Genomic DNA, 43,476 nt, shown 5'->3' with positions numbered 1-43,476 from the left:
GAGTGTTACGACGTGCTCCGAAGCCCGCGACGGCTCCGCATCCTCGAGATCCTCGGCACCCACGGACGGCGACTCAGCCTCGCGAAGCTGACGTCGGAACTCGTCGCCCGCGAGTCCCGGGACGTCTCGAACGGACAGGCACGCCACGACGTCCGTGTGAGCCTCGTCCACAACCATCTGCCCCGGCTGGCCGGGTACGACGTCGTGGACTGGGACGTCGACACCGGTGCCGAACTCGACGAGTCGTTCCCGATCGACCCGGTCGAGCTGTCGTCGCTGCTCGAGGACAGTGACGCCGGGGACGCGGTCCTCGAGACCGTCGTTCACCCGGTTCCGGCTCCCGCTCTGTTCGATCTTCGCCGACAGCGATCGGCCGCTCTCGCTCGACCAGCTCGCCGCCGAACTCGCCGATCACGACGTCGCCGCCGACGCCGATCGGGCCAGGATCGAACTTCACCACTCGCACCTGCCAGCGCTCGAAGACGTCGGACTCCTCGAGTACGACGCCGACTCCCGGCTGGTGAGCGGGACCGACTACTCGCTCCCCACGCTGGTCTGACGAGCGTCGCCGAGCCCCGATCCGCAATCGAGTCGTACCGGCCGACGAAACCGCCGATGAACGGACGTCCGAACGTCACGATTTCTCACCCCGCCTTCCGCGACGAACAGCAACAGTCGTAGTCGTTCGTAGCCGCACCTGCGGCGGTTCGGTTCGTCGAACCGTCGTCTCGCGCGGACGGTCGCCGATCGGAGACAGTCAGCCGGAGGGAAACGTGTTTGTGGACTCGGCGGGATGTCTGTACCATGACCGATCTGGGCGATTTTGGCGAGTTTACTGCGGACGCCGACGCCGACGCCGACGGGGACAGGGCCGACGCCGGCGGGACCGACTCGGTGTCGACGTCCAGCGACGGAACGAACGCGGACGCCGACGACGACTTCGAACGCACGTCCGTCGAGCCACGCGGGGAAGACGTCGGAATCGGGACCATCTGCGTCTCCCAGGGCCTTCGCGTCGCCGAGGACGACGACGACACCTCGCTCCGGGCGTACGTCACCCGCGACAACCGATCGTCGATCCGTATCGGGAGCTACCTGATCGCGCCGTATCCCGACGGGGAATCGCTGTTCTGTCGGATCACCGGGCTCGAGTACGCCCAGCAGTACCACGCCGACGACGCGACGGAAATTCACGCCCGACGCGCGATGCGAACCGACGGCGTCGACGAGGCGGACTACAAATTCGTCGCGACTCTCGAACCCGTCGCGGTGCTGTACGAGGACAGCGCGGAGCCACGCTCCGCGGATGCGTCGAGCGGGCAGAACCCGCGAGACGACGGGGAACTCAAGCGCCGAATGACCGATCGGGTCCCGAAACCCCAGACGGTCGTAAAGCGGGCGACCGACACCGAGGAGATCAAGACGGGGCTGAAGATGCCCGACGACGGCGTCTTCCTCGGACACCTCTCCGTCGGCGGCGAGAAGGTCAGGACGGCGACGACCCCGCCGACGATCGACTACCGCCTCAAGGACGACTACGCCGCCGGCGATCCGCTCGTCTTCCGCCACACGCTGATCGCCGGCGGCACGGGGTCGGGGAAGACCCACGGCGCGAAGAACGTGTTGCGCCAGTACCTCGCCGACGAGCGCCGGTATCCCATGGAAGACGGCCGATCGGTCCAGCCGGCAGTCGTCCAGTTCGACCCGCAGGACGAGTACGCCCAGATGCACGACGACAACCCCGACTTAGACGGCGAGTTCGCCCGCCGACTCGATCGCGAGGGGATCGCCTACGGCGGCCACGACGACACGACGGTGTTCGTCCCGAAAGTGGGATCGGCGACGTACTCGGCGAGCCACCACCGCGCGGAACAGGTCGAGTTCACCATCCCGTTCGAGATGGTTCACGAGAACCCGTGGCTGGTCGCGGGCAGCGGACTGAACGACAACCAGTACGGCGCGCTCGTCAGCGTCCTCCTGCCCCGATTTCGGAACCAGTACGGCGAAGACGGGACCTACGAGGAGTTCACGACGTTCCTCGACGATCCCGCGCTGCGCGAGGAACTCGACGAGTCCGGCCGCGTCCACGAGGCGACCTTCGACGCCGTGCGCCGCCGCGTGCTCGGCTTCGGCCACGTCTTCGACCAGGACGCCCGGCCGATCACCGACCTCGTCCACGAGTTCGTCCGGCCGGGCGGGCTGAGCGTCGTGCCGACCTACCACGTCAACGACACGCGAGCGACCGAGGCCGTCGTCCTCGCGCTCTCGTCGCTGCTGATCGACCAGAAACTCTCGAACGACCCGACCTACGATCGGATCAAGGAGACGCCCCTGGTGCTCGGGATGGACGAGGCACACAACTTCCTGACCGACGCGGACTCGGTGCAGGCGGGGAAGGTCATCAACAAGTTCACCGAGGCCGCCAAACAGGGCCGGAAGGAACGGCTAGGACTGTTCCTCATCACGCAGGACCCACAGGACATCGACGACGCCGTTTTCAAGCAGATCAACACGACGATCGTCCTCAACCTGGGTGACGAGGACGCGATCAAGAGCGTCAACATCCCCAGCAACCTCGAGTCGAAAGTGCCCTACATGGAGAAAGGGCAGATGGTCGTCTACTCGCCGGACAACTCCGAACCCGTCGAGTTAATCGGCCTGCCGAAGTGTCTGACACGCCACGGGCGGGACTGACCGACGACGACGTCTTTAGCAGGCGAAGGTGCCGGGTTCGAGGGTCCCGATCGACGGGAACCCGCGAAGAGACGGAACGGCGAGCCAGTAGCTCGCGACCAGCGAGAAGCCGATCGCCGAGGCGACGATGACGCTCGCGCTGCCGAGGACGTCGCCAAGGTAGCCGCCGAGTAGCAGCCCACTGGGGCCGACCACCGCGGTAACGCTGCCCGTCGTCGAGGTGACGCGGCCGAGGAGATCCTCGGGAACGCCCGTCTGCAGGGCCGCACTGACGAGGACGTTGTAACTGCCGACGGGAACGAACGCGAGACCGAAACAGACGAGCACGGCCGGCAACCAGTCGACGGAAACCGCCACGAGCCAGCAGCCGGCCGCCGCGGCGAATCCGGCGATCGTCACGGGGCCGAAGGGGGCGGACTCGAGTCTCGAGGCGCCGATCGCACCGACGAGCGTCCCGGCGGTCATCGAGGCGACCAGCAGTCCGTACGTCCCGGCACCGCCGATCGCGTCGGCGAACGCGGGGAGGACGGCCGTCGCCATCCCGGTGAAGGCGACGGCCAGACTCGCGGCGACGACCAGGTGGCCGATCACGGAGCCGCGAACGAGCGAGACGCCCTCGCGGAGGTCCGCGAGGTAGTCCCGGGCCGACGGGATCGTCCCCGTCATCTCGGTGGACGGAATCGCGACGAGCGCGAAACACAGCGCACTCACCGCGAACGTCGCCGCGTTTACCGCGTAGAGGGCGACGGCCCCGACGGCGGCGATGACCGCACCGGCGCCGGCCTGGGCGAGCGCTCCGATCGCCCTGTCACCGGTCGACGCGAGCGAGTTGGCCCGGACGAGGAGGGAGTCGTCCACGAGCCGGGGGATCGCCGCGTTCTGGGCGGGATCGGAGAGCCTGGCCAGCGTCGCGAGGGCCGGCATGATCGCGAGCACGACCCACACGTCCAGGAACCCGAGCGCTGCAGCGGCGGGGACAGCCAGCACGACGACCCCCTGGGCGAGTTCGACGACCACGAGGAGCCGTCCCAGCGGCGAACGGTCGACGAGCGGGCCGAGCAGGAACCCGATTGCCTGCGGGAAGCGACTCAGGAAGCCCGCGAGGCCCGTGTAGAGGGTCGACCCGGTGAGCGCGTAGACGAGCCACATCGACGCGACGAGGTACAGTTCGTCACCGATCCGGCTTACGGCGTGTCCGGCGTACAGGCGCCGGAAATCGACGTTTCCGAGCAGCGAAGCCGTTCGCCGGTCGACGATTCCACCGGACCACGGTCCGTATCGTTCGGCCATCACCGGCAGTGGTCCGGCCACCCACATTACCGTTCGGCGAACCGAATTTCTGTAACGCATCGGACAGTACACTCTTGTCGTCGACCCTCGAACGATCCGACATGTCACGCGGCACTGAGGACCCGACCGACGCGCTCGAGGTACTCGGCAACGAGACGCGAATCGCCATTCTGCGGGCGCTCGCGGAGGTCGACGAGCCGCTGTCGTTCTCCGAACTCCGGGAACGCGTCGGGATCCGCGACTCGGGCAAGTTCAACTACCACCTGACGAGACTCTGCGAGTACTTCGTCCGCGAGACCGACGGCGGGTACGAACTCGGCCCCGCGGGAACGCGACTGATCGCGAACGTCGAGCCGACGGGAACGCCGCTCGAGACGACGTCGACGGACGGACCGTGTCCGGTCTGTGGCGACGAGGGCTGCGAAAAGCTGTATCACGTCCACCTCGCGTCACCCGGGTTCGGGCGCGAGTGAGCCGCTACGCGGGCAGCGTGCGCTCGAAGAACGCGGCGACCTCGCTCGCGATGGCGCCGTGTTTGCCGAGGAAGAAGTGATCGCCCGCGAGCGACGAGACGTCGTCGCCGCGATCGGTCGCGCGGTCGACGACCGGTTCCCAGTCGACGGTCGTGTCCCGCTCGCCGTACAGCACCAGCAGCGGCGCCTCGAGGGCGGACAGCGCCTCGACGGCGTCCAGTCCCTCGCCGAGCGTCGCCGTCGGCGCGAGCGCGGCGACGGCCGCGACGTCCCGGTCGACCGAGGCCGACGCGAGCAGCGCCTGCGAGGCGCCGAAACTGTAGCCGAACAGGCCGATCCGCTCGAAGCGGTCGTCGTCCGCGGCCCAGCGGACGGCGTTGCGAACGTCCTCGCGCTCGCCGTAGCCCTCGTCCCACGGGCCGTAGTCGAACCGGAGACAGGCGATCCCCGATTCGGTGAGCGCGTCGCTCACTGCCACGAGCCGCCGGTCGGTTCGGGAGCCACCGTGCTGTGGATGGGGCGGGCAGGCGACGACGACCGCCTGCGTCTTCGCGTCGGGTTCCTCGAGTCGGCCCCGGACGTCGCGACCGCCGGGGAGCAACACGTCGCTCATAGGGATGCGTTCGCGACCGCGGGTAATCAATTCGGCGAGCGGCGTCGATTTCGGCGGCGACTGTCGCTCATGTGATGTTTTTAAGGGCGGCGAGCGATAGGTAGGCACATGGGCATCCTCTCGCGAACTTCCTACGTCATCCGGTCGAAGATCAATTCGGTGCTCAACCGGGCCGAAGATCCGACGGAGACGCTCGATTATTCCTACGAGCAGATGCGTGACCAGCTCCAGGACGTCAAACGCGGTATCGCCGACCTCACCACGCAGAAGAAACGCCTCGAGATGCAGAAAAAGCGCCTCGAGGAGAACGTCGACAAACACAACGAGCAGGCTCGGACGGCCGTCGAACAGGGCCGGGAAGACCTGGCGCGACGCGCCCTCGAGAAGAAGAAGACGAAGATGAACCAGATCGAGGACCTCGACCGTCAGATTTCGGACCTGCAGAGCCAGCAGGATCGGCTGATCGAGCAGAAAGACGAACTCCAGACGCGTATCGAGGAGTTCCGCACGAAAAAGGAGACGATGAAGGCCCGCCACGAGGCCGCAAAGGCCAGTTCCTCGGTCTCCGAGGCGATGACGGCCACCGGCGAGGAGTTCGAGGACGTCGGCCGCGCCATCGAACGCGCCGAGGAACAGACCGAGGACATGGAGGCCCGGGCGGCCGCCATGGACGAACTCCACGAGAGCGGCGCGTTCGACGACGTCCTCTCGGACAAGGACAGCATCGATCGCGAACTCGAAGCGCTCTCGACCGACAGCGGCGTGGAAGCCGAACTCGAGACGCTCAAGTCAGACGTCGGCGTCGAGGAGTCCACGGCCGACTCCGAGGCGGTCGACGAGGAAGAGATCGAGGATCTCGAGAGCGAGGTCGACGACGACGAAATCGAGAGCGAACTCGCAGAACTGCAGGACGAAGAGAATCAGTAGGTCGACGCGATCGGTACCGTTTTCGTGGCCTGTACCGGGGAGCGTCGGGCTCCAACCTGACGGCATCCTGTCACCCGTCGTATCTGTCGCGGGAGAAACGAATACGATCTTCCAGGTAGAACGTGACGGTATGGCTTCAGAGGAACCCCTGGACTCGCTTTCACTGACCGATCAGGCCGTCCTGCTCGGGGTCGTCGCCCTCGACCGGGACGGCGAGACGCCGGTGCAGACGCCCGAACTCAGGCGGGTGTGCAAGGCGCGGTTGGAAGACGTCGAAACCGTCGTCGGGACGCTCACCGAGGCGGACGTGATGCGATCGCTGTACCGCCTCGAGGACGAGGGCGTCGTCGAAGAGGTCGACAGGGCGGAAACGTCGCCGACGGGGAAGGGACGACCCGCCTACGCGCTAAACGACAGTCCGGACGCGATCGTCGATGCGATCGAGGACGACCTCGTCGAGGGGATGGACTCGTCGTAGGGGGTGCCGACGGCACCCCGAACGGAGCGGAAGTTCACGTCGGCGTTCCGAGTACCGTGATGTCGTAGTCCGCGACGTCGGCCGGGGACTCGAGGACGACGACCTGGAACGACCAGGACGATCCGCCGTTGAGGTCGCCGGTACTGGCGAGATACCGGCCCAGCACGTTTCCGGCGTCGTCGTAGACGCGCGTTCGGACTTCGACGATCTGGATCCGATCGGAGCCCGTGTTCGCGACGATCCCCTGAATGGTCGATCCGAGATAGCCGTCTTCGACGACGAACTCGTGTTCGATCAGCGAGAGCGGATCGAGCGGCGTCACGGAGTCGTTGGGTTCCCGTTCGGCGACCGCCTCCGCCGCGGACATCTGGGTCGCCGATCGGTTGGAGACGTTACTGGCGTTTCTCGCGTCGACGGTCCCGTCTTCGTAGGTCGGTTCGCCGCCGAGTCCACCGCTACCGGTACAGCCGGCGGCCGCGGCTGTGATACCCGCACCGATCGAGGCGAGCAATCGCCGTCGGCTTCGGGTCATCGGCGGGCGTACGTCCGCGAGGTAGTTCCGTTACCGGGCATACGTCGAATCGACACCGCCGACGTATTTCAGTGTAGGCCCTGAACCGACAGCGTCCGGCGCAAGCCCTGCATCGGCGGCGCGCAGGGTCGCATCGCTCGCCGTCCACGTCGGTGCGAGCGGTGTATGCAACGCAGGCCCTTATTGTCGAGTCGGTGGAACGTGTCGCCATGGGATCCTCCCGGACCGACGAGACGCTCGAGAGCTACGGAGCCGACGTCGGCGCGAGATCGGGAACGCTGGCCGGGGTTCGCGAGTGGATCGTGGTCGAGGGCAATCGCGTCACCGTCGCGGCGCTCCTGTTACTGGGCGTCGTCGTCCTGTTGCTCGTCCTTCACGAGATCGGTATCGTCTCGTTCGTCAACCCGAACTCCGTCACGCGGGTCGCCAGCGGCATGATCGCGGGGACGTTCTCGCTGGTCACGCTGGTCGTCTCGGTCAACCAGCTCATCCTCTCCCAGGAGTTCAGCGCGGCCGGCAAAGCGCGCGATCGACTCGAAGACGTCGTAGAGTTCCGGCGGGACGTGGCAGCCGACGTGGGCGTGCCGGCGAGCCCGGCCACGCCAACGAGAATCCTCGAACTGCTCGTCGAATCGATTCGACACGATGCCGCCGACCTCGCCGACGCCGTGACGACTCACGACGACGAGAATGTCCGCGAAACGGTCACGCAGTACACGAACAGCGTTCGAGAGCGGACCGAGCGCGTCGACGAGGTACTCGAGAAAGGGGAGTTCGGCTCGTTTACCGCCGTCTCCGCGGCGATCAACTACGACGAAGCCTGGCATCTGCACGTCGCCACCCACCTACGCGGCGAATACGGGGATTCGCTGTCACCAGCCGCGATGGAACACCTCGACGACCTGATCGACTCGTTGAAGCTGTACAACGTGGCCCGCGAGCAGTTCAAAACGACGTACCTGCAGCGGGAACTCACTCGGTTCTCACAGCTCACGATCTATTGCGGAGTCCCCTCGATCCTGTCGGCGATCCTCGTCGGCCTCCTGTTCGCCGACTTCGCTGGACCGAGCGTCAGTACTGTCGTGCTTCCCTACGTCGTCGTCGCGCTAATTATCGTCGGCCTCTCACCACTCGCCCTCCTCGCGTCCTACATCCTTCGCACCGCGACCGTCACGCGCCGGACGGCCTCGATCGGCCCGATGATTCCCCAGAAGGACCCCGAGGAAGGACCGTTCGACGTGACCTACGGCGAGGACCGGTAGTCACTCCCACTCGACGTCCGCCCCGCGATCGGTCTCCCGGAGGACGAACGGCCCGATGGCGAGCGTCCACTTCGCGACGGTGACGATCCGGAGAATGTACGACAGGAAGATCGCGAACGGCGTTACGCCGACGGCGAACCCGAGGCCGACGATCAACAGCCCGCGATCGAACCCCGCCGTCGTCCCGGCCACGTCGCCGGTCTCGAAGACCAGGATCATGTAGGCCGCGACCGACAGCGCCGGCAGCGCGATGTAGGCCAGCGCCCGCGAGATGTTGATGATCTCCCACCGGAAGTACAGCGTCTTGAAGTGCTCGCGGGCCGGCCCGAAGAACTCGAGGATTCTGAGCAAGTCGTCGATCCGCTCGACGATGTCCTCCGGCAACGCCCCGGCGTGTCGGTTTCGGACGCGTCGACCGGTGTAGATCTTCCAGGAGTAATTGTACTCCAGGGCGGCCCGGACGACCTCGAACCGGCCGAACTGCTGACCTTCGAGCGTATCGGTGACCCGTTCGGCGTCGGCGACGATCCCACGAGCGTAGTCGCGAACGTCCTCGCGAGCGGCCGCGTCGACGTCCGATTCGGACTCGAGGGTCTCGAGAAGCGTCCGTGCCTCGGTGGCGGTCGCGTCGACGAGACCGCGGAGAAAGATCGACGGTTCCGGGGGGCTCGTCTCCCGTCCGACGGCGTCCTCGACCTCTTCGCGGAACTCCATCGCCCCGGCCATCCGCTCGCGCTGGTCCGCGACCGGACCGAGTTCCTCGGAGAGGACGAGCTGGTTGAAGGTCAACACGAGGCTAACGCCCATGATGATCCCGATGATGATCGGCGTGAACAGCGCGAAGACGGGATCGGGTTCGAACAGCTTCGCGATGGAGCCGGGACCGAACTCGCCGAGACCGATGAGAAGGGCGTAGGCGACGACGAGCATCACACCGGCCACCAGAACCCGGTTGCCCTCGACCAGAAACCACAGCACCGGACGGCCGCCGCGAACGCGGTCGGCCATCGTGGTGGCGGTCTCGTCGCTCTCGCTCCGACCGGACTCGGTCATACGACCCGTCCGTACCATGGCCGTCCGGACAAGTGTTTTCGTCGTTCGCACGGTCGCCTGCGATCGGTGAGGCCGGCTTCACGGGGGTCCGGTCGATCGCTCGGGCCGGTTTCAGAGGGGTTCGACGGCCGATCGGACGACCGCGGGTTTGCTCACTCCCGCGGGGGTATTTTATCCGCCGACGTCGTTCGTTCGTCACGGTCAATGAGCGATTCGGACTCGAGCGACGTGTTGGGTCAGCGGGTCGGCGTCGGCGGCCCAAAACTGTGGGTGTTGCTCCGGCTGAACCGGTGGCTCTTCACGGCAGCCGTGCTGGCGACCGTGTTCGCTATCCTGGTCGGGTTCAGCTGGCTCGGCCTCACGCCCCTTCGCGTGATCGTCCAGCGGCACAACGGCACCTTCTGGATCTTCTCGGCGTTCATCGGGGCGATCATCACCGGTACCTCGATCGTCGTCACGATCAATCAGCTGGTCCTCTCCCAGGAACTGGGGGCGGTCGGCGACCAACGCAATCGCATGCAAGAGGCCATGGGCTTCCGCCGGGACATCGAGGACGAACTCGAGGAGGACGTGACTCCGCCCGAACCGGCGGCGTTCCTCTACGAACTCGTCGACGGCATCGAGGAGGAAACGACCGATCTCAAACACGCGATGGCCGGCGGCCACAGCGACGAACTGCAGGCGAAGATCGACGACTACGTCGACGACGTCGTCGAGAACGCGCAGGTAGTCAAGGGCGACCTCGAGAACGCTCAATTCGGGACGTTCGACGTGATCTGGAACGCGCTCAACTTCAACTACTCCCGGAAGATTTACGACGCCCGCAAGATCCGCTCCGATCACGGCGACGAACTGTCTGACGACACTGTCGAGGAGATCAGCGAGATGATCACAATTCTCAAGTTCTTCGGGCCGGCCCGCGAGCACTTCAAGACGCTGTACTTCCAGTGGGAACTGATCAACCTCTCGCGGGCGCTCCTCTACATCTCGGTACCCGCGCTGACGGTGATGGGACTGCTGTTGATGTACGTCGACGGGAACGCGCTTCCCGGGACGACGCTGGGCGTCGACAACCTCGTCTGGGTGACGAGCGCGGGCTTCGTCGCCGGTATCGCACCGTTCGTCGTCTTCATCGTCTTCATCCTCCGGATCGCGTCCGTCGCCAAGCGAACCCTCGCGATGGGGCCGTTCATCCTCCGGGAGTCCGAGCGGGACGAGGATCTCGGCTGACCCGATCGGCGCCGCTACGCGCGGTACGGCGGGCCGTCACCGCTGCGCGCATGCCGTTCGTCCTCGTCGAACTGCTCGTCGTCGCCCGGCTCGGTCCCGTCTCGCTCAGGGCGCTCGTCGGAGTGGTGGATCCGATCGAGACGGTCTTCCAGGCGCTGATTATCGGGGTCACGTTCGTGGTCACGAGATCGTCGCGCTGGCGGCGACGATCGCCGTCACCCCGTTTCTCCCGTCGATCGCCTTCGTCCTGCGGATCGCGACGATGGCCGGACGGACGCCGGCGATCGGCCCGTTCATCCGCCGGGAGTCGAGCCGCGGCGAGGCGATCGACCGGGAGCCGTAGGATCGGTGAGGGTGTTCGAAACGGAAGAGGTTACCCCGTTCGACGACGAGTGAGCGACGGTGATCCTCGTGATCTGCGGGCCGCCCGGTGCCGGCAAAACGACGATCGCGAACCGGGTTCGAGAGCGGCTCACCAGGCGGGGCGTGCGCGTCGAGACCCACCACTCCGACGACTTCTCGAGTCGCACGTACGAACGGCTCTACGAGCGGGTCACCGAGGGACCCGAGAACGCGATCCATGTCGTCGACGGCACGTTCTACCGGCGCGAGTGGCAGACGCAGTTTCGCACCCTCGACGACGTCCGGTTCGTCCGCCTCACGGCGAGCCTCGAGACCTGTCTCGAGCGAAATCGATCGCGTGGGGATCCGATCGACGAGCAGGGCGTCCACGTGATCTACCGGGAGTTCGACGAACCCGACGCCGCACTCGAGATCGACACGGACGACTGCTCGGTCACGGAGACCGCCGATCGGATCGTGACCGCGCTGTCGGCGTGGAGCTGGATCGACGCTGCCAGCGGGTGAGCGTGGCCGCGAGTCGATCGAGCGCGGGCTTCAGGGACCCAGCACGGAGAATTCGTCGGGCAATCGATCTGGCGTCACCTCGTCCGGAAGCACGTCCCAGCCGAGCGCGTCCTCGCCGGGGTCAGCGTCCGTCTCGAAACCGGGTTCGTCCGCGGGCTCTCGATCGCGGTACTCCACCGGCGGCGCATCGTGGGCGTAGACGCTTTCGGGATGGTCGACGACCCAGACGTGGAGCATACAGGGCGTCCGACAGGGGAGTCGCACATCGCCGTCCTCGTAGTCCCCCTCGTACACCTGTCGATAGTACCACCACGCGAACCGCGACGGGAGGCCCGCGTGGTAGTGCCACGGGGAGCAGCGATCCTCGGACCCGTCGCGATCCTCGCCGGCGTCGGACTCCGGGACCGCCGGGGCGACCTCGTCCTCGTACGTCACGTCGGCCGCCGCGTCGTAGATCACGGGCGGCGGCGAGATGGGGTCGCCGTCGCTGGTCGCGATAAACATGATGCCGATCGGCCGCCAGGACTCGTCGTCCACGAGCACTGACTCCGGTCGGTCGGGGTCGAGGATCGTTCCGTCGCCGATGTACCCGGGGCTGAGCCAGTGGGAGTAGCCGCTGCCCCCGCCGATCGTGTCGAAGTACGGCTTGTATTCGTCGTCGAGCAACGACCCGACGTCGGGGTACCGTTCCGAGAGCGTCTCCGCGACGGCCTCCCTGAGTTCGACCGTCACCGGATGGTCGTCGTCACACCCCTCCACGCTTGCGCCCGCACAGGAGCCGTGACTCGGCTCGATCGTCGCCTCGGGACAGCGCCGATCGAGCCGGGCTCGTTGCGCTTCGGCCTCGCCCCCACCCCTACCGGCCCGTGCGGATCCGACGGCCGACAGTGCGACCGCCCCGTTCGTCGCCTGCAGGACCGCGCGCCGGGATAGCTGCGACGAATCGCGTTCGTCTTCGTGCCCGTCGTGCATGACGTGTCTCGCCACGGACGCCACGACTGTAAACGACAGTCGGGATCGGCTCTAGAGGAACGATCGCTACGATATATACGAACGCGGGCGGACGAAAATCGGCGATCGAAGGAGCGACGGTGGTACCCGTCTGCCAGGCAGTACACGCCGACTGACGTCAAAACCCGCGATCGGATCGGTCGCGGAGATCGCGCTGTGCCGGAGACGGACTTCGGAGGGAGCGATCGATACGCAGATCGGCTCAGTCGTCGTGGGCCTGTACCGCCGGAAGCGTCACCGAGACCGTCGTCCCCTCGCCCGGCTCGGAATCGATCCGGATCTCGCCGCCGTGGCGTTCGACGATCCGCTCGCAGAGCGCGAGGCCGATTCCGGTCCCGTCGTACTCGCCGTGGGTGTGAAGCCGCTGGAACACCTCGAAGATGCGGTCCTGATCGTCCGGATCGATGCCGATCCCCTCGTCGCGAACCGACACGATCCATTCGGCGCCGTCGTCCTCCGCGGCGGTGCCGTCTTCTCGCGGGCCGTGCTCGCTCGAACGCTCCGCGGAACTACGTTCCGCGCTACTTCGTTCCGAGGCGTCGAGCGCCTCGCTCCGCTCCGCGGTGATCTCGATTCGCGGCGGGTCGTCGCCGCTGTAGGTGATCCCGTTCTCGAGCAGGTTCTGGAACACCTGGCGCAGCTGACTGGCGTCCCCTGCAACGCGAGGGAGGTCGTCGACGGTGACCTCGGCGTCGTACTCGGCGATCTGGACCTGGATATCCGATAGCACGTCGTCCAGGATGGCATCGAGGTCGACGGGCTCAAGCGGGTCGCCCTGCGTCTCGACCCGCGAATAGGCGAGCAGGGCCTCGATCATCTCGCGCATCCGATCGGCCCCGTTCACCGCGAACTCGAGGAACTCCTCGCCGTCCTCGTCGAGCGCGTCCTCGTACCGTCGTTCGAGGAGCCTGAGGTAGGTCGACACCATCCGCAACGGTTCCTGGAGGTCGTGGGAGGCGGCGTAGGCGAATTGCTCGAGCCGTTCGTTCGAGGCCTCGAGCCGATCGATCACCTCCTCTAACCGTTGCTCGCGCTCTTTGCGTTCGGTGATATCCTGGGCCGCTCCGCGGAGCGAAACGACCTCCTCGTCGACGGTCTCTGGAACGCCCTGCAGCCGAAGCCAGCGCACCTCGCCGCCGTCCGTCCGGAGCCGTGCCTCCACGTCGAAGGGGTCGCCGGAGTCGAGCGCCGCCTCGATGGCACCCTCGACGATCTGCCTGTCCTCCTCGTGGTACATGTCGAGCGCCTCGTCCAGTGACGGTTCCTCGTCGACGGACGTCCCGAGAAGTTCGAAGATGTGGTCGCTCCAGAACACGTCCATCGTCTGTGTGTCAATCTCCCAGCCGCCGACGTCCGCGATGCGCTCGGTCTTCTCGAGCAAGTCGAGCGCTCGTTCGAGTTCGCGTTCGCGCTCGACCTGTTCGGTGATGTCGCGCGTCAGCGCCACGTGAGAGGTCGTCCCATCGGGATGACGAAGCGGTGTCGCGTGCGTTTCCATGTGTCGTCGCGTGCCGTTCTGCCCGACGATGTCGAACTCCAGGGTCCCGCGTTCACCCCGACAGATCCGCTCGTTGAACTCGCGGAACAGCTCGCGGTGTTCGGGGGCGATAAGGTCGTAGACGCTTTTGCCGATCACGTCCGAATCCGAGTCGGCACCCACCATGTGTAGCCCGGCCGGGTTCATCTGGAGCAGGGTGCCGTCGGCGACAACGGTCTTGATACATTCCGGCGTGGTCTCGACGAGCGCACTCAGATGCTCAGTCCGCTCGCGCAGTTCCCGCTCGCGCCGGCGGTGCTCGAGTTCGTACGCGGCCCACTGCCCCATCAGGTCGAGGAACGTCCGCTCGGCCTCCGAAAACGCCGCGTCGCGCGACTCCTCGGAGAGGAAAAAGAACGTCCGATCGCGCCCGCCCTCGATGTCGAGGGTGGTACCGAGATATGTTTCGAACCCGTGGTCACGATAGGCGCGACGATCGTCGTATCCGGCAGCCACGGGATCGACGATGCTCTCCTCCTCGTCGGCCTCGACGGCCGCCGCGCAGTACGTCTCCGACAGTTGTAGTTCGAGCCCGGGCTCGTAGCCCTCGTAGTCCCCGCTAACGTGTTCGACTTCGAGCCGATCGGCTTCGCGGTCCACGGTGGCCACCCCACCGAGTTCGAGGCCGAACCGCTCGCAACCGAGATCGAGCAGGTGCTCGAGTTTCTCCTCGAAGTCGAGCGTGGGGTCGGACGTGATCTGGTAACTCCGGCGCAGGAAGCGTTCGCGCCGTTTGAGTGCGGCTTTCGCGTCGGTTTGCTCCCGGAGCGTCCCCAGCAGTCGATCGACCTCGCGCTCCGACTTTTCGGGGCTGAAGAACTCCTCGGGCGGCGTGTAGTAGACGTTGTGGCTGACCCGGCTGTCGTGTACGAGGAGGGGATGGGTGCTGATGACGTCGCGGATGACCTCCGGGGGGAACCGCTCGCGGCTGTACTGACAGAGCGCAAGTCCATCCACGTCGTCGAAGAGGTAGTTGGCCTTGGCCTCGCACTTGACGAGTTCCTCGCAGTCGGGATCCTCGCGCAAGACACTGCTCATCTCGCCGGTCACGCGCAGGGCCTCGTACTCCTCCGTGGCCTCCGCGATGGCGGCGTCGATGAACTCGATCGTCTCGTCCGCGTCGAACGTGCCGTTCCGGAGGTAGGTCTCGTCCTCGTCGTGGACGGAGAGCTGTCCCGATGCGAGCGCGGCGTCGACGTCGATATCGAAGGCGCGCATCGCCGCCACGATCTCGTCCCTGGAGTTCTCGTGGGTGATGTACAGGCATCGCTCGCCCCGTTCGAGGCCCTGGCGAATGAACGGGATGGCGGCGGCGAGCTGTTCCTCCCGGGAGTCGTAGATGAGAGCGAAGTGGTCGTTGGCGTGATCGTGATCGTCGAGCGGGGCGGCCGGCCCGCGGAACGCCGGACTCGACCGAAGCGCCTCGAGCCCGGTCTCGACGGTCACCGATTCGCCCGGCGTTTCGTTCTGAGACGTGTGTTTACTCATCCATCATCCCCACTGCTCCTCGAGACCGGCAGGTTACCACCGGATCGAGCGGGTCGAGACGGTGGCCGGGACTGGAACCGAATCTGACCGCCTGCATAGCCGCCCTCTCGGTCGTCGACGTCGGAGGTCCGTTCATTGAAAACGGTGAGCGGATCGAGAGGGAAAAGGATATCGTGGGTTTCACTCTCGATGCGACGATCCCGCGATAGCGGGCACCGGGGACGGGATTCTCGATCTCCATGGGACCGAGAACGTCCCGGTTTCGGGCGAGAGGTGCCCCCGATCGCGCTCCCTATTCGAGCACTGCGCCAGTCCCCGCTCGATCGAGCCCCGCGAGATCGATCTCGCCGTCGGATATCGGGACGCCGTCGTAGGGGTCCTCGGCCAGCAGGAGCGAGCCGTCGAGGTCGGCGTAGTCGAGCAGCGGCGCGAGGTGACAGGCCGCCGCGATCGAGGCGTTGGACTCGGTCATACAGCCGCACATCACCTCGAGCCCGTGAGCGCGCGCGGCGTGGATCATCCGTTTCGCCTCCCGCAGGCCGCCACACTTCATGAGTTTGAGGTTCGCGATATCACACCGGTCCGCAATCTGCGGAACGTCGTGCAGGGTCTCGCAGGACTCGTCGGCGGCGATCGGGGCCGACGACCGTTCGTAGACGTAGCGCAGTCCCTCGGGATCCTCGGCCGGGACCGGTTGCTCGACGAACGCGAGGTCGTACTCGGCGAGCCGATCGATCTTCCCGACGGCCTCGCGAGGCGTCCAGGCCTCGTTGGCGTCGACGAACAGCCGGACGTCGGGGGCGACCGATCGGATCGTCTCGACGATTTCGACGTCGCGATCGGTGCCGAGTTTGACCTTCAGCGTGGTAAAACCGCGGTCGAGGGCCGTCTCGGTCTTCTCGCGCATGGTCTCGGTGTCATCGAGGCCGATCGTGTAGGAGGTCTCGAGGGTTTCGGCCGGATCGAGCCCCCAGTACCGGTACAGCGGGAGATCGAGCCGTTTCGCGACGAGGTCGTGGAGCGCGATGCTGACCGCACAGCGAGCCGCCGGGTTCCGACGGACGGTTTCGCGCATCCGCCGCTCGATCAGATCGAGCTGGTGGGGATCGCCGACGTCCTCGACGACCGCGAGCAGGTCGGGGAGGACGGCCGTCACGGTGTCGACGGTCTCTCCGTAGTGGGACGACGGCGCGGCACCGCCGACGCCGACTGTCCCGTCGTCGTCTTCGACGCGGACGGTCACGACCTCGGCCTCGGTCGTCGTGCCGCGGGCGATCGTAAAGGGGAACTCGAGCGGCAGCGCGTGACGCTCGAACGCGGTATGCAGGCTCATTCGAGCAGGGCCTCCAGCACCTCGTCGGTGTCGAACCGGATGACGTCCGTGGCGGGCGCGTCGAGCGCGGCGGCGTAGTCGTCGACGGCCTCGCGCGCCTCGTCGTCCTCGAGGTGTGCGGTGTTGAGCGCGCCGGCGACGACCGGCGCCTCGCTGACCGGGTCGGAGAGGGATTCGTAGAGGTCGACGTACGTCTCGATCGACGGCAGCGAGAACGACTCGTAGCCGTGGACGGCGTCGCGGCCGGCGACGTGACAGAGCACCAGTCGATCGGGCATCGAGCCGTGGAGAATGCCGCAGGTGACCGCCGAATAGGCGGGGTGGACGATGCTCCCCTGCCCCTCGACGAAGAGGTAGTCGTGCTCGTCACCCTTCTCTACGATCATCTCCTCGACCGCGCCGGCGGTGAAGTCCGAGACGACCCGATCGATCGGGTTCCCCCAGCCCTCGATCATGATACCGGTCTGACCCGTGGGAATGACGGCGGCGTCGTACCCCGCCTCGCGGGCGTCGCGGGCGAGTTCCATCGAGACGGTCATCTTGCCGACCGAGCAGTCGGTGCCGACGGTGAGGACCACTTCGGCGTCGACTTCGCCGGCGACGCCCTCGCTGACCGTCAGGTCCTCGGGTGGCTTGCGGACGTCCCACAGGTCGCAGTCGTTCTCGGCGGCGAGTCGCGCGAACTCCTCGTCGTCTTCCAAGAAGTAGTGGAGGCCGGCGATGACGTCACAGCCGTACTCGAGGGCCGTCCGGACGTCCTCGCGCCAGCTTTCGTCGAAGTCGCCGCCGATCGGCGCGATGCCGATCAGCAGGGCGTCGACCTCGCTCGCCTCGAGATCGGCCATGCCCTCGACGATCGGTGCGTCCTGGACGTCCGGAACGAAGTCGGAGACGCGATCGCCGGCGGTCTCGCGATCGAGGACGGCGGCGGCGTCGTAGTCGGCGTACCGGAGTACCCCGAGGGCCGTCTTGGCCCGATCGGGGAACTTCTCGTGTGCGAGAATTGCAACGCGCATACCGGAGGCTAGACGAGCGACTATTTAACCCTGAAGACCCGCACCGATCGCTCGATCCGGCCCAACCCGACGGGCGGGACGCCGGCGATCAGAGAACCCGCAACTCCGTCGTCCAGAACGATCGATGGGCGTCCGAAAGGGCCGACTTCGGGGTCCCCGTCGCGTCGACGGCGGCCGTCGCGTCGGGATCGAGGGCGGCCTCCTCGGCGAGCGTCTCGACGACGCCGCGCTGGCCGACGAGGTAGAGCCGATCCGTGTCGGCGTCCTCGACGGCGGTCGTCAGGGCCTCCCGGCAGCGATCGAGGTGGGCGTCGATCTGCTCGTCGCGGATGCGCTCGAACCGGGCCTGCGAGAAGCCGCCTTTCGAGTGGCTTCCCTTGACGTCGCTCTCGAAGCCGCGATAGTCGACGCGCTCGTCGGCCTCGTAGACGCCGACGGCGAACAGGTCCGTCCGGGCGAGCGCGAGCGCGTACCGACCGGTCGGCAGGAACCACTCGCGCTCGATCGCGAACCGATCGGCCCACGTCGGGTCGCGATCGAGCCGGATCGGGGGGTCGAGCGTCACCGACACGAGGCCCGCGTCGTCGACGCAGCAGAGACAGGGCGCGGCGTCGTCGACGAGCGCGACTCGATCGCCGAGGACGTCCTCCAGATCGTCCCGGGCGGCGTCGGGTCCCGCTTCACCGACGGGGGCCGTGAGCGCACCCTCGGGACCGGTCCGGACCGACGCCAGCCGATCGAGAACCTCGGCGAGTCGAGCCCCGCGCAGTTGCTCGCGACGGCGGACGGTCGGCCCGGAGTCGGCCTCCTCGACCCGATCGAGTTCGCCCTCGAGTTGCGCGATGCGGTCTTCCAGCCGGTTCACCTCCCCCTCGGCCTCCTGTCTGGCCGTCGCGGCGTCGGCCCGGCGTTCGGATTCGGCCTCGTAGCGCTCTCGCAATCGTTCGTTCTCCTCCTCGAGATCGTCGATGCGCTCTTTCAGCGAGGCGCGTCCGAGCAACTCGTCGAGCATCTGGCGACAAACGCGAAGCGGGACTACTTCTAGGTTCCGGCACCGGGATAATCGTCGTCGAGATCGGGACGGGGCGTCTCCCAGCCCCCGGCGAACTCGAGTAACTGTCGGGCGCGCTCGCGGCGGGCGAGCAACACTTCCCGGAGCGACGGGGGATTTCGAACGTCGGTTCCCTCGAGCATCGATTCGGGGAGCGCCAGCGTGTTCGCCGGGACGGCGTCGTCGCCGTGAACCGGGAAGTGCTGCGATTCGAGTTTCATCACGAGCGGCGCATCGAGCCGTTCGAGCCCCTCGCCGCTCGCGTACACCTCCTCGTTGATCCGTTCGTGCTGGTCGCGCTGCATGAGCGCGCGATCGCTCTCGGTCGGCGTCACGTAGAGTCGTCCGAGATAGTAGCTCCGCGAGAACACCTCGAACATGCTACCTAGTGACACGGGCCGGAACGACATAACTGTTGGCAGACAAGTATAAATTGGCGCGCTATCAGCGCACTTTGACCGCCCGTGACCGCCGTGCGTCTCCGGATCACCGTTCCCGGAACGCGCCGACCGACACGGCGTTCACGTCCGCCGAACTGAGCACCGAACATGACGTTCAAGGAGAGTCAAAGCGATCGGACACGGCCATCAACGGATGCCTGAACCGACGATCGGGAGTCCTCGATCGGCCGGGCCGGGAGACCCGATCGACGGTCCCTGCAATCGTTGTAAACACTCCAAACGAATCTCAGCCGCCGATCGAAACGATTGAACGGTCCGAACGAAGGTCCGTCTTTTTAGGATGTTGGGCGATACTACGGCGTAATGAGTTCCAGACGGGCAGTTGCCCTTCTCGTGTTGGCAACCGTCGTCGGCCTCACGATCGCCCCCATCGGGAGCGGGGCCGTCGCGAGCGCGATCACCGAGGACGAGTCGTCCGACGAGACGGAGACGAACACGACAGTGTCGACGTTCGTGCAGGCGAGTACGGCGGACGCCGAGAACTCGATCGAAGAAGGGATGGTCGAGGCCAGGTACGAGACCGCCGACAACGAGACCAAGGCCGAGATCGTCGCGGAGCGGACCGACGAACTCGAGGACAGTCTCGAGGACCTCGAGACCGAGCGCGAGGCACTCCGCGACCAGCGAGACGAGATGTCGCACGGACAGTACCAGGCCCGGTTGGCGAGGCTGACGGTCGAGATCATCGGCCTCGAGCAGGCGATCGAGAAAAACGGCCCCCGGGCCGCCGAAACCGGCGTCGACGAGGAACGCCTCCGGACGCTCAAGAACAACGCCTCGGAACTCGCCGGGAAGGAAGTCGCGGAGATGGCTCGCGGGATGGTCGGCCCCGATCGAGTGCCCGGACAGGGGCCACCGGACGATCGTGAGACGGGGGCGTCGAAGGAGGACCAGGGAAACGGTCAGGCACCGGGCCAGACGGATGACACTGGACAAATCGGCTCGGACGGCGGTGATGAAGGGACCGACGGCGGCGAGACGGGAAATGAGAACGGCGACCGGGGCTCACCGGCAGACAGCGACGACGTTGGTTCCGACTGAAACGGGGTCGCACCGATCGCACCTCGCCCGAGCGATCGGGTGTGCACTGAGTTTCAGTGGCGACGGCGAGGCCCGGTCGCGTCCACACCGACCTGCGGAGAGAAGACACGCTTTTCAGCGGTGACCGCTTACGGTCCGCCGATGGACTCCGCCGCGTTGCTCGATTTGCTCGGGAACGAAAATCGGAGACGAATCCTCCGGTTACTCGCCCGAAAACCCTGTTACGTGACCGAAATCTCGGAGTACCTCGGCGTGAGTCCCAAGGCGGTCATCGAGCATCTCCGGAAACTCGAGGAAGCGGGTCTGATCGAGAGCCGGGTCGACGATCAGCGACGGAAGTACTTTCACATCGCCCGGAACGTCAGGCTGGAGGTGAACGTCTCTCCCTACGGCTACGCGAGCAAGAGCGCCTATCCCGCGAACAGCAGTTTCGACATCACGACCTGTCGGCACCTCTCGCTGGACGTCTCGTGGGACGAGACGGACAGCCTCGACGACCTGCTTGCCGCGCTCGAGGATCTCGAACAGCTGGAAAACGAACTCTCGCTGGCCCAGCGGTGGGTCCAGGGGCGGCTCTGTGACGTCCTCGATCGGATCTCGGAGGACATCGGTGCCGGACCGGAGAGTCGCATCTACGCCGACCTGCTCGCGAGCATTCGATCGGAACCCAAGTCCGTCGGCGAACTCAGCGAGGACATCGACGCACCTCGCGAGGTCGTCGCGGAGTTGCTCGAGGTCATGGCCGACAACGGCGTCGTTCGGCGAACCGAGCGCGGCTGGGAGCTGTCGACGAACCGGCCCCACGAAGCCGAACAGGAGTGACGAGGGCGCGACGGCTCATTCGACGTCGCGACGTACCCCGTCCCGCAGGTCGCGACCGAAGTAGTAGCCGCCGACGCACGAGACCAGCCCGACGGTCGCCCCGACGGCGACGATCGCGCGGCTCGAACCGGCGACGGCGATAACTGCGTGATTGGCCAGCGCGGCCACGGCCCCGACAGAGACCCCGGCGGCGGTCGTCTCGAGGTAGCGCCGTTTCGACGTGACGAGCCCGATCGCGAAGGCGACGGCGAACATGCCGACGATCCGGCCGCCGATCGGGATCGCCGTGCCGCCCGCGAGCAGCCCAGCCCCGAGGGCGAGTACGAGCGCGAAGAACGCTTTCGGGGAGAAATACGCGCCGAGCGAGAGGGAGGGCGCAAGTCCGGACAGTCGGGAAGAGCCGGCGTCCGTCGACTCGTCGCCGGGCGCGTCCGGCTCCCTCGATCGATCCGCTACCGGCGTCGAGGACGGCGCCGCGTCGGAGAGCAACTCCTCCGTCTCCTCGAGGAGGTCGTCCGTCGGGCGGGCGGCACCCTCCCGGGACACGGTCGATTCGTCCGAGCGATCGCTCATAGAAGAGCGTGACGTGGGCTGGCGGCAAGGACCTTTCCCCGACGGCCACGAGAGGTTGCGATCGAGGCGGCGGTTCTCGCGGCTGCGGGAACTGCCTGTATCGAGTAACGGGGTGTGACAGTTGTGGATCCACTGAGCGAGCGACGGGCCCCGTCTTTTTTACACCGGGGGTGGTACTCGTACGCCGTGAGTACCGAGTTGATCGTTTTCGGGGCCATCGCGATCCTGCTCGGGGTGGGGTTGCTGTCTGCCGCCCGACGCTTCTATCCGCGGCTCGACCTGGCGGAAGAGGCGCTGTCGAGCATCCGGTTGCTGACCGCGTTGATCGCCGCCGTCCTCCTGCTGACCGGGCTGGGGCTGATCCTCGTCGGGCTGGTCGGGTAGCCGGATCCCTGCAGGGAAAGCGTGCCTTCAAGTCGCCTGCTGCGTAACGGCCACCCATGAACCCAGGTGACCGCGTCCGCGTCGATCGCGCGGACCGCACGTACGACGGCGTGTTGCTTCCCTCCAGCACGGACGATCACCTCGTCGTGAAACTCGAGGGCGGGTACAACGTCGGCGTCGATCGGGCCGAAGCCGACGTCTCGGTCCTCGAGGAGGACGTCTACGAGATCGACGGCACGAGTACCGACGAGAGCGGGTCGACCGTCGAGTTCGACGACGACCTGCCGACGATCTCGCTCATCTCGACCGGCGGGACCATCGCCTCGACCGTCGACTACCGCACCGGTGCCGTGACGGCGCAGTTCGACGCCGAAGACGTCCTGCGTGCGGTGCCGGACCTCGCGGGTCGGGCGAACTACCGGGGCCGCGTCGTCGCCAACATCCTCTCGGAGAATATGGATCCGGAGATCTGGCAGGACCTCGCCCGGGCCGTCCACGAGGAGATCGACGCCGGTGCCGACGGCGTCGTCGTCATGCACGGGACCGACACCATGCAGTACTCCGCGTCGGTGCTCTCGTTCATGCTCGACACTCCCGTCCCGATCGTCTTCACGGGCTCGCAGCGGTCGGCCGATCGGCCCTCCTCGGACAACGTGATGAACGCCGTCTGTGCCGTCGAGGCCGCCAAGAGCGACTGTGCGGAGGTGCTGGTCTGTATGCACGCCTCCGAGAGCGACGACGTCTGTGCGCTCCACCGCGGCACCCGGGTCCGCAAGAACCACACCTCGCGGCGGGACGCGTTCGAGACGATCGGCGCGAAACCGCTGGGCGAAGTCGACTACGAGGCGTGCGAGGCCCAGGGGGACTCGAACGGTCGAGCGGCGTCGAACCGCGAGACCGAAGCGGTCGAGTTCCGCCGCGAGTACCGGGAACGGGGCGAGACGGACCTCGCGATCGAGCCCGAACTCGAGAGCGACGTCGAACTCCTGAAGTTCACGCCGGGGATGGACCCCGCGTTCCTCGAGGTCGTCGAGGGAAGCGAAGGGCTGGTCCTCGAGGGAACGGGACTCGGCCACGTCCACACCGACCTCGTCCCGCGCATCGAGGAGTTGATCGAGGACGGGACGACGACCGTCATGACGAGTCAGTGTCTCGAGGGACGGGTCTGCGATCGGGTCTACGACACCGGTCGGGACCTCCTCGACGCGGGCGTGATCGAGGCCGGCGACACCCTGCCCGGTACCGCGAAGGGCAAACTGATGTGGGCGCTCGAAAACGCCGAGGACGTCGAGGAAGCGATGGGGACGTCGCTCGCGGGCGAACTGCGGGAGCGATCGGTCCCCTGGGAGTGATCGACCGATGAGCGCCGGACACGGGCGATCGGCGAGCGACGACCGGATCGAGATCCGCCGCGCGAGACACGACGATTACGACGCCGTCGTCGACTTCACGAACGACCTCTGGAGCGATCGGGGCGGCGACTACATCCCCCGGATCTACCACGAGTGGCTCGAAGACGACGACGAACCGAAGAAGACGTTCGTCGCCGAACTGGACGGCGAGGTCGCCGGGATCGTCCAGGGCGTCATGGTCTCGACCGACGAGGCGTGGTTCCAGGGGATGCGCGTCGCGCCCGACGCGCGACGACGGGGCGTCAGCGGACGATTGAACGAAGCCTGTTTCGAGTGGGCCCGCGAACGGGGCGCGACCGTCGGCCGGATCATGGTGTTCTCGTGGAACACGGCCGGCCTCGGGGCCGCCCGCGCGAGCGGCTTCGACCCGAGTATGGAATTTCGCTTCGCTCATCCGGCACCCGATCCGGAGGCGAGGAGACCGGCACCCGTCTCGAACGACCCCGCAGCCGCGTGGCGCTACTGGACCCACAGCGACGCGCGGACCCGCCTCGACGGCCTCGGCCTCGCACCGGAGGAGACGTGGGCCGTCCGAGAACTCACGCGGGACGACTTCGATCGCTTCGCCGACGAGTCGAGCGTCTTCGCCGTCGAGAGCGTCGACGGGCTCGCGGGTGCGGCCTACCGGACCCGGACGGTCGAGCGATCGGCGGCGGACGACGGTGACACCGACGGCGATGCCACCGAAACGTGGGCCGAGTACGGCGTCGCCGCGTGGGCGGACGTCGACGCGGCGCGCTCCCTGTTCGGGGCGATCGCGCGAGACGCCGCCACGCTCGGGGCCGATCGGACCCGCGTGCTGATCCCAGAAACGGTCGGATACGTCAGCGACGCCACGTACGCGGGTGCGGACGTGTCCGACGAACCTGACTTCGTACTCGGGATCGACCTCGTCGCGGACGCGTGAGGTGGCGACACCGTAGGCCCCGCGGAAGGAATCCGGGAAATCCGTCGGTATATGGGCTATTCTCCCCGTTTTGGTTCCGTTTCTCGGCATCGTTTCGGGTCGCGGAAGGAATAACTATAACACTGGGTTGCGTACGATCACTATGTTAACGAGTGCCACGAATTCGCCGATCGACGACGTCGAGTTCCTCGCGCGCTCGGATCACCGCGTTACCGCGCTGGCCGCCCTGGCCAGGCGGCCACAGAGCCGGGCCGACCTCCGGGCGATGACCGGCGTGTCGCAGTCTACGATCGGGCGCACGCTCCGCGCGTTCGAAGACCGGTGCTGGATCACCAGAGAGGGGCGACACTACGAGGCGACGCAACTGGGTGCCTTCGTCGCAGCGGGGATGCAGGAGCTACTCGACCGACTCGAGACCGAGCAGACGCTTCGGGACGTCTGGCAGTTGCTCCCGGACGAGGCGGACGGATTCACCATCGAGATGGTCTCCGACGCGGTCGTGACGGTCGCCGCGGCCGACGACCCGTACCGCCCGGTGAACCGCTTTACGTCCCTGCTGCGAGAGACGGACCGGTTCCGGGTCGTCGGGTTCGACGTGGCCCTCCTCGAACCGTGCAGGGACGAGCTCTGTCAGCGAATCGTCGCGGGCATGCACGCGGAGATCATCGCCTCGCCAAGCGTCGCCAACTACATCCGCTCGACCGACCCGGAGCAGTTCGCCAGCGCCCTGGAAAACGGCAATCTCACGGTCCGGCTGCGCGACGACTTGCCGCCCTACGGGGTCGGTATCTTCGACGACCGCGTCGCGATCAGCGGCACCGATCCCACCAGCGGGACGGTCCAGACGTTGATCGATACCGACGACCCGGCGGCACGGGAGTGGGCGGAGTCGACGTACGAGTCCTACCGACGCGAGATACCGACGCTCAGTCTCGAGACGCCCGTTGCGTAGCGTCGCTCCGGAGACGAGCCGCGGAGCGGCCGCGTGCGTACGGCGAGGAGACCGCCAGCGGCCGCTCCGGCTTGCAGCCGGTGACCGACGGTCACCGAGTGACTCGACGGCAGTCCCTGCACGGCTACCATGAGATACTTATCTAATTCGGACGGGCGTAGTGACTCTCGCGGGGGAGTACCATGACTGACGCACACAAACTCGATTGCGAATCGGCAGCGGCCGATTGCCGGTTCATCATCCAATCGGAAGACGAAACGGAAGCGATCGAACTTGCCAAGAACCACATGAGGGAAGTTCACGGACAGGAGTACACGGACGAGGAACTACAGGAAGAGCATCTGCAAGTCGTGTAAGCGACCGTCCTGACGTTTTCCCGCGATCGGTTCGCCATGACGGTGTTCCGTTCGAACGCGGCCGTTTCGAACCCCGACACAACGGCTGGTCCGGCTTGCAGCCGGTGACCGGTATTCATCGGGTGCGAGGAGGGCAGTGCGTGCGAAAACGCCACGAGATACCTATCTATCCCAGTCGACCGTAGCGATTCACGCACGGAGGCGAAACGAATCCATGACAGCACCGTACGTATCACACCCATGACAGCACCGTACGTATCACACGGTTCGGCCGGGCACAGACTGCAGGCGGTGATCGAACGTGAATGAATCCCTCGACGTCGACAAACTCGAACAGGAGGTCAAGGGCGTGTACCGGGCCGTCGCCGAGACCCCCGACGAGGAGTTCCACTTCGAGATGGGACGCCCGCTGGCAGCGCGGCTCGGCTATCCGGCAGCGGACCTCGATGCGGTCCCCGAGGCCGCGGTCGAGTCCTTCGCGGGCGTCGGCTATCACTTCGAACTCGTCGACGTACGGGAGGGCGACGACGTACTCGATCTGGGGAGCGGCTCCGGTACGGACGCGTTCGTCGCGGCGCGTCACGTCGGCGACACCGGGAGCGTGACCGGCCTCGATATGACGGAGGCACAACTGGAGAACGCACGGCAGCTTCGCGACGAGGGCGGATTCGACTCCGTCTCGTTCGAACACGGCTACGTCGAAGACCTCCCGTTCGAGGACGAGTCGTTCGACGTCGTGATCTCGAACGGCGTCATCAACCTCTCCGCGGAGAAAGAGCGAGTCTTCCGGGAGACGAATCGAGTACTCAGACCGGGAGGGCGACTCGGAATCTCGGACATCATCAGCGAAACCCAGATGCCCGACAGCATCAAGACCAGTTCGGATCTCTGGGCGGCGTGTATCGGCGGCGCCGAACAGATCAACGACTACACGGCGATGATCGAAGCGGCCGGCTTCCGCGACGTCGAGGTCAGGGAGAATCCGCAGTACGATTTCATCTCGGAGCAAGCACAGGGGGCGTGCCAGAAGTACGGCGTGAAGAGTATCTCGCTCACGGCTCGTAACCGCTAGGGAGGACGTCCCGCCTTCCCGTCCCGTCGGCCCCGTCGAGGAACCGATCGTCAGAACCGACCCGAACGATACGTGTGATCCGATCGCACGCCGATCGCGGTCAACCAGCGCGGAATCAGCCGCCGCTGACCGGCGGAAACAGCGCCAGTTCGTCGCTCTCGTCGAGTTCCGTCTCGAGCCCCTCTTCTTCGACGAGGACGTTCGTTCCGTTGCGAAGGACGTTGATCTGCGATCGAAGCTCGCCGTCGCTGTCGAGGACGCGCCCCTCCAGTTCGGGCGCGTCGACGAGCAGGTCTTCGAGCGCGTCGCCGACGGTATCGCCGGCGTCGGCGTCGACGGTGACGTGTTTGTCGCCCGCGCGTTCGGCGAGATCGGCGAACAGTTTCCACTTCGTGGGCATAGGTGGCGCTATCGGTGCCGACGCCAAGTAGCTACCGCTCCGTTCGACGATCGACGGCCTCGTCGACTGCCCCGTCGGCCCCGTCGATCGATCCGGTCGAGAGTCGGCGCAGGGCCTCCGGTCGAGCCAAGACGTAGGCGACGTCGCCCGCTTTCAGGGCGGTGTCGTCGGCCGGCAGCGCGATCGGGTCGTCGCCCCGATCGATCGCGAGTACGAGCACCGGCAGCGATCCGACGGTCGCGCCTGCGAGCGGGTCGCCCTCGTCGACGGCGAGCGTCGTCACCGTCTCGTCGGCGGCCCGGAGCAGGGAGACGAGATCGCGTTCCGCGCCCGGGTTTCCGGGGAGGGTCGCGAGCCGATAATCGGCGTCGGGTTCGAGTTCGGCCGCGTCGTCGGCGTCGACGGCGACCGTCGCCACGTCCTCGGCGGTGCCCCGGAGTTCGCCCCGGGTGACGGGCCGGTAGGAGTCCCCGTCGCGACGCCAGAGGCGGACGGCGTCACCGGGACTCGCGTCGGCTGCCGGATCGGCACGGAGCGCGACGGCAACGGTCCCCGGCGCGAGCGTCGGCCCGATCCCGGCCGGACGACTGCCCAGCGCGAGGTACTCGATCGAGCCGTCGGCGGCGAACTCGACGTCGACGTGACCGATGCCGTGGTCGCGCGCGAGCCGATCGACGAATCGGTCCCGAAGCTGGTCGACGGTGAGTCGCCGCGGGAAGTGAAGCGTCTGGCCGGCGAGGTCCGCCTTCGTCGCGTCGTCGACGGGATCGTAGCCGTCCACGTCCTCGATCTCGTCGGGGAGTTCGAGGGTCACCACCCGACCGGCCGATCGGACGAGCTGGGTCACGTCGTCGATCGTCCGGGGCGCCGCGAGCACGAACACGTCGCGGGCGAGGCGATCCCCGATCCGCCGGCCGCCGTCCGCGGCGATCGCGCTCACGACGAAGGTGACGACGGTGTAGACGGCCGTCTCGGAGTCGAGAAGCGGCGTCTCGCCGATGATCGCGTCCTGGAGCGCGGCGGTGGTATTCAACCAGATCGCGACCATCGAAATACCGAGCAGGACGCCGACCCCCTCCGGGAGTTCGTCGTCGCTGTACCAGCGGAAGGCGACGGCCGCGATGGCCGCCGTGCCGCCCGCGAGGACCGCGAACCCCAGGAAGCGACCGAGCACGTCGAGCAGCACCTCCAGCAGTTCCGGGGAGGCCTGCTGTGCGACGACCGCGTTCACGCGGGATCGCCCCCGGTCATCGCGCTCGTGAGGGCGACGACACCGCTCATCGGCCGATCGCCTCCGCGAATTCCTCGACGACCGCCTCCGGACCCGCGACGAACACCTCGTCGCCGACCGCGAGCGACCGTTCGATCCCGGGACCGAACACCCAGCCGTGTCGACGACCGGCGGTCTCACTTCCCTGCCGCCGGACCGCGACGACCGTCACGTCCGCCGATGGCCGCGGTTCCTCGAGCGCACCGGCCGACCCCACGGTGACCCGTCGGATCGCGTACCCGGCTCGTTTGGCCAGCGCGAACGCCTCGAACTCGCGGTTCGTCCCCCGCGATCGGACGACGAGTCGGGGCTGTTCCGCCGCGAACAGCGGTTCCACGTCCCGCCGGGCCACGGCGATGGTGACGCGACCGGTTCCGCCGGGACTGGCCCCGGTCCCCCGCCCCGGAGGGACCGACGTCGTCGACTCCTCGCCGCCGTCGGGGACGGTCGGCGCTTCCGCCACTGATTCGTCGCTACCCCCGATCGCGGTGGACTCGGCGTCGGCAGGCGTCCGAACGCTCAGGACCGGCCCCCCGATCGTCCGATCGGCCGTCCGGACGGCCACCTCGTCGCCGCGGTCGAGCCCCGTCGGCACCAGCGTGGCGAGCGAGACCGCCCGCTTCCCCGCCGGGACGCGCCGCGAGAGGGTTCCGGACGGCGGTGCAGCGACGATCGTCGCCCGCGCCCGCTCGTCGATCGAGACGTCGACGTCCGCGAGGTCGTGGTCGGTGCGGAGCCGTTCTTCGAGGCGGACCTCGAGTTCCGACAGCGGGAGGTCCGCGGGGAGTTTCCACGACCCGGCCCTGAGCGTCTTCCGGAGGGGCTCCGGTAGCGGCGGATATCCCTCCATGTCGCGGATCTCGCCGGTCGGACGAATCGTGACCTGGCCGACGGTCCCGACGAGTTCGACGACGTCGGCGGAGAGCGTCCGCTGGCGGAGGGCGGTCAGCGAGAGGCGCCGCGGGAGTTCGGCACCGAGTTTGTCGCCCTGATCGTGCGCGTACAGGGCGAGCATCAGGACGACCAGCACCGCGACCAGCAGTCGTGGCGACTGCGCGATGCTCGGCTCGACGAGTCCGAGCAGTCCGCCCTGGACGCTGGCGATCGACAGCGCGAGCACGACCACACCGAACCCGGGGAGCGTGACGCCGCTGAAGTACCGGACGAGAAAGCCGAGTGAACCGGCGACCAGCGCCGGAACGATGCCGGTCAGCAGACCGAGATAGACGCCGAGCAGTATCTCGACCGGAAGCGATGGCATTGGAGGGCAGTGGCGCGGAAGCGTTAAAGGTGCACCGGCAACGGCCGCTGCTGAATCGGACGGCGTCACTCGCCGATCTCGGCCGTCCGGTCCCGGCGCCGGACGACTGCGCCTCGGGTCGAGACGGAGACGTTTAACTGACGCCGTCGCCCAGCAGTGTGTATGGTCGACGACCGGTCGCTTCGAGCGCGACTGCCGGACAACTGGCGGCGAGTCCTTACGACGCGTGCGGCCATCGTCCTCGTCCTGGTCGTCGCGCTGCTCTCGGTCGTCACGGCGGTCATCCACATCGGAACCCAGAACGTCTCGGGCCCCTTCGAGGGATACGTTCCCGTTGCCGTCCGGGACGCCGCCGGCTTCACCGGCGCACTCACCGGCTTCCTGATGGTCGGCAGCGCACTCGCGCTCCGGCGCGGGCTTCGAGCGGGGTGGTGGGCGACGCTCTTCCTCCTGCCGATGACCGCAGCGCAGGGACTGCTCCAAACCAGCCGGTACTCGCTCCCGCTGGTCGTCCTCTCGCTGGTCGCGATCCCGGTCCTTCTACTCACTCGAAAGCGGTTCGACAAACCGCTCTCGCTCACCACGACCCAGATCGCGGCCGGCGCGGCACTCCTCGGGGTCCAGCTGTACGGCACCATCGGCGGCTACACGCTCCGAGAGGACTTCAACGGGATAAACAACATCCTCGACGCGTTCTACTTCACCCTGATCACCTCGAGCACGGTCGGCTACGGCGACGTCACGCCGGATCCGGCGTCGACCGAGGCGATGCTGTTCACGATGTCCGTCCTCGTGCTCGGCGTTGCCAGCTTCGGTATCGCAATCGGGGCGCTCGTCGGCCCGGCGATCCAGGCCAGAATCTCGAAAACACTCGGAAAGATGACCGAATCACAGCTCCAACTGCTCGACGAGCACATCCTCGTGCTCGGCTACGGCGAACTGACGGAACCGATCGTCGACGAACTCGCACGCAGCGACCGCCAGTTCGTCGTCGTGACGAACGACCGCGACGCGACGACTTCCCTCACCGACCGGGGGCTGCCGGTCGTCACGGGCGACCCGAGCGACGAGGAGCCGCTTCAGCGCGCGAAGATCGACCGCGCGATGGCGGTCGTCGTCGCGACGCAGCACGACGCACAGGACGCGCTGGCGATTCTCACGGCCAGGCAACTGGCGACCAACACGCGGATCGTCGCCGCCGCGACCGACCGCGAGAACGTCAAGAAACTCGAGCGCGCCGGCGCGGACGCGGTGATCAGCCCCTCCATGCTGGGCGGTCACCTGCTGGTGCGATCGGCCCTCGGCAGCGACAAAACGGAACTGATCGATCGGATCATGGGCGCGAAGTGATACGTTCGAACCACGCGCCGGAAGCGGCTATCGGTGGCGGCCGCGGTGGACGATCGCGACGTCGGTCTCGAGATCGCTGAGCTTCCGGAACGTCGGCGGCGAGACGAACCGCGAGGCCGCCGACCGATCGGTACTCGAACCGACGAAGAGCACGTCGTAGCGGCGAGCCACGCGCGAGAGGTACGCCTCGACCGACTCGGTGACGACGTGGGTCTCGAAGCGGCCCGAAAAGGCGTCGACGAGGTCCGCGAGCGTGTTTTCCGCGCTCCGCCGCCGGGACTCCTCGTCGATGCAGGTCGCGACGCTGACCGGCCAGGCGGACTCGGTGAGCCGCAACGAGAAGTCGACCATCGTGCGAGCGGTGTCGCCGGATCCCCGGACCGCGACCAGCCCGCGGCGCCACCGGCGGCGGCCGTCGTTCGAGCGGAACGCGATGACGTCGATCTCGCTGTCGAACAGCCCCCTGATGAACGACGAGAGCCCGCCACGATCGTCTTCCTCGTAGGGAGCGACGATGAGATCGCAGTTGTTCCGCCGGGCGGTCTGGAGGACGAGCCCCGACGAGCGTCGATCGCCACCCGCGACGACGACCTCGCAGGGGACGTCGTACTCGGCCTGGAGGTCGTCCGCGAACGACTCGAGGTCGTGGACCGCGTCGCTGGCCGCTCGTTCGGCGGCCGTCGCCGCCTCGTCGGCGGCTGACTCGAGGTCGCTGTGTCCGGCCGGGACCGCGCCGACGACGTCGAAGAGGACGACCTTCCCGGCCTCGTGGGCGCCGGCGAGTTCGGCGGCGAACCGCGCGACCGTCTCCGAGTCGTCGCCGACCGGGACGAGCACGTGATCGTCGGCGTTGGTCGTCTGGTAGAGATAGCGCGCTCGCTCTTCGTAGAAGCGATCCCGCCAGATAGCGAAGGCGGCCGCGACGAACGTACTCGAGACGACGATTCCGAGGACGTACGCGAATTTCGCGTTGCCGGTGACGAGGACGAGCAGCGCGGTCGAAAACGCCGTCGGTTCCTCCAGATCGAGCGCCCAGGTTGCGGCGCCGGTGAAGAAGACGCTGAGGGCTGCACCGGACGCGCTGATGGGACCGCCGTTCAACCCTGCCGACGTCGCCAGTGCGAGGGCGAGCCACCCACAGAGCGCACCCACGGTCATCCCGCCCACGAACTTCGTCGGCGTGGAGTATCGGCCCTCGGGATCGGCAAAGAGCGTGTACGTTCCGGACGCCAGCGGCGGGAACAGGAGAAACGAAATCGCAGCCGTGACGTTCGACAGCCAGGTCACCACGGCGATGAGCAGCGGGACGAACACGAGCACCGAGAGGTGCAGGAGGTTTCCCGTGTGTTCGATCCACCGCACGAAGGCGTCGAGTTCCCGTCGCTCGAGTCGACGGATCCGATCTGCGAGCGCGCGAACGCGCGCCCGAACCGGTTCGAGCATAGGACCTATTGATCATGTATCGAAGAAAATCGTTGTGTTCCGCGGGCGATCCTGCCGGGGCCCAACCGAAGCCGCGATCCGAGACCTCGGTACTCGGCTCTAGTCCAGCGTCGGTGCGCCCTCGACGATCGCCACTCCACTCGAGGCGCCGATCCGATCGGCTCCGGCCTCGAACATGGCGATCGCCTCGTCGTAGCTGCCGACCCCGCCGCTGGCCTTGACGGGGAGGTACTCGCTCATGAGTTCGACATCCTCGACGGTCGCACCCCCGTCGGCGAACCCCGTCGAGGTCTTGACCATCGTCGCGTCGGCCGCGACGGCGGCCTCGCAGGCGCGGTGTTTCTCCTCGTCGGTCAACAGGGCGGTCTCGATGATGACCTTGACCGGGATCGGAACCGCGGCGACGAGTTCCGCCAACTGGGCCCGGACGGTGTCGTCCTCGCCGGCCTTGAGGCGGCCGACGTTGATCACGACGTCGAGTTCGTCGGCCCCCGCTTTCCACGCGAGGACCCCCTCGCGTCGCTTCACGTCGTGGCCGTTCTGCCCGTGCGGGAAGCCGACGACGGTCGCGATCGTGACGTCCGGCGCGTAGTCGGCGGCCTCCTCGACTGCGTAAGGTGGAATACAGGCGTTCATCCCGTACTCGGCGGCCTCGTCGAGGACCTGCCGAACGTCGGCAGGCGTCGTCTCGGGGCCGAGAACGGTGTGGTCGATCAGTGGAGCGATTTCGTGACGGTCCATACGGGGTGGACTCCACCCGCCCTCAAAAATTGGACCGATCGATCATCGCCCGATCGCCGTCCGATCACCACAGAGTCGCTGCCCAGCCGATCGCCGCCCGATCGCCGCCCGGTCGCTTATTGGTCACGACCTGCTACTGGCTCGCATGGAAGACGAGCAGCCAGCCGTCGATCCCGCCGTCGCAGCCACGGCCGAGGAGATCGCGACGATGGAGATCCGCGGTGCGGCGACGATCGCCGACGCGGCGGCCGACGCACTCGCGACGCAGGCCGATGGATCCGACGCCGCCGATCCGGCGGCCTTCCGGGCCGAGATGCGGGCGGCCGCGAAGGAACTCTACGAGACCCGTCCGACTGCCGTCAGCCTTCCGAACGCCCTCCGGTACGTCCTCCGCGGGATGGAGGGAGACACCGTTTCGGAACTGAAGGCCTCGACGATCGCCCGCGCCGAGGAGTTCCGGACCGAACTCGAGCAGGCCCAGGACCAGCTCGGCAAGGTCGGGGCCAACCGACTCCGCGACGGCGACGTGGTGATGACCCACTGTCACTCGACGGACGCGCTCTCCTGTATCGAGGCCGCACTCGACGCCGGCAAGAGCGTCGAGGCGATCGTCAAGGAGACCCGACCGCGAAAGCAGGGCCACATCACGGCCCGCCAGCTCCGGGAGTGGGGCGTCCCGGTGACGCTGATCGTCGACAACGCGGCCCGGCGGTACCTTGACGACGCCGACCACGTCCTCGTCGGGGCCGACAGCATCGCCGCCGACGGGGGCGTCATCAACAAGATCGGGACGAGCGGCCTGGCCGTCAACGCGCGCGAACGCGGTGTGCCGGTGATGGTCGCGGCCCAGACGATCAAACTCCACCCCGACACGATGACGGGCCACACCGTCGCGATCGAGATGCGCGACGAGACGGAAGTGCTGTCGGCCGCTGAACGGGCCGACGTCACCGGCGACCGGCCGGAGGACGAGGGCCTCGTCGTCGAGAATCCCGGCTTCGACGTCACGCCACCGCGGTACGTCGACGCGATCGTCACCGAGCGGGGGCAGTTCCCGCCCGAAAGTATCGTGACCCTGATGCGAGACCTGTTCGGCGAGACGATCGGCGAACCGTGGGAACCGTAGGTCCGATCGTTCCGGGCGGACGACAGATTCGTATCACCGAGCCGGTGATAATCGAAACGTGTTAGTTACTGGTCTGAGGGCGTATGGAATATGGTATTGCCCGAGGGATTCGCGCTCCCGCCGTGGTATTTTCTCGTGCCGCTTCTCGTCGTGCTGACAGGTGTCGTCGTACTGCTGTGGACGGTCGATCCACCGGTGACCGATCGAACGGTGCTCGCGTTCGCGCCGTGGATGATGTTCGGGTCGGCGCTGCACGTGCTCTACCAGATCGGGGTGTACCCGGACGGGATCGCAGTCCTGTTTACCACGCCGAGCGTCTACCTCGTGACGGCCACCCTCGCGGGCGGGATCTGGCTGCTCGGGGTGTTCCTCTACGCTGCCGGCCTCCAGTCGTCGGTCTCCCAATTCGTCGGCATCACCGGAACGGCGTTTTTCGTCGCGTTCGCGACGTTCGCCATCGTCAGCCGGTCGGGCGAGGGGGCGCTCGACCCCTTCTGGCCCGTCATCGGGGTCGTCGTCGCCGGACTCGTCACGGCGATCGCGTGGCTCGCGCTCAGCCTCTGGTTCACCGAGGTCGCCGCCGTCACGAGCATCACCGGCGTGCTCGTCGTCTTCAGTCACACGCTGGACGGCGTCTCGACCGCGATCGGTTACGACGTACTCGGCGTCAGCGAGAACGTTCCGCTGTCCCTGCTGATCCTCGAGGTCGGCAGTAACCTCCCGACGGCCGAGTACATCGGCAGCGGCTGGCTGTTCGTCCTCGTGAAAGTGGCGCTGGCGCTCCTGATCCTCGGGCTGTTCAAGGAGTACGTCCAGGAGGCTCCCCGACAGGCGCGGACGATCCTCGGACTGGTCGCCGCAGTGGGGCTCGGACCGGGCGTGCACAACGTCTTGCTGTTCACCCTCGGCTAGACTTTTCCCGTCGGAGGCCGTCGTCCCGATAGTATCGATATGGTCTCCGTGCTCACTGCCGGTCACGTCAACTGGGACGTGACGCTACGCGTCGACAGGCTCCCGGTCGCCGACGGCGAGTCCGCGATCCGCTCACAGCACCAGTCCGGCGGCGGCAGCGCCGCGAACGTCGCGGCCGCCCTCGCGGGACTCGCCGTCGATACCGGGCTGATCGGCAGCGTCGGCGACGACGACAACGGACTGCTGGCGCGACGCGAACTCGAGGACGCGGGCGTCTCACTCGACGGAGTCCGGGTCGTCGAGGGCGCCCCGACGGCCGTCAAGTACCTGCTGGTCGACGACGGCGGCGAGGTCGCCGTGCTGGGAAACGACGGCGTCAACGAAGCGGTCACCCCCGCGGATCTCGATCGGGATCGCGTCCGATCGGCCCGCCACGTCCACCTCACCGGACAGCGGCCCGACACCGCCGCCGCGATCGCCCGGACTGCACGCGAGGCCGGGGTTACCGTCAGCTTCGATCCCGGACGTCGACTCGGCGATCGCGACTACGGCGAGGCGCTCGCGGCGGCCGACGTCGTCTTCGCGAACGGTCGCGAGGCCGAGGCGATGCTCGAGGACGAGTACGTCGGGTCTGACTTCAGCGATCGGATCGTCGTCGTCAAGTCCGGCGGTGACGGCGCGGAGGTACACACGCCGAACGGCTCGTACGCGCATCCGGGGTTCGACGTCGATCCCCTCGATACGACCGGGGCAGGCGACGCCTTCGCCGCGGGGTTCATCGCGTCCACGCTGGCGGAAGACCTTCGACGCGGCGACGCCGATGTCGAGCGGGCGCTCGAGTTCGCGAACGCCTGCGGGGCGCTCACCGCAGCACGGGAGGGGGCTCGCAGCGCGCCGACGCGGTCGGAGATCGAGGCGTTTCTCGCCGATCGGTTTTGAAGGGGTCGGTTCCGAAGTCGGACCGGGTGATTCCGACGCCGTCCGGAGGTTCTCAGGGGGTGCTGTCTGACGATACTTATATCACCGGCGCCGTTGGTCACACGAACAGAACGTCACGGAGACGTGACGGAGAGACATGACGGAACGAAGGAGAAGCAAGTCCCACGGATGCGAACTCGGTCGTCGCATCCGCTACGAGCCGAGTCCAGACGAACCGCTGAGTATCGCCGCTGCGACGGCGCTGGCACGCTACCACGACGAAGACGTCACGACCGCCAGTACGCGGCTCTACGATTACGTCGACCCGGAAGCGCTCGACGCCCTCTTCGCCGACACCTGCAACGGGACCACTCGGTCGAACGGATCGGTCGAGTTCGACGCCGATGGACTGGTGATGACGATTACGCCCGAGCGCGTCGAGGTGAGGTCGGCGGACTGACGACGGCGGGGGAGACGGTTCCAGGTAAAGGAAAGTGCCGACAGCGCGGACGGTCAGGGCCCGTCGATACCGTCGGACGACGCGACGTACACGCCGATCGCACTCGAACGATCGTCGCCGCCGACGATCCGCGAGACGCGATCGAACGTTCTCCGACCGTCGTCCGACAGTAGAATCTTTTTTCTCGTCCCCGGCGGAACGCGGGGGTATGGCAACCCAACCACACCTGCTGGTCGACGACGGGGACGTCGCAGACATCGCCCTCATTCCGGGGGACCCCGGACGCGTCGATCGGATCGCCGACCACTGTGACCGGGCCGAGACGATCGCCCAGAACCGCGAGTACAAGGTCGTCAACGCGACCTACGAGGGGCGGGAGCTGACGATCTGTTCGACGGGCATCGGCTGTCCGTCGGCAGCGATCGCGATCGAGGAACTGGCGAACGTCGGGGTCGAGACGTTCATCCGCGTCGGGACGACCGGGGCCCTCCAGTCGGAGATCGAGATCGGCGACATGATCGTCGCGACCGGGGCCGCGAAGAACGAGGGGACCTCGAAGCGGTACGAAGCGGTCGAGTACCCCGCCGTGCCGGACTACGACGTGCTGTCGGCGCTCGTCGACTCCGCCGAAGCGCACGAGGAGCGCGCGGCCGCTCAGGCCGCGGATGGGGCGAGCGGCGAAGCCGCGGGCCGAGTCCACGTCGGCCCGATCGCCTCGGACGACGCCTACTACGCCGAAACCGAGTCCTACGTCGACGACTGGGAGGCCGCGGGGCTCCTGTCGGTCGAGATGGAAGCCGCCGCCGTCTTCTCGCTGGCCCGGCGGAAGGGGCTTCGCGCCGGCGCGATCTGTACCGCCGACGGCAACCTCGTCGAGGGCACCCAGAAGGGCACCGACACCGAGGACGACGAACTCCCGGAGAAGGCGAAGAACAACGTCGGTCGCGCGATCGACATCGCGCTCGCGGCCGCGACGGAACTGTAACCGGATCCGGCGCGACGACGATAGACGCTCGATTGTACCCCGTCGCACGTTCCGAGGGCGAGACGGATCGATCGCTACTCGCCAGAAATCTGTGTGGAACCGTCCGACCACCGCCGAATGGGCCATCGTTTCGTGGCCGCTTCCTCGAGCCCTCGGACGAGTTCTGCGTCGAGTTCGCTCGACAGGGCGGGGTCCGGACTGCCGGGGTGGAGGAACAACCGTGTCCGAAGTGAGCGAGTCAGACACCGAAAGATTTTTATACAGATCACCTCGGAACGCGACAACATTCAAGGGGATGAAATGAGTTGGGTGTGTCTATGTCCACCGACCACACAGATCCAACGCTACGGTTTGACGCAGGCAAGTACGAGGAGTCCGTTGTCGGGCTGATCCTCGTCCTCCAGTTTACGCTGGCAGCGATACTCGTCATGATGTTGGTGGGGTTCGTCTACTTCACCATCGACGCCTGGTTCGACGCGAACCGATCGATCACGTACTTCTTCGGAGCGATTCCGTACATGATCGGGATGGCCCTGGCCATGTACCTCCTCAACTACCTGTACGAGTAGTTGATCGCTACCGTCGCCGTCCTCGGGAAGCGGGACCGGCCCCGACTCCGCGACGCTCGTCGCTTCGTTGCGGACACCTGTTTCGACGACGTCTGACGACGTCGTCAAACAGCCCGTGAGAGGCGATATCACGAACGCGCTTTGCAGACACCGACGTGGTATCCACAGGGAGTGCAGTCTCCACAGGCGCGGATTCGGGCCGTCCCAGCCCTACTCCGAAAAACACTCTGTTGTTGATAGGTACTCGGCGGTCGTGGCATGTACAGGTGAACGATGTAACGCTGGGAAACGTCGTCGGCCCACTCCTGGCAAGAACCGCGTACTGAATAAAGAGAACGGATCTATCACGAGGTTTGTCGATGTTGCGCGCGTAGTGATACCGGTTCGCCGGATCGGACGATAAATCGACGGACCGATCGAACTCACTCCTCGAGGAGCGTCTCGGCCAGTGCCATCGTCCGATCGGTCAGCGCCTCGGTCGTCGTGGAGGTCCCCCGGAGCCGATCGTTGATCGACGAAAAGAGGCGCTCGAACGCCACTCCGTCCCCCTCGGATCGGTGCCAGTCGTCGGTCGCACGCGGCTCGAGCCCGCACGTTCCACAGGTCCCGGACCCGTTCCCGGCGGATTCCTCGAGCGGCACGAAACAGCCGTAGCACCGATCGAGTCCAGAGACGACCGTCTCGCCCAGGTCGACGACCTCGCGGAGGTCCGACTGGAGGGTCGTGGCCGTCTCCGACACCGTCTCGAGCGGTGACGCCACTTCGGGATCCAGTTCGGCCGTCTCGACCGCCCGGAGACGATCGAGTCGCGCGTCGACGACGTCGATCGCCAGCAGGACGTCCTGGCGAGTCTCGACGTACTCGGAGGCGTGGTCGCGGGGTCCGTCGTCGTCCGCATCGGTCTCGGCGAGTGCGGTCGGCAACGACGTCACGAGCGACGCGAACGAGGCGACGTCGGAGATGGTCGCCCCCTGCGTGCGGGTCGTATCGCGGACGAGTCGAAACAGGTCGTCCCGATCGGCCGACAGTCCCGAGAGCGCGTCCGACTCCTGTAGCGCCGTGAAACACCGTGAGCAGACCGTCACGAGTGAACTCTCGTGGACCGTCCCTTCCAGCGGGACGTCGCCGACCGGGTACGTCCGGACGGTCGTCGGTTCCTCGTCGCCGCCGGTCGCACCGCAGTTGCGGCACGTGTACTCGTCTCGTTCGAACACGGCTCGCCGATCGCCACGCCACTCGCGGGAAGTCACGGCCAGTGGATCACGGCGGGGCGTCAAAAACGCTCCGGCAGCACTCGGTCCCGGCGACGCGAACTCGCGTGGCACGCGACCGACGATCCGTCGGTGATCTGCGGCCGGGCAGTTCCGAACCGCCCCCAACGCTAACACGTCCCGTCGCGTAGGAGCAGGCATGTCCGATCCGGAGCCGGAGCCAGAGCCGGAGTTCGAACTCGAGCAGGCGTACGATCGAGAGGAGCTGGCTGCAGTCGTCGACGAGATCGCGGCCGCCCTCGACGGCGGGCACACGCTCCAGCTTCACACGCCAGCGCGACGGCTCAACGTCGACTTCCCGCGCCGGCTGGTCGCCGAACTCCGGGCCGAACGGGCCGACGACGCCGAACCGGCGACGGCCGATCTCGAACTCGCACTCGAGTGGGACGATCCCGGCGGGTCGAGTATTCGCGTCGAGACCGTCGCGGAGGACGAGACGACCGGCGAACCCGACGAGCCGACGACGGGCAGCGATGACCAGTCGGAGGACCCGGCGGCGGCGATGATGCCGCCGGAGGCAGTGACCGGCGATCGACGGGGCGAGTCCGCTGACGAACCGGACGACCGCCAGTCGTCCGGAACCGAGCGAACCAGTCGCTTCGAGGTGTACCAGGATCGGGCCGGCGAGTGGCGCTGGCGACTCGTTCACTGGAACGGCAACATCCTCGCCGACAGCGGCGAGGGCTACACCTCGCGATCGAACGCGAAACGCGCAGCCAGGGGCGTCATGCGAGCAGTACCGACCGCCACGATCGAGGAGACGGAGTCGTAGTCGCCGCGCCGTCCGATCGAGGATCGCGAGGCGTCGCGCTGCTCTCGCCGAGCGAGTCGGCCGACGGACGGGACGACGATCAGCGTCGAAGTACCTCGGCGTCGATCGACGAGGTCCGGCCACCCCGCTCGTAGTCGAGCGACGGCATCGCGTCGTCCGGGATGGCGTTGTACTCCCGCAGGAACTCCACCACGCCGCGTTTCCCGCCGAAGTCGCCGCGGTAGCGCCGAAAGAGTCGCGGGACCGTCGCGACGTGCCGATCGGGGTCGTAGTGGACGTTCTCCTCCAGATACCACTCGATCGCGATGTCCAAGTCCTCGTCGACGTCGGCGGGAGAGTAAACGGTGATCGGCGGACAGTGCTCGGCACTCCGCGGCAACGCGAAGTGGATTCGCGAGTCACACTCCGCAAGCCGGAACCGGCGCTCGAACGTCGACGGGAACGGCCGGGGGACGTAGCCGAACCCCCAGGGGTGTTTCGAACTGCGGAGCATGCCGTGTTCGATGTCGTTGAGACTGAGCCAGACGCCGCCGACGGGAATTCGATCGCGGACGACGAACCGCCAGCGATCGAGGAGTCCGCCCTCGAGCAACGCCCGATCGTCGTCTTCCTCCAGCAGTAACTGGGTGTACGCGTTGTAGCAGTTGAGCCAGAAGGAGAGTTTGCGCTCGCGCGTCGACAGTGCCCGCCCGAGCCGTGATCGATCGAGCGACGCGAGCCGCGTTCGCAACCAGTCGGTGTCACCCTCCGTTTTGACCGTGTACAGGAGATCGGCCGAGAGTGAGAGGGGGTCGAGCTGGGTCGACATTCGGTCGTGAATTCTCCAAGGAGGTCCTTGAAGCCGTGTGGCGACTACCTACGACAGTCTTGACTGGGAACACGTCTGCGTCGGTTTTATTCGGGAGACCGTTGTCACCTCGGGTGTGAACCTCAGCAAGGGGTATCTCCTCGCGCTCGTCGGCATCTTCGCGTACCTCTCGTTACAACTGGTCCTTCCGTTCCTCCAGTACGTCCTCGGTGCCCTCCTCATCGCGTTCATCCTCTTTCCCCTCCAGGTGCGACTCGAGAACTACGTCTCGCCGACGGTCGCCGCGTTCGCGCTCCTCGTCCTCGCGATCGTCGGCTTCATCGTCCCGTTCGTCGTCGTGGCGACGGCGATCGCCGGCGACGTCGCCCGGCTCCTCCAGGGGATCGACCCCGAAGCGCTGCAGTTGGCGGAAATCGAGAGACTGATCGCGGAGGAGACGGGGCGGGAGGTCGACCTGGCGGAGCAACTAACCGGGTCGGCAGAGCAGATCGGGACGATCCTGCTCGACCAGACGACGACGTGGTTCAGCGCGGCCACCCACGCTCTGGTCGGTCTCGGCGTCATGCTCTTTCTGCTCTATTACCTGCTGAAAGACGGCACTCGACTCATGGGGTGGATCAGGACGGTGACGCCGCTTCCCGACGACGTCCAGAACGACCTCTACAGCGAACTGAGCGAGGTGATGTGGGCCGTGCTCGCCGGCCACGTCCTGATCGCGCTCATCCAGGGCGTCATCGCGGGGTTCGGGCTGTTCGCCACCGGGATTCCGAACGCGGCGTTCTGGACGTTCATCATGGTGATCCTCTCGCTGATCCCGCTGGTCGGTGCACCGCTCGTGTGGCTCCCCGCGGTCGGCTACCTGCTGGTGATAGGGGAGCCACTCCTCGCGCTGGCACTCGCCGTCTACAGCACTATCGTCGTCGGGATCTCTGACGACTATCTGCGTCCGATCGTCGTCGATCGGTACGCCCAGATCAGCCCCGCCGTCATCATGCTCGGCGTGCTCGGCGGGATCTACGGCTTCGGTATCATGGGCCTCTTCTTCGGGCCCGTCATCGCCGGCGCGCTGATCGCGACGGTCAACGTCGTCGACGACAACTACGATCGACTCGAGAACGAGTCGGACACGATCTGACCGCGCTCCGGAGACGGCATCGGAACCGGACAGTCGTCTGACCCACGGAGTCTATTTATCCGTCGGGGGTGTCGGCCATCGTCCGATGGTCGACGGTGAATCCCGACTCGAATCGGTCCGGGATCGCGTCGAAACCGGCACCTCGCCCAGGCGGATCGACCGCTCGAGCGAGAACCGGGTGAAGCGCTGGCTCCTGTTCGACGGCGATCGCGAACGGGTCGCCACCGCGCTGCTCGGAACCGTGTTCGTCGTCCTGCTCGTGATGGGCGGGATCTGGCCGATCGAGTACCAGGAACTGCTCGGCGAGACGACGGTTGTACAGACCGTGTTCAACACGCTCCTCTCCGGCACGATCCTGCTGGTCTCGATCGTCGTCTCGATCGCAGCCGTCGGGATTTTCCAGGAACTGACCTCGCTCGGCAACCAGTCCGAACGCGTCGAGACGATCATCGAGTTCCAGGGCGAGATCGAAACCAGCGACATCGTCGACGTGAGCCCGGCGCGCCCGGGCCAGTTCACGGCCGTCGTCCCCCGGTCGATCAAACGGCGTGCGGACGACCTCCAGCGACTCGACGCCGCCGCGACGCGAGACGAACGGGAAGGGCGAGCCTACCGCGAGGAGGTCGATCGGCTCCGGACCGACATTCAGGCGAACACCGAGGAGGTGTTGACAACCCTCTCCCGGGTTCCGGCCGGGTCGACGGACGAACTCCTGACGGGGTTGAACTACGACTCGTCGTGGCAACTCTACCAGGCGCGGCGCATCCTGACGAAGTACGGGGAGGACCTCACCGACGACGAACGGGCCGAGATCGAGAACATCACGGACACGCTCCGCAAGCTCATGGCCAGCCGGGAATACTTCAAGACGCTGTACTACAAGCTCGAACTCTCCGACCTCTCGACGACGCTGTTGACCGTCTCCCTGCCGATCATCGTCTTCATCACGTACGTGTTGCTCGCCATCGACTCCGGCTTCTTCCCGGACGTCAGTTTCTTCGGGTACACCCCGTTGACCGTATTCATCAGCCTCGCGTACACGATCGCGCTCGCACCGTACGCCGTGCTCACCGCGTACGTCCTGCGCGCCGCGACCGTGACCAAACGGACGCCCGAGGAAGGCCCGTTCGTCCTGGACGGCGACCGGGAAACCGCCTACGACGACCGGTCCGATCCCTGATCGCGGGCGATCGGGCCGGTACGGATTTCGTTCCGGTCCG

The 43,476-nt window shown here is 66.8% G+C and carries 46 protein-coding genes; 27 read left to right on the top strand and 19 right to left on the bottom strand.

Annotated features, from left to right (window positions below):
• Positions 1-289 precede the first annotated feature (289 nt).
• Positions 290-559 carry a DUF7344 domain-containing protein gene (locus MUG98_RS25285; RefSeq protein WP_320443101.1) on the top strand — a complete coding sequence of 90 codons (270 nt, stop codon included), beginning with the start codon at positions 290-292 and terminating at the stop codon, positions 557-559.
• A gap of 245 nt (positions 560-804) precedes the next feature.
• A complete protein-coding gene (locus MUG98_RS25200) occupies positions 805-2,694 on the top strand; it encodes an ATP-binding protein (RefSeq protein ID WP_265110138.1) in 1,890 nt (629 codons plus the stop codon).
• Between the two features lie 15 nt (positions 2,695-2,709).
• Here MUG98_RS25200 and MUG98_RS25195 read toward each other — a convergent pair whose 3' ends face one another.
• Complete coding sequence (locus MUG98_RS25195) at positions 2,710-3,984, bottom strand: MFS transporter (RefSeq protein ID WP_265110137.1); 1,275 nt, start codon at positions 3,982-3,984, stop codon at positions 2,710-2,712.
• A 101-nt stretch (positions 3,985-4,085) separates the two neighbouring features.
• Here MUG98_RS25195 and MUG98_RS25190 point away from each other — a divergent pair, with 101 nt between their 5' ends.
• Positions 4,086-4,457, top strand: coding sequence for an ArsR/SmtB family transcription factor (locus tag MUG98_RS25190; RefSeq protein ID WP_265110136.1), 372 nt, complete (start codon positions 4,086-4,088; stop codon positions 4,455-4,457).
• A gap of 4 nt (positions 4,458-4,461) precedes the next feature.
• Here MUG98_RS25190 and MUG98_RS25185 read toward each other — a convergent pair whose 3' ends face one another.
• Positions 4,462-5,070, bottom strand: a complete 609-nt coding sequence (locus MUG98_RS25185) for an alpha/beta hydrolase (RefSeq protein WP_265110135.1) — start codon at positions 5,068-5,070, stop codon at positions 4,462-4,464.
• A 108-nt stretch (positions 5,071-5,178) separates the two neighbouring features.
• On the opposite strand from MUG98_RS25185, the gene MUG98_RS25180 reads away from it, so the two are divergent.
• Entirely contained in the window at positions 5,179-5,997 is an 819-nt protein-coding gene (locus MUG98_RS25180; RefSeq protein ID WP_265110134.1) for a PspA/IM30 family protein, read from the top strand.
• A 130-nt stretch (positions 5,998-6,127) separates the two neighbouring features.
• On the top strand, positions 6,128-6,475 hold the full coding sequence (locus MUG98_RS25175; protein WP_265110133.1) for a hypothetical protein: 348 nt from the start codon (positions 6,128-6,130) through the stop codon (positions 6,473-6,475).
• Between the two features lie 34 nt (positions 6,476-6,509).
• On the opposite strand, the gene MUG98_RS25170 is transcribed toward MUG98_RS25175, so the two are convergent.
• Entirely contained in the window at positions 6,510-7,007 is a 498-nt protein-coding gene (locus tag MUG98_RS25170) for an FxLYD domain-containing protein (protein WP_265110132.1), read from the bottom strand.
• A 209-nt stretch (positions 7,008-7,216) separates the two neighbouring features.
• Between MUG98_RS25170 and MUG98_RS25165 the strand changes: the two genes are divergently transcribed.
• Positions 7,217-8,269, top strand: a complete 1,053-nt coding sequence (locus tag MUG98_RS25165) for a DUF7972 family membrane protein (RefSeq protein WP_265110131.1) — start codon at positions 7,217-7,219, stop codon at positions 8,267-8,269.
• On the opposite strand, the gene MUG98_RS25160 is transcribed toward MUG98_RS25165, so the two are convergent.
• Positions 8,270-9,322 carry a DUF7972 family membrane protein gene (locus MUG98_RS25160; protein ID WP_265110130.1) on the bottom strand — a complete coding sequence of 351 codons (1,053 nt, stop codon included), beginning with the start codon at positions 9,320-9,322 and terminating at the stop codon, positions 8,270-8,272. It lies immediately after the preceding gene.
• A 204-nt stretch (positions 9,323-9,526) separates the two neighbouring features.
• On the opposite strand from MUG98_RS25160, the gene MUG98_RS25155 reads away from it, so the two are divergent.
• The 3 genes from MUG98_RS25155 to MUG98_RS25150 are packed head-to-tail and all read left to right on the top strand — an operon-like array spanning position 9,527 to position 11,419.
• Complete coding sequence (locus tag MUG98_RS25155) at positions 9,527-10,552, top strand: DUF7972 family membrane protein (RefSeq protein ID WP_265110129.1); 1,026 nt, start codon at positions 9,527-9,529, stop codon at positions 10,550-10,552.
• Positions 10,542-10,895: a DUF7972 family membrane protein gene (locus tag MUG98_RS25685; RefSeq protein WP_486606258.1), complete on the top strand. Its 354-nt coding sequence runs from the start codon at positions 10,542-10,544 to the stop codon at positions 10,893-10,895. Before MUG98_RS25155 ends, MUG98_RS25685 begins: the two co-directional genes overlap by 11 nt.
• Positions 10,896-10,954: 59 nt before the next feature.
• Complete coding sequence (locus MUG98_RS25150) at positions 10,955-11,419, top strand: ATP-binding protein (RefSeq protein WP_265110128.1); 465 nt, start codon at positions 10,955-10,957, stop codon at positions 11,417-11,419.
• 30 nt (positions 11,420-11,449) lie between these two features.
• Here MUG98_RS25150 and MUG98_RS25145 read toward each other — a convergent pair whose 3' ends face one another.
• From MUG98_RS25145 to MUG98_RS25110, 7 genes are all read right to left on the bottom strand, one after another.
• Entirely contained in the window at positions 11,450-12,391 is a 942-nt protein-coding gene (locus MUG98_RS25145; protein WP_265110127.1) for a hypothetical protein, read from the bottom strand.
• 241 nt (positions 12,392-12,632) lie between these two features.
• Positions 12,633-15,455 (bottom strand): MEDS domain-containing protein, encoded by a 2,823-nt coding sequence (locus tag MUG98_RS25280; RefSeq protein ID WP_320443097.1) that lies wholly within the window; start codon positions 15,453-15,455, stop codon positions 12,633-12,635.
• Positions 15,448-15,696 (bottom strand): hypothetical protein, encoded by a 249-nt coding sequence (locus MUG98_RS25130; protein ID WP_265110126.1) that lies wholly within the window; start codon positions 15,694-15,696, stop codon positions 15,448-15,450. The genes MUG98_RS25280 and MUG98_RS25130 overlap by 8 nt, the downstream gene beginning before the upstream one ends.
• Before the next feature lie 51 nt (positions 15,697-15,747).
• Positions 15,748-16,788, bottom strand: coding sequence for a dipeptide epimerase (locus MUG98_RS25125; RefSeq protein WP_265110125.1), 1,041 nt, complete (start codon positions 16,786-16,788; stop codon positions 15,748-15,750).
• Complete coding sequence (locus MUG98_RS25120) at positions 16,785-17,804, bottom strand: N-acetyltransferase DgcN family protein (RefSeq protein WP_265110124.1); 1,020 nt, start codon at positions 17,802-17,804, stop codon at positions 16,785-16,787. The genes MUG98_RS25125 and MUG98_RS25120 overlap by 4 nt, the downstream gene beginning before the upstream one ends.
• An 88-nt stretch (positions 17,805-17,892) precedes the next feature.
• On the bottom strand, positions 17,893-18,816 hold the full coding sequence (locus tag MUG98_RS25115; RefSeq protein ID WP_265110123.1) for a Vms1/Ankzf1 family peptidyl-tRNA hydrolase: 924 nt from the start codon (positions 18,814-18,816) through the stop codon (positions 17,893-17,895).
• A gap of 29 nt (positions 18,817-18,845) precedes the next feature.
• Positions 18,846-19,235 carry a DUF5802 family protein gene (locus MUG98_RS25110; protein ID WP_265110122.1) on the bottom strand — a complete coding sequence of 130 codons (390 nt, stop codon included), beginning with the start codon at positions 19,233-19,235 and terminating at the stop codon, positions 18,846-18,848.
• Positions 19,236-19,619: 384 nt separating this feature from the next.
• Here MUG98_RS25110 and MUG98_RS25105 point away from each other — a divergent pair, with 384 nt between their 5' ends.
• Both MUG98_RS25105 and MUG98_RS25100 read left to right on the top strand, forming a co-directional pair.
• The gene (locus MUG98_RS25105; protein WP_265110121.1) at positions 19,620-20,357 is read left to right on the top strand and encodes a hypothetical protein; all 738 of its coding nucleotides are present in this window, start codon (positions 19,620-19,622) and stop codon (positions 20,355-20,357) included.
• A 141-nt stretch (positions 20,358-20,498) separates the two neighbouring features.
• Entirely contained in the window at positions 20,499-21,179 is a 681-nt protein-coding gene (locus MUG98_RS25100; protein WP_265110120.1) for an ArsR/SmtB family transcription factor, read from the top strand.
• A gap of 15 nt (positions 21,180-21,194) precedes the next feature.
• Here MUG98_RS25100 and MUG98_RS25095 read toward each other — a convergent pair whose 3' ends face one another.
• Entirely contained in the window at positions 21,195-21,752 is a 558-nt protein-coding gene (locus MUG98_RS25095; RefSeq protein ID WP_265110119.1) for a DUF456 domain-containing protein, read from the bottom strand.
• 186 nt (positions 21,753-21,938) lie between these two features.
• Between MUG98_RS25095 and MUG98_RS25090 the strand changes: the two genes are divergently transcribed.
• The 6 genes from MUG98_RS25090 (at position 21,939) to MUG98_RS25065 (ending at position 26,835) form a co-directional block, all read left to right on the top strand.
• Positions 21,939-22,136 carry a hypothetical protein gene (locus MUG98_RS25090; protein ID WP_265110118.1) on the top strand — a complete coding sequence of 66 codons (198 nt, stop codon included), beginning with the start codon at positions 21,939-21,941 and terminating at the stop codon, positions 22,134-22,136.
• A gap of 56 nt (positions 22,137-22,192) precedes the next feature.
• Positions 22,193-23,488 (top strand): Glu-tRNA(Gln) amidotransferase subunit GatD, encoded by a 1,296-nt coding sequence (gene gatD / locus MUG98_RS25085; protein ID WP_265110117.1) that lies wholly within the window; start codon positions 22,193-22,195, stop codon positions 23,486-23,488.
• A gap of 7 nt (positions 23,489-23,495) precedes the next feature.
• A complete protein-coding gene (locus MUG98_RS25080; RefSeq protein ID WP_265110116.1) occupies positions 23,496-24,455 on the top strand; it encodes a GNAT family N-acetyltransferase in 960 nt (319 codons plus the stop codon).
• Between the two features lie 142 nt (positions 24,456-24,597).
• Entirely contained in the window at positions 24,598-25,407 is an 810-nt protein-coding gene (locus MUG98_RS25075; RefSeq protein ID WP_265110115.1) for a helix-turn-helix transcriptional regulator, read from the top strand.
• A gap of 182 nt (positions 25,408-25,589) precedes the next feature.
• The gene (locus tag MUG98_RS25070; RefSeq protein ID WP_265110114.1) at positions 25,590-25,763 is read left to right on the top strand and encodes a DUF1059 domain-containing protein; all 174 of its coding nucleotides are present in this window, start codon (positions 25,590-25,592) and stop codon (positions 25,761-25,763) included.
• Between the two features lie 301 nt (positions 25,764-26,064).
• Positions 26,065-26,835, top strand: a complete 771-nt coding sequence (locus MUG98_RS25065; RefSeq protein ID WP_265110113.1) for a methyltransferase domain-containing protein — start codon at positions 26,065-26,067, stop codon at positions 26,833-26,835.
• A gap of 115 nt (positions 26,836-26,950) precedes the next feature.
• On the opposite strand, the gene MUG98_RS25060 is transcribed toward MUG98_RS25065, so the two are convergent.
• Genes MUG98_RS25060 through MUG98_RS25050 form a run of 3 tightly spaced genes read right to left on the bottom strand, consistent with a single transcriptional unit; the run spans position 26,951 to position 29,766 of the window.
• A complete protein-coding gene (locus MUG98_RS25060) occupies positions 26,951-27,235 on the bottom strand; it encodes a ubiquitin-like small modifier protein 1 (protein ID WP_265110112.1) in 285 nt (94 codons plus the stop codon).
• A 31-nt stretch (positions 27,236-27,266) separates the two neighbouring features.
• Complete coding sequence (locus MUG98_RS25055; protein ID WP_265110111.1) at positions 27,267-28,466, bottom strand: TrkA C-terminal domain-containing protein; 1,200 nt, start codon at positions 28,464-28,466, stop codon at positions 27,267-27,269.
• Between the two features lie 46 nt (positions 28,467-28,512).
• A complete protein-coding gene (locus MUG98_RS25050; protein ID WP_265110110.1) occupies positions 28,513-29,766 on the bottom strand; it encodes a DUF8167 domain-containing protein in 1,254 nt (417 codons plus the stop codon).
• A gap of 162 nt (positions 29,767-29,928) precedes the next feature.
• Between MUG98_RS25050 and MUG98_RS25045 the strand changes: the two genes are divergently transcribed.
• Positions 29,929-31,116: an NAD-binding protein gene (locus MUG98_RS25045; RefSeq protein ID WP_265110109.1), complete on the top strand. Its 1,188-nt coding sequence runs from the start codon at positions 29,929-29,931 to the stop codon at positions 31,114-31,116.
• Between the two features lie 27 nt (positions 31,117-31,143).
• Here MUG98_RS25045 and MUG98_RS25040 read toward each other — a convergent pair whose 3' ends face one another.
• Both MUG98_RS25040 and deoC read right to left on the bottom strand, forming a co-directional pair.
• Positions 31,144-32,559: an HPP family protein gene (locus MUG98_RS25040; protein WP_265110108.1), complete on the bottom strand. Its 1,416-nt coding sequence runs from the start codon at positions 32,557-32,559 to the stop codon at positions 31,144-31,146.
• Positions 32,560-32,658: 99 nt separating this feature from the next.
• Positions 32,659-33,300 carry a deoxyribose-phosphate aldolase gene (gene deoC / locus MUG98_RS25035; protein WP_265110107.1) on the bottom strand — a complete coding sequence of 214 codons (642 nt, stop codon included), beginning with the start codon at positions 33,298-33,300 and terminating at the stop codon, positions 32,659-32,661.
• Between the two features lie 145 nt (positions 33,301-33,445).
• Here deoC and MUG98_RS25030 point away from each other — a divergent pair, with 145 nt between their 5' ends.
• The 6 genes from MUG98_RS25030 to MUG98_RS25005 all read left to right on the top strand — a co-directional run bounded on the left by MUG98_RS25030 (position 33,446) and on the right by MUG98_RS25005 (position 38,270).
• Entirely contained in the window at positions 33,446-34,426 is a 981-nt protein-coding gene (locus MUG98_RS25030; protein ID WP_265110106.1) for a ribose 1,5-bisphosphate isomerase, read from the top strand.
• A gap of 90 nt (positions 34,427-34,516) precedes the next feature.
• Positions 34,517-35,338 (top strand): DUF63 family protein, encoded by an 822-nt coding sequence (locus MUG98_RS25025; RefSeq protein ID WP_265110105.1) that lies wholly within the window; start codon positions 34,517-34,519, stop codon positions 35,336-35,338.
• Between the two features lie 39 nt (positions 35,339-35,377).
• The gene (locus MUG98_RS25020; RefSeq protein WP_265110104.1) at positions 35,378-36,277 is read left to right on the top strand and encodes an ATP-dependent ribose-1-phosphate kinase; all 900 of its coding nucleotides are present in this window, start codon (positions 35,378-35,380) and stop codon (positions 36,275-36,277) included.
• A gap of 136 nt (positions 36,278-36,413) precedes the next feature.
• Positions 36,414-36,716 carry a HalOD1 output domain-containing protein gene (locus MUG98_RS25015; RefSeq protein ID WP_265110103.1) on the top strand — a complete coding sequence of 101 codons (303 nt, stop codon included), beginning with the start codon at positions 36,414-36,416 and terminating at the stop codon, positions 36,714-36,716.
• 208 nt (positions 36,717-36,924) lie between these two features.
• Positions 36,925-37,701 carry a nucleoside phosphorylase gene (locus MUG98_RS25010; protein ID WP_265110102.1) on the top strand — a complete coding sequence of 259 codons (777 nt, stop codon included), beginning with the start codon at positions 36,925-36,927 and terminating at the stop codon, positions 37,699-37,701.
• A gap of 317 nt (positions 37,702-38,018) precedes the next feature.
• Positions 38,019-38,270, top strand: a complete 252-nt coding sequence (locus tag MUG98_RS25005; protein ID WP_265110101.1) for a hypothetical protein — start codon at positions 38,019-38,021, stop codon at positions 38,268-38,270.
• Positions 38,271-38,692: 422 nt separating this feature from the next.
• On the opposite strand, the gene MUG98_RS25000 is transcribed toward MUG98_RS25005, so the two are convergent.
• Positions 38,693-39,520 (bottom strand): HNH endonuclease, encoded by an 828-nt coding sequence (locus MUG98_RS25000; RefSeq protein WP_265110100.1) that lies wholly within the window; start codon positions 39,518-39,520, stop codon positions 38,693-38,695.
• A 160-nt stretch (positions 39,521-39,680) separates the two neighbouring features.
• On the opposite strand from MUG98_RS25000, the gene MUG98_RS24995 reads away from it, so the two are divergent.
• Positions 39,681-40,313, top strand: a complete 633-nt coding sequence (locus MUG98_RS24995; RefSeq protein WP_265110099.1) for an amphi-Trp domain-containing protein — start codon at positions 39,681-39,683, stop codon at positions 40,311-40,313.
• Positions 40,314-40,392: 79 nt separating this feature from the next.
• Here MUG98_RS24995 and MUG98_RS24990 read toward each other — a convergent pair whose 3' ends face one another.
• Positions 40,393-41,121: a DUF547 domain-containing protein gene (locus tag MUG98_RS24990; RefSeq protein ID WP_265110098.1), complete on the bottom strand. Its 729-nt coding sequence runs from the start codon at positions 41,119-41,121 to the stop codon at positions 40,393-40,395.
• 115 nt (positions 41,122-41,236) lie between these two features.
• On the opposite strand from MUG98_RS24990, the gene MUG98_RS24985 reads away from it, so the two are divergent.
• Positions 41,237-42,256 (top strand): AI-2E family transporter, encoded by a 1,020-nt coding sequence (locus MUG98_RS24985; RefSeq protein ID WP_265112524.1) that lies wholly within the window; start codon positions 41,237-41,239, stop codon positions 42,254-42,256.
• 85 nt (positions 42,257-42,341) lie between these two features.
• Positions 42,342-43,436 (top strand): DUF7972 family membrane protein, encoded by a 1,095-nt coding sequence (locus MUG98_RS24980; protein ID WP_265110097.1) that lies wholly within the window; start codon positions 42,342-42,344, stop codon positions 43,434-43,436.
• The last annotated feature ends 40 nt before the right edge of the window (positions 43,437-43,476 follow it).

This window comes from Halosolutus halophilus (assembly GCF_022869805.1).
In the GTDB taxonomy this organism is placed as follows: Archaea; Halobacteriota; Halobacteria; order Halobacteriales; family Natrialbaceae; genus Halosolutus; species Halosolutus halophilus.
This window is presented reverse-complemented; position numbering and strand designations above follow the sequence as displayed.

What these genes read in the sequence shown, in the direction of transcription:
- MUG98_RS25280 (WP_320443097.1), bottom strand. Translation starts at nt 15,455, where the DNA reads ATGAGTAAACACACGTCTCAGAACGAAACGCCGGGCGAATCGGTGACC.
- MUG98_RS25110 (WP_265110122.1), bottom strand. Translation starts at nt 19,235, where the DNA reads ATGTTCGAGGTGTTCTCGCGGAGCTACTATCTCGGACGACTCTACGTG.
- MUG98_RS25060 (WP_265110112.1), bottom strand. Translation starts at nt 27,235, where the DNA reads ATGCCCACGAAGTGGAAACTGTTCGCCGATCTCGCCGAACGCGCGGGC.
- MUG98_RS25005 (WP_265110101.1), top strand. Translation starts at nt 38,019, where the DNA reads ATGTCCACCGACCACACAGATCCAACGCTACGGTTTGACGCAGGCAAG.
- MUG98_RS25075 (WP_265110115.1), top strand. Translation starts at nt 24,598, where the DNA reads ATGTTAACGAGTGCCACGAATTCGCCGATCGACGACGTCGAGTTCCTC.
- MUG98_RS25015 (WP_265110103.1), top strand. Translation starts at nt 36,414, where the DNA reads ATGACGGAACGAAGGAGAAGCAAGTCCCACGGATGCGAACTCGGTCGT.
- MUG98_RS25195 (WP_265110137.1), bottom strand. Translation starts at nt 3,984, where the DNA reads ATGGCCGAACGATACGGACCGTGGTCCGGTGGAATCGTCGACCGGCGA.
- MUG98_RS25155 (WP_265110129.1), top strand. Translation starts at nt 9,527, where the DNA reads ATGAGCGATTCGGACTCGAGCGACGTGTTGGGTCAGCGGGTCGGCGTC.
- MUG98_RS25115 (WP_265110123.1), bottom strand. Translation starts at nt 18,816, where the DNA reads ATGCTCGACGAGTTGCTCGGACGCGCCTCGCTGAAAGAGCGCATCGAC.
- MUG98_RS25030 (WP_265110106.1), top strand. Translation starts at nt 33,446, where the DNA reads ATGGAAGACGAGCAGCCAGCCGTCGATCCCGCCGTCGCAGCCACGGCC.
- MUG98_RS25070 (WP_265110114.1), top strand. Translation starts at nt 25,590, where the DNA reads ATGACTGACGCACACAAACTCGATTGCGAATCGGCAGCGGCCGATTGC.
- deoC (WP_265110107.1), bottom strand. Translation starts at nt 33,300, where the DNA reads ATGGACCGTCACGAAATCGCTCCACTGATCGACCACACCGTTCTCGGC.
- MUG98_RS25100 (WP_265110120.1), top strand. Translation starts at nt 20,499, where the DNA reads ATGGACTCCGCCGCGTTGCTCGATTTGCTCGGGAACGAAAATCGGAGA.
- MUG98_RS25010 (WP_265110102.1), top strand. Translation starts at nt 36,925, where the DNA reads ATGGCAACCCAACCACACCTGCTGGTCGACGACGGGGACGTCGCAGAC.
- MUG98_RS25105 (WP_265110121.1), top strand. Translation starts at nt 19,620, where the DNA reads ATGAGTTCCAGACGGGCAGTTGCCCTTCTCGTGTTGGCAACCGTCGTC.
- MUG98_RS25120 (WP_265110124.1), bottom strand. Translation starts at nt 17,804, where the DNA reads ATGCGCGTTGCAATTCTCGCACACGAGAAGTTCCCCGATCGGGCCAAG.
- MUG98_RS25185 (WP_265110135.1), bottom strand. Translation starts at nt 5,070, where the DNA reads ATGAGCGACGTGTTGCTCCCCGGCGGTCGCGACGTCCGGGGCCGACTC.
- MUG98_RS25180 (WP_265110134.1), top strand. Translation starts at nt 5,179, where the DNA reads ATGGGCATCCTCTCGCGAACTTCCTACGTCATCCGGTCGAAGATCAAT.
- MUG98_RS25020 (WP_265110104.1), top strand. Translation starts at nt 35,378, where the DNA reads ATGGTCTCCGTGCTCACTGCCGGTCACGTCAACTGGGACGTGACGCTA.
- MUG98_RS25095 (WP_265110119.1), bottom strand. Translation starts at nt 21,752, where the DNA reads ATGAGCGATCGCTCGGACGAATCGACCGTGTCCCGGGAGGGTGCCGCC.
- MUG98_RS25050 (WP_265110110.1), bottom strand. Translation starts at nt 29,766, where the DNA reads ATGCCATCGCTTCCGGTCGAGATACTGCTCGGCGTCTATCTCGGTCTG.
- MUG98_RS25130 (WP_265110126.1), bottom strand. Translation starts at nt 15,696, where the DNA reads ATGGAGATCGAGAATCCCGTCCCCGGTGCCCGCTATCGCGGGATCGTC.
- MUG98_RS25045 (WP_265110109.1), top strand. Translation starts at nt 29,929, where the DNA reads ATGGTCGACGACCGGTCGCTTCGAGCGCGACTGCCGGACAACTGGCGG.
- MUG98_RS25125 (WP_265110125.1), bottom strand. Translation starts at nt 16,788, where the DNA reads ATGAGCCTGCATACCGCGTTCGAGCGTCACGCGCTGCCGCTCGAGTTC.
- MUG98_RS24980 (WP_265110097.1), top strand. Translation starts at nt 42,342, where the DNA reads ATGGTCGACGGTGAATCCCGACTCGAATCGGTCCGGGATCGCGTCGAA.
- MUG98_RS24990 (WP_265110098.1), bottom strand. Translation starts at nt 41,121, where the DNA reads ATGTCGACCCAGCTCGACCCCCTCTCACTCTCGGCCGATCTCCTGTAC.
- MUG98_RS25170 (WP_265110132.1), bottom strand. Translation starts at nt 7,007, where the DNA reads ATGACCCGAAGCCGACGGCGATTGCTCGCCTCGATCGGTGCGGGTATC.
- MUG98_RS25175 (WP_265110133.1), top strand. Translation starts at nt 6,128, where the DNA reads ATGGCTTCAGAGGAACCCCTGGACTCGCTTTCACTGACCGATCAGGCC.
- MUG98_RS25145 (WP_265110127.1), bottom strand. Translation starts at nt 12,391, where the DNA reads ATGCACGACGGGCACGAAGACGAACGCGATTCGTCGCAGCTATCCCGG.
- MUG98_RS25025 (WP_265110105.1), top strand. Translation starts at nt 34,517, where the DNA reads ATGGTATTGCCCGAGGGATTCGCGCTCCCGCCGTGGTATTTTCTCGTG.
- MUG98_RS25200 (WP_265110138.1), top strand. Translation starts at nt 805, where the DNA reads ATGACCGATCTGGGCGATTTTGGCGAGTTTACTGCGGACGCCGACGCC.
- gatD (WP_265110117.1), top strand. Translation starts at nt 22,193, where the DNA reads ATGAACCCAGGTGACCGCGTCCGCGTCGATCGCGCGGACCGCACGTAC.
- MUG98_RS24995 (WP_265110099.1), top strand. Translation starts at nt 39,681, where the DNA reads ATGTCCGATCCGGAGCCGGAGCCAGAGCCGGAGTTCGAACTCGAGCAG.
- MUG98_RS25165 (WP_265110131.1), top strand. Translation starts at nt 7,217, where the DNA reads ATGGGATCCTCCCGGACCGACGAGACGCTCGAGAGCTACGGAGCCGAC.
- MUG98_RS25080 (WP_265110116.1), top strand. Translation starts at nt 23,496, where the DNA reads ATGAGCGCCGGACACGGGCGATCGGCGAGCGACGACCGGATCGAGATC.
- MUG98_RS25190 (WP_265110136.1), top strand. Translation starts at nt 4,086, where the DNA reads ATGTCACGCGGCACTGAGGACCCGACCGACGCGCTCGAGGTACTCGGC.
- MUG98_RS25160 (WP_265110130.1), bottom strand. Translation starts at nt 9,322, where the DNA reads ATGACCGAGTCCGGTCGGAGCGAGAGCGACGAGACCGCCACCACGATG.
- MUG98_RS25040 (WP_265110108.1), bottom strand. Translation starts at nt 32,559, where the DNA reads ATGCTCGAACCGGTTCGGGCGCGCGTTCGCGCGCTCGCAGATCGGATC.